Source organism: Paenibacillus pinisoli (assembly GCF_003605435.1).
GTDB lineage: Bacteria > Bacillota > Bacilli > Paenibacillales > Paenibacillaceae > Pristimantibacillus > Pristimantibacillus pinisoli.
In genome coordinates, this window is sequence record NZ_QXQB01000002.1 from 1 (window position 1) to 57,671 (window position 57,671).

The 57,671-nt window shown below is 52.1% G+C and carries 48 protein-coding genes, 1 rRNA gene and 1 riboswitch (1 of these 50 running past the window's edge); of the genes, 11 read left to right on the forward strand and 38 right to left on the reverse strand.

Going from position 1 to position 57,671, the window contains the following annotated elements; genetic code table 11:
- Both D3P09_RS07485 and D3P09_RS07490 read right to left on the reverse strand, forming a co-directional pair.
- Positions 1–332 (reverse strand): 16S ribosomal RNA (locus D3P09_RS07485); the annotation flags it as partial.
- A 374-nt stretch (positions 333–706) separates the two neighbouring features.
- Positions 707–3,733, reverse strand: coding sequence for an MBG domain-containing protein (locus tag D3P09_RS07490; protein ID WP_120108622.1), 3,027 nt, complete (start codon positions 3,731–3,733; stop codon positions 707–709).
- 259 nt (positions 3,734–3,992) lie between these two features.
- Here D3P09_RS07490 and glsA point away from each other — a divergent pair, with 259 nt between their 5' ends.
- On the forward strand, positions 3,993–4,913 hold the full coding sequence (gene glsA, locus D3P09_RS07495; protein WP_120110573.1) for a glutaminase A: 921 nt from the start codon (positions 3,993–3,995) through the stop codon (positions 4,911–4,913).
- 118 nt (positions 4,914–5,031) lie between these two features.
- Here glsA and D3P09_RS07500 read toward each other — a convergent pair whose 3' ends face one another.
- The 3 genes from D3P09_RS07500 to D3P09_RS07510 all read right to left on the reverse strand — a co-directional run bounded on the left by D3P09_RS07500 (position 5,032) and on the right by D3P09_RS07510 (position 9,147).
- Positions 5,032–5,517 (reverse strand): YkvA family protein, encoded by a 486-nt coding sequence (locus D3P09_RS07500; RefSeq protein WP_120108624.1) that lies wholly within the window; start codon positions 5,515–5,517, stop codon positions 5,032–5,034.
- A gap of 80 nt (positions 5,518–5,597) precedes the next feature.
- Positions 5,598–7,427, reverse strand: a complete 1,830-nt coding sequence (locus D3P09_RS07505) for an ABC transporter ATP-binding protein (RefSeq protein ID WP_120108626.1) — start codon at positions 7,425–7,427, stop codon at positions 5,598–5,600.
- Positions 7,420–9,147: an ABC transporter ATP-binding protein gene (locus tag D3P09_RS07510; RefSeq protein WP_120108628.1), complete on the reverse strand. Its 1,728-nt coding sequence runs from the start codon at positions 9,145–9,147 to the stop codon at positions 7,420–7,422. Before D3P09_RS07510 ends, D3P09_RS07505 begins: the two co-directional genes overlap by 8 nt.
- 263 nt (positions 9,148–9,410) lie before the next feature.
- On the opposite strand from D3P09_RS07510, the gene D3P09_RS07515 reads away from it, so the two are divergent.
- The 3 genes from D3P09_RS07515 (at position 9,411) to D3P09_RS07525 (ending at position 12,504) form a co-directional block, all read left to right on the forward strand.
- The gene (locus D3P09_RS07515; protein WP_165867350.1) at positions 9,411–10,319 is read left to right on the forward strand and encodes a GGDEF domain-containing protein; all 909 of its coding nucleotides are present in this window, start codon (positions 9,411–9,413) and stop codon (positions 10,317–10,319) included.
- Positions 10,320–10,425: 106 nt separating this feature from the next.
- Complete coding sequence (locus D3P09_RS07520) at positions 10,426–11,877, forward strand: SpoVR family protein (RefSeq protein ID WP_120108632.1); 1,452 nt, start codon at positions 10,426–10,428, stop codon at positions 11,875–11,877.
- Positions 11,878–11,994: 117 nt separating this feature from the next.
- Positions 11,995–12,504, forward strand: a complete 510-nt coding sequence (locus D3P09_RS07525) for a WGxxGxxG family protein (RefSeq protein ID WP_120108634.1) — start codon at positions 11,995–11,997, stop codon at positions 12,502–12,504.
- A 68-nt stretch (positions 12,505–12,572) separates the two neighbouring features.
- Here the strand turns inward: D3P09_RS07525 and D3P09_RS07530 are convergent, their stop codons facing one another.
- The 4 genes from D3P09_RS07530 to D3P09_RS07545 form a co-directional block, all read right to left on the reverse strand.
- On the reverse strand, positions 12,573–13,103 hold the full coding sequence (locus tag D3P09_RS07530) for a hypothetical protein (protein ID WP_120108636.1): 531 nt from the start codon (positions 13,101–13,103) through the stop codon (positions 12,573–12,575).
- 170 nt (positions 13,104–13,273) lie between these two features.
- Positions 13,274–14,287 carry a globin-coupled sensor protein gene (locus tag D3P09_RS07535; RefSeq protein WP_120108638.1) on the reverse strand — a complete coding sequence of 338 codons (1,014 nt, stop codon included), beginning with the start codon at positions 14,285–14,287 and terminating at the stop codon, positions 13,274–13,276.
- A 106-nt stretch (positions 14,288–14,393) separates the two neighbouring features.
- Entirely contained in the window at positions 14,394–14,696 is a 303-nt protein-coding gene (locus tag D3P09_RS07540; protein ID WP_120108640.1) for a rhodanese-like domain-containing protein, read from the reverse strand.
- Positions 14,697–14,903: 207 nt separating this feature from the next.
- Positions 14,904–16,799 (reverse strand): PrkA family serine protein kinase, encoded by a 1,896-nt coding sequence (locus tag D3P09_RS07545; RefSeq protein ID WP_120108642.1) that lies wholly within the window; start codon positions 16,797–16,799, stop codon positions 14,904–14,906.
- A 237-nt stretch (positions 16,800–17,036) separates the two neighbouring features.
- Between D3P09_RS07545 and D3P09_RS07550 the strand changes: the two genes are divergently transcribed.
- The gene (locus D3P09_RS07550) at positions 17,037–17,756 is read left to right on the forward strand and encodes a DUF2161 family putative PD-(D/E)XK-type phosphodiesterase (protein ID WP_120108644.1); all 720 of its coding nucleotides are present in this window, start codon (positions 17,037–17,039) and stop codon (positions 17,754–17,756) included.
- Here D3P09_RS07550 and D3P09_RS07555 read toward each other — a convergent pair.
- From D3P09_RS07555 to trmL, 3 genes are all read right to left on the reverse strand, one after another.
- A complete protein-coding gene (locus D3P09_RS07555) occupies positions 17,740–18,933 on the reverse strand; it encodes an aminotransferase-like domain-containing protein (RefSeq protein WP_120108646.1) in 1,194 nt (397 codons plus the stop codon). The two genes, D3P09_RS07550 and D3P09_RS07555, sit on opposite strands and share 17 nt — an antisense overlap.
- Positions 18,934–19,347: 414 nt before the next feature.
- Positions 19,348–19,596, reverse strand: a complete 249-nt coding sequence (locus tag D3P09_RS07560; protein ID WP_120108648.1) for an AbrB/MazE/SpoVT family DNA-binding domain-containing protein — start codon at positions 19,594–19,596, stop codon at positions 19,348–19,350.
- 118 nt (positions 19,597–19,714) lie between these two features.
- The gene (gene trmL / locus D3P09_RS07565) at positions 19,715–20,179 is read right to left on the reverse strand and encodes a tRNA (uridine(34)/cytosine(34)/5-carboxymethylaminomethyluridine(34)-2'-O)-methyltransferase TrmL (protein WP_120108650.1); all 465 of its coding nucleotides are present in this window, start codon (positions 20,177–20,179) and stop codon (positions 19,715–19,717) included.
- A 124-nt stretch (positions 20,180–20,303) separates the two neighbouring features.
- On the opposite strand from trmL, the gene D3P09_RS07570 reads away from it, so the two are divergent.
- Positions 20,304–21,023, forward strand: coding sequence for a response regulator transcription factor (locus D3P09_RS07570; RefSeq protein WP_120108652.1), 720 nt, complete (start codon positions 20,304–20,306; stop codon positions 21,021–21,023).
- Between the two features lie 79 nt (positions 21,024–21,102).
- Here the strand turns inward: D3P09_RS07570 and serC are convergent, their stop codons facing one another.
- The 20 genes from serC to metA form a co-directional block, all read right to left on the reverse strand.
- A complete protein-coding gene (serC, locus tag D3P09_RS07575) occupies positions 21,103–22,188 on the reverse strand; it encodes a 3-phosphoserine/phosphohydroxythreonine transaminase (protein ID WP_120108654.1) in 1,086 nt (361 codons plus the stop codon).
- A gap of 208 nt (positions 22,189–22,396) precedes the next feature.
- Positions 22,397–23,821: a type I glutamate--ammonia ligase gene (gene glnA, locus D3P09_RS07580; RefSeq protein WP_120108656.1), complete on the reverse strand. Its 1,425-nt coding sequence runs from the start codon at positions 23,819–23,821 to the stop codon at positions 22,397–22,399.
- A gap of 255 nt (positions 23,822–24,076) precedes the next feature.
- A complete protein-coding gene (gene aroF, locus D3P09_RS07585) occupies positions 24,077–25,141 on the reverse strand; it encodes a 3-deoxy-7-phosphoheptulonate synthase (RefSeq protein ID WP_120108658.1) in 1,065 nt (354 codons plus the stop codon).
- Between the two features lie 182 nt (positions 25,142–25,323).
- Positions 25,324–26,292 (reverse strand): 4-hydroxy-3-methylbut-2-enyl diphosphate reductase, encoded by a 969-nt coding sequence (locus D3P09_RS07590; protein ID WP_120108660.1) that lies wholly within the window; start codon positions 26,290–26,292, stop codon positions 25,324–25,326.
- 41 nt (positions 26,293–26,333) lie between these two features.
- Positions 26,334–27,860 carry a sensor histidine kinase gene (locus tag D3P09_RS07595; RefSeq protein WP_120108662.1) on the reverse strand — a complete coding sequence of 509 codons (1,527 nt, stop codon included), beginning with the start codon at positions 27,858–27,860 and terminating at the stop codon, positions 26,334–26,336.
- A 4-nt stretch (positions 27,861–27,864) separates the two neighbouring features.
- Entirely contained in the window at positions 27,865–28,560 is a 696-nt protein-coding gene (locus D3P09_RS07600) for a response regulator transcription factor (protein WP_120110576.1), read from the reverse strand.
- 80 nt (positions 28,561–28,640) lie between these two features.
- The gene (locus D3P09_RS07605) at positions 28,641–30,203 is read right to left on the reverse strand and encodes a trypsin-like peptidase domain-containing protein (RefSeq protein WP_120108664.1); all 1,563 of its coding nucleotides are present in this window, start codon (positions 30,201–30,203) and stop codon (positions 28,641–28,643) included.
- A gap of 277 nt (positions 30,204–30,480) precedes the next feature.
- The gene (locus tag D3P09_RS07610) at positions 30,481–30,990 is read right to left on the reverse strand and encodes a hypothetical protein (RefSeq protein WP_120108666.1); all 510 of its coding nucleotides are present in this window, start codon (positions 30,988–30,990) and stop codon (positions 30,481–30,483) included.
- Positions 30,991–31,136: 146 nt separating this feature from the next.
- Positions 31,137–31,550, reverse strand: coding sequence for a YugN family protein (locus D3P09_RS07615; protein ID WP_120108668.1), 414 nt, complete (start codon positions 31,548–31,550; stop codon positions 31,137–31,139).
- Positions 31,551–31,619: 69 nt separating this feature from the next.
- Complete coding sequence (locus D3P09_RS07620; RefSeq protein ID WP_120108670.1) at positions 31,620–32,285, reverse strand: response regulator; 666 nt, start codon at positions 32,283–32,285, stop codon at positions 31,620–31,622.
- Positions 32,282–33,316 carry a sensor histidine kinase gene (locus tag D3P09_RS07625; RefSeq protein ID WP_120108672.1) on the reverse strand — a complete coding sequence of 345 codons (1,035 nt, stop codon included), beginning with the start codon at positions 33,314–33,316 and terminating at the stop codon, positions 32,282–32,284. The genes D3P09_RS07620 and D3P09_RS07625 overlap by 4 nt, the downstream gene beginning before the upstream one ends.
- Positions 33,317–33,323: 7 nt before the next feature.
- Entirely contained in the window at positions 33,324–34,358 is a 1,035-nt protein-coding gene (liaF, locus tag D3P09_RS07630) for a cell wall-active antibiotics response protein LiaF (protein ID WP_165867351.1), read from the reverse strand.
- A 178-nt stretch (positions 34,359–34,536) separates the two neighbouring features.
- On the reverse strand, positions 34,537–35,925 hold the full coding sequence (locus D3P09_RS07635) for a methyl-accepting chemotaxis protein (RefSeq protein WP_120108676.1): 1,389 nt from the start codon (positions 35,923–35,925) through the stop codon (positions 34,537–34,539).
- Between the two features lie 132 nt (positions 35,926–36,057).
- Positions 36,058–36,225, reverse strand: a complete 168-nt coding sequence (locus D3P09_RS27600; protein ID WP_165867352.1) for a hypothetical protein — start codon at positions 36,223–36,225, stop codon at positions 36,058–36,060.
- Positions 36,226–36,283: 58 nt separating this feature from the next.
- Entirely contained in the window at positions 36,284–36,841 is a 558-nt protein-coding gene (locus tag D3P09_RS07640) for a 3D domain-containing protein (protein ID WP_120108678.1), read from the reverse strand.
- A 69-nt stretch (positions 36,842–36,910) separates the two neighbouring features.
- Positions 36,911–38,845 carry a threonine--tRNA ligase gene (gene thrS, locus D3P09_RS07645; protein WP_120108680.1) on the reverse strand — a complete coding sequence of 645 codons (1,935 nt, stop codon included), beginning with the start codon at positions 38,843–38,845 and terminating at the stop codon, positions 36,911–36,913.
- A 420-nt stretch (positions 38,846–39,265) separates the two neighbouring features.
- Positions 39,266–40,189: a putative sporulation protein YtxC gene (locus D3P09_RS07650; RefSeq protein WP_120108682.1), complete on the reverse strand. Its 924-nt coding sequence runs from the start codon at positions 40,187–40,189 to the stop codon at positions 39,266–39,268.
- Positions 40,190–40,356: 167 nt separating this feature from the next.
- On the reverse strand, positions 40,357–41,493 hold the full coding sequence (gene mqnC, locus D3P09_RS07655) for a cyclic dehypoxanthinyl futalosine synthase (protein ID WP_120108684.1): 1,137 nt from the start codon (positions 41,491–41,493) through the stop codon (positions 40,357–40,359).
- A gap of 186 nt (positions 41,494–41,679) precedes the next feature.
- Complete coding sequence (locus D3P09_RS07660) at positions 41,680–42,837, reverse strand: PLP-dependent transferase (protein ID WP_120108686.1); 1,158 nt, start codon at positions 42,835–42,837, stop codon at positions 41,680–41,682.
- 48 nt (positions 42,838–42,885) lie between these two features.
- Positions 42,886–43,809 carry a homoserine O-acetyltransferase MetA gene (gene metA, locus D3P09_RS07665; protein WP_120110580.1) on the reverse strand — a complete coding sequence of 308 codons (924 nt, stop codon included), beginning with the start codon at positions 43,807–43,809 and terminating at the stop codon, positions 42,886–42,888.
- 107 nt (positions 43,810–43,916) lie between these two features.
- Positions 43,917–44,022: riboswitch (SAM riboswitch) on the reverse strand.
- Between the two features lie 378 nt (positions 44,023–44,400).
- On the opposite strand from metA, the gene corA reads away from it, so the two are divergent.
- The 5 genes from corA to D3P09_RS07690 all read left to right on the forward strand — a co-directional run bounded on the left by corA (position 44,401) and on the right by D3P09_RS07690 (position 48,702).
- Positions 44,401–45,336 carry a magnesium/cobalt transporter CorA gene (corA, locus tag D3P09_RS07670; RefSeq protein ID WP_120108688.1) on the forward strand — a complete coding sequence of 312 codons (936 nt, stop codon included), beginning with the start codon at positions 44,401–44,403 and terminating at the stop codon, positions 45,334–45,336.
- A gap of 79 nt (positions 45,337–45,415) precedes the next feature.
- Positions 45,416–46,318: a LysR family transcriptional regulator gene (locus tag D3P09_RS07675; RefSeq protein WP_120108690.1), complete on the forward strand. Its 903-nt coding sequence runs from the start codon at positions 45,416–45,418 to the stop codon at positions 46,316–46,318.
- A gap of 11 nt (positions 46,319–46,329) precedes the next feature.
- Positions 46,330–47,139, forward strand: coding sequence for a histidinol-phosphatase (locus D3P09_RS07680; RefSeq protein WP_120108692.1), 810 nt, complete (start codon positions 46,330–46,332; stop codon positions 47,137–47,139).
- A 204-nt stretch (positions 47,140–47,343) separates the two neighbouring features.
- Entirely contained in the window at positions 47,344–48,189 is an 846-nt protein-coding gene (locus D3P09_RS07685) for a DMT family transporter (protein WP_120108694.1), read from the forward strand.
- Between the two features lie 204 nt (positions 48,190–48,393).
- Positions 48,394–48,702 carry a winged helix-turn-helix transcriptional regulator gene (locus D3P09_RS07690; RefSeq protein WP_119800736.1) on the forward strand — a complete coding sequence of 103 codons (309 nt, stop codon included), beginning with the start codon at positions 48,394–48,396 and terminating at the stop codon, positions 48,700–48,702.
- A gap of 69 nt (positions 48,703–48,771) precedes the next feature.
- Here the strand turns inward: D3P09_RS07690 and D3P09_RS07695 are convergent, their stop codons facing one another.
- The 6 genes from D3P09_RS07695 to D3P09_RS07720 form a co-directional block, all read right to left on the reverse strand.
- Positions 48,772–50,628 carry an SLC13 family permease gene (locus D3P09_RS07695; protein WP_165867426.1) on the reverse strand — a complete coding sequence of 619 codons (1,857 nt, stop codon included), beginning with the start codon at positions 50,626–50,628 and terminating at the stop codon, positions 48,772–48,774.
- A 122-nt stretch (positions 50,629–50,750) separates the two neighbouring features.
- Positions 50,751–51,806 carry an NAD(P)/FAD-dependent oxidoreductase gene (locus D3P09_RS07700; RefSeq protein WP_120108698.1) on the reverse strand — a complete coding sequence of 352 codons (1,056 nt, stop codon included), beginning with the start codon at positions 51,804–51,806 and terminating at the stop codon, positions 50,751–50,753.
- Between the two features lie 48 nt (positions 51,807–51,854).
- Entirely contained in the window at positions 51,855–52,889 is a 1,035-nt protein-coding gene (locus tag D3P09_RS07705; RefSeq protein ID WP_120108700.1) for a FecCD family ABC transporter permease, read from the reverse strand.
- Complete coding sequence (locus D3P09_RS07710) at positions 52,889–53,947, reverse strand: FecCD family ABC transporter permease (RefSeq protein WP_243643969.1); 1,059 nt, start codon at positions 53,945–53,947, stop codon at positions 52,889–52,891. Before D3P09_RS07710 ends, D3P09_RS07705 begins: the two co-directional genes overlap by 1 nt.
- 74 nt (positions 53,948–54,021) lie before the next feature.
- The gene (locus D3P09_RS07715) at positions 54,022–55,737 is read right to left on the reverse strand and encodes an ABC transporter ATP-binding protein (RefSeq protein ID WP_120108704.1); all 1,716 of its coding nucleotides are present in this window, start codon (positions 55,735–55,737) and stop codon (positions 54,022–54,024) included.
- Between the two features lie 68 nt (positions 55,738–55,805).
- Positions 55,806–57,671, reverse strand: the 3' portion of a protein-coding gene (locus D3P09_RS07720) for an AraC family transcriptional regulator (RefSeq protein ID WP_120110583.1). The gene runs 93 nt beyond the window's last position; the window shows 1,866 of its 1,959 coding nt (coding positions 94–1,959); its start codon lies beyond the right edge, outside the window; the stop codon is at positions 55,806–55,808.

Genomic DNA, 57,671 nt, shown 5'->3' on the forward strand with positions numbered 1-57,671 from the left:
GTCCCAGTGTGGCCGATCACCCTCTCAGGTCGGCTACGCATCGTCGCCTTGGTGAGCCGTTACCTCACCAACTAGCTAATGCGCCGCAGGTCCATCTGTAAGTGACAGATTGCTCCGTCTTTCCCGAGTCGGCCATGCGACCAACTCGCGTATCCGGTATTAGCATTCGTTTCCGAATGTTATCCCAGTCTTACAGGCAGGTTACCTACGTGTTACTCACCCGTCCGCCGCTAACTATCAGGAGTGCAAGCACTCCATCAAGTCCGCTCGACTTGCATGTATTAGGCACGCCGCCAGCGTTCGTCCTGAGCCAGGATCAAACTCTCCATAAAAGTTAGTTTGACTTGCTCAATAACGTTGTTGCTTTTCTATCAATTCCTTAGAATTAACAGGGCATTTTCGCTCGTTGTTCAGTTTTCAAAGAACAATCAAATTTCAGTGACAACGTTTGTTATCCTATCATATATCCCGTCATCGTGCAAGCTTTTTTTCAAAATTTCTTTTCGCTTCTCGTTGACGTCCGCCGTATTTCTCGGCCGGAATTAGAATATACCATAGCCTATTTGAATTGGTCAAGCACTTTTATAAAAAAACTTTACCCGATTTATGATGAGATGAATCATGGCTGGACTGCGAACATAAAAAATACCCGCCAGCGCAATGCACACTGACGGGTTTTGTTTGAGGAAATCTAACTAATCCAGCTCTAAATATAGCCGAGCTTGCCGAGAAGACGGCTCAGCATTGCCGCCGCTTCCGCACGAGTCGCGGTATGTTGCGGGTTGAAATTGCAGGCATGATCTCCTTTAACAATACCTAATGCAAGCATTTGGTTTACAGCCTCTGCTGCCCAGCCCGATACGTCGTTCCAATCGTTCGGCAGCACAAATCCCTCTTGAATGGTTGAGTCGGAACGCCCGGAATAAGCGATGGCTCTCGCAATAATAACTGCCAACTGCTCTCTTGTGACAGCATCATTCGGACGGAAGCTTCCGTCTTCATACCCCGTCACCAAGCCGGCTGATGCGGCAGACGCAACTGCCGCCTCGTACCATTGCCCGCCGATGTCGGATAGATCCGCCGATTGGTCCGCTTCGCCGATTCCAAGCGCCCTGACCAACAACGCCGCCGTCTCCGCCCTGGTCAATGCTGTGCCCGGATCGAAGACGCCCGTTTCTTTTCCTTCAAAGATTAGCATGGAAGCCAGCTTCTCCGCTTCATGCTTGGCCCAATGATCTTGCATATCGGAGAAAGCTATTCGGTTTGCGATATTAACGTATATCCCGTCACTGTCGCCCGGTACAAGCGCATAGTCCAGCTCTCCAGTCTTGGCATAACGGACAGGAACATATTTCAGCTGCCTCAGCTGATCATTCCACAGGGCTACAATCTGACCGGTGGCATCAGTATTGTGTACCAAAATGTGCCGCTCCGCTTTGCCGCTTAATGGAACGATATGAGATCCAGTTCCATCAGCACTGCTCATAACCACCTTGAACTGAACTGGCGCGGACAAGAGTTCTGCACCGCGGGACTTCAACTCCGCAAGCAATGGATTACCCGCAACCGTCTCTCCAGCGTAAATCGCAAATTTGACTTGTGTGCCGTCCTTGCCTGAATATTGCTTGGCTGCGGCAGCCGCTAGATCGGAGAGCGGCAGTTTCATCATGCCTCCAGCCATTCTCACTTTAACGGCAAGCGAGGCATTCATTTCAAGAAGTTCATTCACCGTTTCCCCGCTCAGCTCAAAATAGCCCTTGGCTGTATGATTTCCGATTGCCAACAAACCGGAATTTACTTCAGAATACGGGAAGCTTATCCGTTCCTTTTGATTGTTCTCGTTTACAAAATCAATGTATGCGCCGGGTTGCGGCTCTACAGGCGGCATCGAGACTACCGGGTCCTTCCTGGCGATTGTAAGTTGATACATTGCCCGATAGGTTGTCTGATTCGCATCGACTGCAGCTTCCAGCGTGACGACAGAGTCGCCAGCCGAATACACCGGCCGATGCACCTCGCCAGTTGCCGCATCAAGCAAGCTGTTATCCGAAGAAGTCCAGCGGATAGGACGGTTTGCAGCATCCATACCCGGCAGACCGATATTCGATTTCACGGAATTAGCTGTATCTCCAGAGGCAAGCACCGGCTCAGGAGCCCCATAGACCGTCAGTTTACCCGTCTCCATTATAATCTCGTAATTATTCAAGCGATTCAGCGGATCCGCCAGCTGTGCGGTAATGTCATACTCCCCTGCAGGGCTGTCTTCTTCCGCTGACGTTCCATATTGAGCTGTAATGGAATCACCTGCTGCAACGCCTGTAAGACTCCCTTTAAGCGGCGGGTTCGCGTGGTCGGCCCAGCGCGATACCGGGTCGGTTGTAACACGCAGCTCGGCTTTTGTTACCGTTAGCTCGCCCTCATCAATTGTAACGGCATAATTAGGAAGAACATTATCCGGATCTGACAAGGAAGGCACGATCCGATATGTTCCCGCTGGACTTGATGCGATTGCTGATGTCGAGTAGGCTGCGCGCAAGGTATCGTTATTCACAAGACCAGATATAGAGCCTGTTAAAACAGGGTTGGGCTGTCCGTAAACCCGAATTTGATCCGCCGCAGTAACGGTTAGAGGCACTGGCGTTACGCTTAATGTCCCCAGCGAATAGGTAATGGTATACTTTGTTGAATTCAAACCGCCGATCGTTATATTGTAGTTGCCGACTGGACTGGATGCATGAGCGGCAGTCGAATATACCGGTTGACCAATGGAAGCAGCCGTGTCCCAAGCCATCAGACCGCTAAAGCTGGCACTAAAGTTCCCATTAGGAGATCCATATGGCCTCGATACATCATTAGGCGTTACCGTAAGCGGGGCTTTGTTGACCGTAAGCGTAGTCACATATTCCGCTGCCGAATAAGGATTAGATGCCGGTAATGACAGTTTAAGCGGATAGGTGCCCGCAGTCAGCCGCAGAGAATAACTTCCTGCAGCCTTCCCCGATGCATTTGTTGTCACGTAACCGATCGAATTTCCATCAATGGATATCTGAACTCTCTTATCTGCAAGAGGGCCTTCCGGAGTTGAGAGCTCCGCTGATATGATAACGGATTGACCATATGTGCCGGTTATGGGCAAGGCTGTAAGCGAGGTTGTATAATCCCTTTGCTCAGGGCCGACATAAGTGGCAAAGCCCATATCATAATCGTCAAACCACTCCGGGGCACGATAGGCTTTCCCACCTGCGTATACATCGGTGGTATACGTCTTCCACACCGTCTGTGGTGAATCACCGATGGAAGACGTCAAGAACATCGTATACTGCTGACCTGCCTGCACCTGTGCCGGAAGAGTGAAGAACACGCTCGTCCAGCCACCTGGATTATAAGGAATCGTGCTGCTGCTGAATGTCGCCGAAGCAAGCGCCGGTCCGGTAATGCTTTGCCCTGCATAGATTCTCAGCGTAAACACAATGTTCGGGTTCCCGTAATCTACCATGTACAAATCGATCCGATTCAAATATCCGGACGTTCCGGCAGTAAAGCTTTGAGCCATTCCATGTGCCCGAAAAGTACCCTCTGGTTCCCCTGCTCCGGACGTTTGGTCCATCAAATCGGCAGCCGCCGCCAATTCTGGCAGCGCAGCAAGCACCGGTACAAGCGCAAGCATTGCTGCCAGCAACACCTGTACCGCTCCCAGAGCAATCCGACTTTGAAACGTTTTGTTTTTATTCATGCTAATCCAGTCCCTCTTTCTGTCCCACAGTGTCTCTTCATTTTTCAATGTAATATGTATTCCAAACGCCTTTTTACTTTATCATTTCTAAGGCTATAAGCCTATTAACAAAAGTTAATATTTTCTTTGCAAAAATGGTGCGGCGATTCGCATCCCCGTTGTTGTAACAGGGATGCCCAATCCGATATAATTTCTGAAAAAGCGTACCTAAGGAGTGAAGACGGTGTCCCAAGCACATCGCCATGAATCAGAGCTTGAAATGCTGCAGCGGCAGCTGCCCCTATGGCTGGCAGCCAGCAAAGAGCAGTGCCTGCAAGGAAAGGTCGCTTCCTACATACCCGAATTGTCAAAGGCGCCGCAAGAAGCGCTGGGGATCCATATTATCGATCGGGAAGGCCGTTCCGTCACTGCAGGCGATTGCGGCCTCACATTCACCATGCAGAGCATATCCAAAGTATTCACCCTCCTCCTTGCGCTGATGGACAACGGAGAAGATGTCGTATTCGATAAGGTAGGCATGGAGCCGACGGGCGACAACTTCAACTCCATGCTCAAGCTTGAGCTTGTTCAGCCCGGCATTCCGTTCAATCCGTTAATCAATGCGGGAGCTATCGCAATCTCTTCCCTTATTGCTGGAGGCAGCTCCGGAGAGAAGTCGGAGCGAACGCTGCAATTTTTCCGAAAGCTGGCACGGAATGACTCGCTGGATTATGATATGGCCGTCTATCGCTCAGAGGCCGAATCGGCGGACCTTAACCGCTCTATGGCCTACTTTCTGAAAGACAACGGCGTTCTTAAGGGCAAAGTCGACGATGTGCTGGATGTCTATTTCCGCCATTGCTCTATAGGCGTCACATGCGCAGATCTCGCTCGAATGGCGCTTGTTCTGGCGTATAACGGCACCGATCCGATAACTGGCGTGAATCTCGTTCCGAGACGGTATGTGCAAATCGCCAAAACTTTTATGGTGACTTGCGGCATGTACAATGCCTCCGGCGAATTCGCCATTGAAGTCGGACTGCCTGCCAAGAGCGGCGTAGCCGGCGGCATTCTGACCATGGTACCAGGCCGCTATGGCATCGGAGTCGTAGGCCCCTCACTGAACCCGAAGGGCAATAGCATTGCAGGGGTTCATCTGCTTGAGACTCTTTCCAAGGAGATGGATTGGAGCTTGTTCTAAATTAAGCGAAACGCAAACAAGGGCTGTGAGCCAGCAATAGATATTGCTGGGCCACGGCCCTTTATAGTTCCATTACTCCCTCGTCCGGAGATGCATGGTTACCCTTGTTGAGCGCCTGCTACGTCCGAGTGATGACTTTAAAATCACGATTAATGGCAAAAAACTGCTCTGCCCGCTCCCGGTGCTCGTCCGTTATCTGGCTGCTGAGCGCTTTGTATGCCAGCAATACAGCTGTCGCATCGTCCGCGAAGCCTGCAACCGGCACGAAGTCCGGAATGAGGTCAATCGGCAGAATCCAGTAAGCCAATGCGCCAATGGCCGTTGCTTTGGCCTTCATCGGCGTCGCCGGATCAGTCGCGCAATAATAGAGCGTCACCACTTCCCTAGCAAAAGGAACCTTCGACGCATAACGCTTCACCTTGCCCCAGAAGCCTTCCTGCACATACTTCTCTTGCTGATTATAATCGCCGATTTTGCCGGCCCACTTCTGGATATCCTTCTCCTCCAGCTGCTCCGCCTCGACATTCCCCGCTGCAGGCTGCTCCGCGCTGTCCGGTGCATCCCGGAGTTCCTCAGCTTGTCCCTCTTGATCTGGTCGTTCCATCTGATAGCCTCCTTGAAGCTTATGTTAACCATTAATACTGCATAGGTGAAAAAACGTTTCAATTGCAAATCAGACTCCGGCTAAGTCAGCACAACCTGGCCATTCACCAGCTTGCTGTAGAAGCCGTCCCGAACCAGCAGCTCGTCATGTGCGCCGCTCTCCGTAACCTTGCCGTCCTGCAGGACGATAATCCGGTCCGCTGTCTGTATCGTATTGAGCCGATGCGCAATGACAAAGCTGGTCCTTCCTTTCATTAACCGCTGCAGCGCCTCTTGAATTTTTATTTCCGTAACGGTATCGATGCTGCTCGTCGCCTCATCCAATACGAGAATAGCAGGGTCCGCCAATATCGCTCTCGCGATCGCAATGAGCTGCTTCTGTCCTTGGCTGATCCCGCCGCCATCCGGCTTAAGCTTTGCGCCATAGCCGCCGGGAAGCCGCATAATAAACGAATGCGCATTGGCAAGCTTCGCAGCTTCCTCCACCTCTTCATCCGCGGCATCAAGCTTGCCGTAACGTATGTTATCCCGTATCGTTCCTTCGAACAGGAACGGATCCTGCAAAACAAAAGCCATATGGGCGCGCAAGCTGTCGCGCCGGATTCCGCTTGCAGGAAGGCCGTCAATCCGGATGGACCCGGCCGATGGCTCATAAAATCTGCATAGCAATCCGATAATCGTAGATTTCCCCGCTCCCGTCGGACCTACGAATGCGACAGTCTCGCCAGGCTCCGCTTCAAAGCTGATATGGCGCAATATGGGGTGGCCTTCCTGATAAGCAAAAGAAACGCCGCGAAACTCCACCCGACCCTCCATCCGCTCCAGCACGGCCGCCTCGCTCTCATCCGCAGCTTCCACCGGTTCATCCATAATTTGAAAAACGCGCTCTGCTCCCGCCATCGCTGACAAAAGCGTATTCCATTGATTGGCCAGATCATTGAGCGGCCGTGTGAACTGGCGGGAAAACTCGGCGAAGATCATAATCGTACCGACGGTAACCCCATGCCCGCCGATCACGAGGAGCGCGCCTACCCCAACAATGAGCGCAAAGCTGAAGTTGTTCAGTCCGTTCATCAGCTTCGGAATAAAGCCGGAGATGGCCTGCGCCCAGAAGCCGGACTCATGAATCCGTTTATTGCGTTCATGAAAGGCTCTCGTGACAACCTCTTCACGTGAAAAAGCTTTAATGATCCGCTGCCCGGACAACGTTTCTTCGACAAAACCGTTCAGATCGCCGATATTGCGCTGCTGTTCTCTGAATAAACGGCTCGTACGGCTTGTAATCCACTTCATGCCAAATACCATAAGCGGTATGACCAGGAAGGTAAGCAGCGTAAGCAGCGGACTGAGCGACAGCATGACGCCGACAATGCCGACCAGCAGCAGGACGCTTGATACAAGCTGAATGAATGAGCTGTTTAATGACGAGCTGACATTCTCGATATCATTCGTAACACGGCTCATTAATTCACCATGCTGGCGCCTAGCGAAGAACGGAATCGGCAGCTTATGCAGATGAGCGAACAGATCGCGGCGCATCCCGCGAACCGTCTCTTGCGCAACTCCAATCATCCATATGTTTTGCAGCCACATCGTCCATGCATGCAGACCGTACACGACAGCCATGCCAAGCAGGAAAGGAACGAAGCCCGTATTTCGCTCCTCTATGAATCTATCAATTGCCGTTCCGGCCAAATAGGGGCCGAGCAGAGACAATACCGTGCTGAATACGATCATAGCGAATACAGCCGCAAGCTTCGTACGGTGATACGCCACATATCGCCAAATCCGCTTCAGCGTGCCGGATGCATCCTTTGCCTTCGCTTGTTTCTTCTTGCCTGCATCGCCAGCGCCTTGGGCAAGCGCCTTCGGAGGTTCATAACGGAATGGCTCCTTTAACGGTTCAAGCATGCGCCGCACCCGCCTTTCCAGATTGAGATTGGCAGATCTTCCTATATAACGGGGACTGCTGCTTTAATTCTGTATGGGAGCCGCTTGCCAGAAGCCGGCCGTCATCGAGGAGGAGAATCCGGTCCGAATTAGCTGTCGAGCTCACCTTCTGCGTCACGAGAAGCGTCGTGCAATTCATCGCTTTGAGCGCATCGAGCAAAGCCGCCTCCGTCCGGACATCCAGCGCGCTGGTGCAATCATCCAGGAGAAGAATAGCCGGCTTGCGCACAAGCGCCCTTGCAATGGTCAGCCTCTGCTTCTGGCCGCCCGACAAATTCACGCCCATCTGCCCGATAACGGTATCATATTGATTCGGGAACCTCATAATCGTCTCATGGATTTGCGCCAGCTTGGCCGCCTCGATAATCTCCTCCATTGTAGCCTCTTCCTTGCCCACGCGGATATTGTCCGCCACCGTACCTGAGAACAGCACAATGTCCTGCGGGACGTAACCGATCGCTCTGCGCAAGCTCTCCATCTTCAACCCTTCATGATCTTGCCCGTCAATAGATACGCTGCCCTCTGCCGTATCATAAAACCGCGGAATCAGCTGAAGCAGCGTCGACTTGCCGGAGCCTGTAGCTCCCATAATAGCAAGCGTCTCGCCAGGCAATGCGCGGAAGGATATATCGCTTAGAATCGGTTCCTCCGTATCCGGATAACGGAAGGTGACATGGTCGAATGAGATCTCTCCCGCAATAGAGGAGCGAGCAGGTGCAGCCTCTCCATCCTTTAATGAGGCATCTGTAACCAGCACCTCTTCGATCCGCTCCGAAGAAGCTTTTGCTTTGGAGAAATTAACAACAATCATGGAGATCAAAGAAAATACGCCTAATGTGCGCGTCGCATAATTCACTATGGCGACTATTTCGCCCACAGATGCGCTGCCTGCTTCGAGCTGCACCTTCCCGAACCAAAGCACCGCGATAATGCCCGCATTCATGACCAGAAGAATAACCGGCGTCGTCATCTCTGTGAGCCGCAGCGCCGCGACCGTCCGGTCCATCAGCTCCCCGCTGGACTTGTCGAATCTGCCTCTCTCATGCTTCATCCGCACAAATACGCGGATCAAGCGCATGCCGATCAGGTTTTGCTGCATGATCGCATTCACCCGGTCGAGCTTCTGCTGGACAGAGCGGAACAGCTTCTCCCCCCTCTTCATGACCAGGTAAAGGAAGAGGGCGAGAAACGGGATCGATCCCGCAAACCATAAAGCCAGCTGCCAGTTCACGACAAACGCCATAATTACGCTTCCTACAATAAATAGCGGAGCGCGCAGCATAATTCGGAGCCCCATGAACACCGTATTTTGCAATTGAACAATGTCATTGGTCAGCCTTGTAATTAAGGAAGATTCGGGAAAGCTATTAAAGTTGGCAAAGGAAAAGGACTGAATCTTCCCATACAGCTTCTCCCGCAGGTCAAAGCCGAAGCTCTGGCTTACATGAGCGGCATAGAAGGAGCTTAATATCCCGACCGCAAATGCCGCTGCAGAACAGAGCAGCAGAATGCCGCCCCACAAGAAGACGACTTCCGTGTCGCGTGTCTGTATGCCCTCGTCAATCATTTTCGCCATAATATAGGGCTGGAACAGCTCAACAAGAAGCTCCGTCAGCATAAGCGCCAGCGCAAGGATCGCAGCCGCCCGGTATCGTTTCAAATAAGAAAATACAGTTCTCATTGCTCAAGCGTCCTCTCCGGCACCATCCCATGATGTCCCATTTAGTTTCCATATACATGTATTATTATAATGCCTTCCGGACAAAAATGGCATGAAACTATCCGCTATGTTGGGATGAGGGATACTAAATCCATATTCTAGGGATAAATTCCTACTTTGCTCCTAAAATGATTGAGGACATCCATCGTTTAGACTACTATAGTACTAGATAAGCTACTGGAATCAAGGACTATCGCCCTTACTACATGGCAGGAGTTGAGATTATGAGCAGCCACGTCCGCTCAATCGAAGATGCAGCAGCAGGAATTATCCATACGTTGAAGCATATCTCCAAGGTCAACACGATCTGCGTGACCGCGAATGACGGAACCTTGTCGAACCGCATTATCGGCGTCTACAGCCGCGGCGAACAGCTTGTTCCATACGGGGCAGCCATGCCTGTCCTGCCGAACTCGCTTCCGAACCAACAGACCACCGAATTTCACATCATTCCGAGCATCATGGACGATAGCCGGATAGCGGCTTCGGGCTGCATGCCTTTTGCCCGCGATTGCGCCATGGTCTCCGTCTCGCTCTATAAGGCTGATACCGCCGCGCTTATCGGCTCCATATGCTTGCTGGACCACAACCCGATTGAACTCACGGAAGCCGTGAGGGAATCCTTGCAGTCCTTAGCCTCGCTTCTTGGCTACATGATTGAACTGGAGAATGCCAGCCTGACCGACAGCCTGACTGGGCTGTACAACCGCAGATACCTCACTCATTTATGCAACAATGGCTCGGACAAGCAGTATAGCGTCCTCTTTATTGATATTGATGATTTCAAAGAAGTGAATGACCGTTATGGGCATGACACAGGCGACTTCCTGCTGCAGGAAGTTGCATCCAGGCTTCGCGCAAGCGTCCGCCGCTCCGATGTGCTGATCCGCTATGGCGGCGATGAGTTCCTGATCTGCTTCCAGCACCTGGCGGATAATAATGACCTGATGATTATCGCAGATAAGATTAAGCTTTCGCTCAAGCAGCCATACCTGATTGATGATCAGCTCGTCTATATATACGCCAGCGTCGGCATGAGCTCCAAGCAAGGCGGCGGTTCTACGCTGCGAGAGCTGATTACAGATGCAGATCATTCCATGTACCATATGAAAAACAGCGACAAAACGGAATAACTGACGCTTGGCCGTAAGCGAATTGCCGTCCTCCTCATAACCGTCTCTCTTCATTCATACATATGGTATGAACCGTGTTTTATACACCCACCTGGAGGGATGAGAGATGAATCAGGATGAGATTCGCGAGCTTGAGCGAGCCATCGATGAGATAACGGAGATCGCGCAAGGTTTCGGCCTGGATTTCTATCAGATGAGATATGAGATCTGCCCCGCGGACATAATCTATACGTTCGGCGCTTACGGCATGCCAACCCGCTTCAGCCATTGGAGCTTCGGGAAAACCTTCAATAAAATGAAGATGCAATACGACTTCGGGCTAAGCAAAATTTATGAGCTCGTCATCAACTCCAACCCGTGCTACGCTTTCCTGCTGGAAGGCAATTCCCTCATTCAGAACAAACTGATTGTCGCCCACGTTCTGGCTCACTGCGATTTCTTCAAGAACAATGCGCGCTTCAGCGTATCGAACCGCAATATGGTGGAGAGCATGTCAGCCACAGCCGATCGGATTCACCAATACGAATTGCAGTATGGATCAGAGGCCGTGGAGAAATTTATCGATGCCATTCTCGCCATTCAGGAGCATGTAGACCCCACATTAATTAAGCCTTATCAGCTTGATAAGAAACGGTATATCGAGATGAGCCGGAAAGAGCAGGAACGGGCAGTCGGGCCTTCCCACCCGGACCCCTATGAGGACTTGTGGAATTTAGATACGGAAGCGGTAGCGGAAGCCAGAGAAAGGGCTGAAGAAGCGGCAGCGCAAGCGAAGCGGTTCCCGCCGAGGCCAGAGAAGGATCTGATATGGTTCATCGAGGAATACTCCGCCATTCTGGAGGATTGGCAGAGGGACATTCTGACGATGCTCCGGGATGAGATGCTGTACTTCTGGCCGCAGATCGAGACGAAGATTATGAATGAAGGCTGGGCTTCGTACTGGCATCAGCGCATTATTCGCGAGATGGATCTGACAAGCGACGAAACCATCGAGTTCGCCAAGCTGAACTCCTCTGTCGTCGTGCCCTCCCGCCATAGCCTGAACCCTTATTATCTGGGATTGAAAATATTCGAAGACATCGAGCGCCGCTGGGACAATCCGACGAAGGAAGAACAGGAACGTTTCGGACGCACACCGGGCAAGGGACGCGAAAAAATCTTTGAAGTGCGGGAATTCGATTCCGACATCTCCTTCCTGCGCAACTACTTGACCAAAGATCTGGTCGACGATCTGGACCTGTATATATTCGAGAAGAAAGGACCGGAGTGGAAGATTACCGACAAGTCATGGGAGAACATTCGGGACCAGCTCGTTTATTCCAAAGTGAACGGCGGATTCCCAAGCCTGTTCGTTAAGGATGGAGACTTCAATCGAACCGGGGAGCTATATCTGATCCATCAATATGAAGGAACGGAGCTTGACCTGAAGTATGTGGAGCGGACGCTGCCTTATGTGGTTCAGCTCTGGGGAAAAAATGTGCATCTGGAAACCATCGTCGAGGATAAAAAGCTCGTGTTCAGCTGTGACGGCAAAAAGACGAGCCGCAAGTTCATCTAATCCGCGCCCCCGTTACTTTCCATCCCTGATCTATCCAAAGTTCTGTATATGAAATAGCGTTGCGGCGGAACATAAGCCGGAAAGCTAATTCATTATAGAAAGGGATGTTCACAGCTAATGAAAAAAGCAGGATTATTCGCCGTGATGTTTGCTTGTTTCACCATGATGTTCACCGTTCCTACTGCCGACGCTAACCGCTCAGCCATGGTCGAGCCCAACGGCACGATGTCGGTAGCTCCTACGCCTACCGCTTACCCGAATGGCAACACGATGACGAATAATTTCAACCGTGCTGCAACAGGTGTAGAAAACGGGATAAACCGTACGATCACAGGTGTAGAAAACGGCGTAAACCGTGCCGTCACCGGTGTTGAGAACGGCGTAAACCGTGCCACAACTGGCTTGGAGAATGGTGTGAATAACGGCTACGGCACTCGCGGTTACAATGCTTACAGCACCAACAATAACACGTACAACCGCCATAATGTCAATGCTAACCGCGCCAACTACAGAGCGACAGCGAACACAACAACAACAGCTAACCGCGGCTTCAGCTGGGGCTGGCTTGGCCTGCTTGGTCTGCTCGGTCTTGCCGGCATGAGAAGCCGCGACCGCGACCGCGCTTAACACAGAACATCCGGAAGCCTTCAAGAAATCGCGTTCCCGCGAAGCCTTGAAGGCTTCTCTTCCTTCTGCTAAGGACGGACCGACGATACATCAATAGCATCCGCCAATACGCCGATATCCTGATTCAGCATATACGGGCGATAGCCCTTTCCTTGCCTATTGCCAACCGCTTTGATACGCTCGCGCAGCTCATCGCTGGCCGTGATATGATAGCGATATTCGGGGTACTGCCTGGACAAAGTCGACATCACCCGCTTCTCTACAATTCGCTTGTTTCCGGTGACTTCAATTCCAACCAGCACATCCGTTTCATTCATTACAGCAATTGCATGATTGACACCGGATACCCCCGCCGCAATCCGGGCAAGCTGTTCATGATTGATTCGGCTTGGACTTGGTTTTGCCTCGCTGCTCCTCATCTGGTCATGCGGCATCGCTTTGCCGTCCGGTGAAATTCGGTTGAGCGGTTTGATCGCATTTTGCTTAACTGTCCGTTTGCCATAGCTATAATCGTCAGGCTCATTGCCGCAGCCGCCGGCCATAGCGAGCGCTCCGGCTAAGATCACGAGCGATAGCGCAGATCTAATATGCCTTTTCATCCTCAAGCACCTCCGTGTGTATGCTCTTAACATGTACGAAGGCTACATAAATATTCATATACCGGCATTTATTCCTCCATCTGGAACGAATCTTCCGTTTCTTTAAGCATCTACGGAAGAAAAATGAATCAAAAAAAGAGCCCTCCCTTATGAGCGCTCCTTGTACTTCCCTATTCATTATCCGATTGATTCAACTGCTGCAAATCTTTTGTTACTTTCTCTACCATCTGTACGAATGAAGCAAGCTCCTGAGAGCGGCCTGCCTGATTGCGCGCCTCCACCGAGGTCAACTCCGATTCCTGGCGTACTTCGCTTAGCTTCCTCTCGATTTCTTCCAGCTTGGAGGTAATACCCTCCATCGCGCCGCGCGAGGATGCCGCCAGCTTCCGAACTTCGTTCGCTACCACCTCGAAGCCTCTGCCGTGCTCGCCTGCTCTTGCCGCTTCGATCGCAGCATTCAGGCCAAGCAGATGCGTCTGGTCGGACAACCCGCGAATAAGGCTTCCCATCTCATGAATGCCGTCCAGCTCTTGGCGCAGTTCTCCAAGAAGCGTATGCGTCTTGTCTTGCGAGTGCGAAGTCGAGATAGCCGTAGCCGCAATCATCTGCGCGCCTTCATCCAGCTCCACCATCAGGCTGGCCAATTCCTGCACAGCGCTCGTTACTGTCGTCAGCATATGCGAGCGGGAATCCGCAAGCTTCTGGATTCGCTGCTGCTCATGCAAATTATACGCTTCCAAAACAAACTGGGAGTCGAGGTTGAACATCTTCGACAGCGCGTGGACGACCTGCTGCCAGCGATCCGGCACTGTACGCTTCAGCACATTCGTCGCAATATCAAGATAGGTCATATACGACCCCAAATACCAGTCTGTCGTCAGTCCCACTCTGGAGTGGACGGCTCCAATTCTAATCCGGTTATCAATAAACTCGGAATCGATCACGCCATCGGTGAGCGACATCCAATATACGCGCTGTGTTTCTTTCAATCTTTCTACCGTGCTCACTTTGGAGATTATCGCAAGCAATTCCGGCTGTTGTCCGATTTTATCATAAAAGTGATCTACAACTTCATCTACGACCTGCTGGAATATCGGCCTGCAAGCACTAAGCAATTGCAAGTCTTGCTCCCCAATTCCTGTGTAGTCCAGTTGCTTCCGACGTTCTGCAGTTACGTTAATCAATGCGCACGACTCCTTAGCGGTTATAGTTGACTGCCCTAGTATCTATTATATATCGACTATTCCGCAATTTCCCATAATCTTTTTTCGAAAAAGATAGATTCTCAGCTTATGATCCGTAAGTCTTGTCCCAGAACCAGGAAGACATGCCGCCCTTCATATTGTAGGCCCGATAACCGGAGGTTTGCAGCCATTCGCATGCAGCTTCGCTTCTGCTGCCGCTTCTGCATACCACGATAATGTCCGCAGTCCGGTCTAGCCCGGCAGCTTTCTCTTCAAGCTGGCTCAGCGGAATATGAACCGCGCCCGGAATATGGCCGTTCGTCATCCATTCCGACAGCTCCCTCACATCCACAATGACCGGCTTATGCTTTAATAGCTGCTCCACTTCATACGGCATGATTTCCTTCATCAAACGCTCCCCTTTCCATTTCAGATTGAATACTCCCTGGAATCATTACGCCAATACGGACAAGTTCAATCACAATACCCCTCTAGGTATGTAGGTGGAGATAAGAAGAATATAATCCCTCTTCCTCCATTACGTCAACGTACAGGGAGTGGATTTAATGGAAATAAGAAGAACCTTTGCCGCTGGGACAAAGGTTCTTACCCTACATTATCGGTTCAGGAGACTGCCTACGTATCTAAGTAATTCGTTCGCGCACACCGGGCAATAGTGATGCTCGTCAATAAGGCGCTTCGTCACTTCATTGATCCGTTTGAGCTGGCTCTCATCCGGCGTCTTCGTGGAAGTCGTAATTTTCACGATATCCTTTAAGTCGGCAAAGAGCTTTTTCTCCACCGCTTCTCTCAGCCGCTCATGGCTGGTGAAATCGAATTTTTTGCCTTTGCGGGAGTAGGACGAGATACGAATGAGAATTTCCTCGCGGAATGCCTTTTTCGCATTTTCCGAGACGCCGATTTGCTCCTCGATGGAACGCATCAGCCTCTCATCCGGATCCATCTCTTCGCCTGTCAATGGATCTTTAATTTTGGCCCAATTGCAATAGGCTTCAATATTGTCGAGGTAATTCTCGAACAGCGTACGCGCCGACTCCTCGAAGGAATAGACGAACGCCTTCTGGATTTCCTTCTTTGCCAGACTGTCGTATTCCTTGCGCGCAATAGAGATGAAATTGAGATACCGCTCACGCTCTTCCTTCGTAATCGAAGGATGCTGATCGAGGCCGTCCTTCAGCGCGCGCAGCACATCCAGCGCATTAATGCACTGCATATCCTGCTTGATCAGCGCGCTCGATATCCGGTTAATGACATAACGCGGGTCGATGCCCGACATGCCTTCTTCAATGTATTCGTTCTGCATCTCTTTCAGATCGGCTTCCTTGAAGCCTTCTACTTCCTGCCCGTCGTACATGCGCATCTTCTTGACGAGATCCATGCCTTGCTTCTTCGTTTCCTTAAGCCTTGTCAGGATTGAGAAAATAGCTGCCGATCTGAGCGCATGAGGCGCTATGTGAATATGGCGCATGTCGCTCTGGGAGATGAGCTTGGTATAAATCTTTTCTTCTTCCGATACCTTCAAATTGTACGGAATCGGCATAACGATCATCCGCGACTGAAGCGCCTCGTTTTTTTTGTTCGCAATAAACGATTTATATTCGGATTCGTTCGTATGCGCAACGATCAGCTCATCGGCGCTGATCAAAGCGAATCTTCCCGCCTTGAAGTTGCCTTCCTGGGTCAGCGACAGCAAATTCCACAGAAATTTCTCGTCGCATTTCAGCATCTCCTGGAATTCCATCAATCCCCGGTTCGCCTTGTTAAGCTCTCCATCGAACCGGTAGGCGCGAGGGTCCGACTCTGAGCCGAATTCGGTGATCGTCGAGAAGTCGATGCTTCCCGTCAGATCGGCAATATCCTGCGACTTGGGATCGGAAGGGCTGAAGGTGCCGATGCCCACCCGGTTATCCTCGCTAATGAAGACGCGCTCCACCAGCACACTTTCGATCTGCCCGTTATATTCCGTATTCAGTCGCATCTGGCAGGACGGGCAAAGGTTGCCTTCAATTCTGACACCCAGCTCCTTCTCAATCTCCGCTCTTAATTCATGGGGAATCAGATGCAGAGGGTCCTCATGCATGGGACAGCCTTTAATCGAATAAACGGCGCCTTTCTGCGTACGGGAGAAACGCTCGAGCCCTTTCTTCAGCATCGTGACGATCGTAGATTTGCCCCCGCTGACCGGCCCCATCAGCAGCAGTATCCGCTTGCGGACATCCAGTCTTCTGGCGGCAGAGTGGAAGTATTCCTCCACCAGCTTCTCGACAGCCCGGTCGAGGCCGAATATTTCCTGCTCGAAAAACTTATACGTTTTCCGCCCGCCAACCTCTTCGACACCGTAGGATTCGATCATCTCGTACACGCGTGCATGTGCGGTCATGGCCGGAGAAGGATCCTTCCTCAGCAGCTCGATGTATTCCTTGAAGTTTCCTGTCCACGCCAATCTTTCGCTTTCTGCCTGATATTCCGATATTCGCTTGAAAATGTCCATGCCGTGCCTCCTCCCATCGCTTCCGCTAATACGCTATTTCCTCTCCGCTCGGGATTCATTCCATGCGCAAGCCTTAAGGCCCTCATTTTTTTGAAGTATTACATACCTATGCTTATTCCAAGCGGAAATTGACCACTATTTTATCCCGCCTTCCTGCAAATATCGACAAGCGCCCCATGTCCCCTGTTATAATAGGTGAACCAGAGCTATGCTGCGTCCATGGAGAGGAGAATGAGGTTGGCTGTTAAATTGGAAGAAGAAATGTACGGCCCGATCAAACGCTTCTATGAGCAGCGGGGTTATACGGTGAAGGCCGAGGTAATGCACTGCGATCTGGTCGCGGTACATCCCGAGCGGGACGACACCATCATTGTGGAAATGAAAAAAACGTTCAATCTCGCCTTGCTGCTGCAAGGAATCGAACGTCTTCGTCTGAATGCCGATGTCGTGCTGGCCGTCGAGCGGAACCGCAAAAAAAGCGGTGCGCATAATCAGCGCTTCGGCGATCTGACCGAGCTGTGCCGGATGCTGGGGTTAGGTCTGATGACCGTTACGTTCTACAAGACCAAGGCGCCGGTTATTGATGTCCTATGCGAGCCTGGGGAACCGCCGGTACGCGGCGCGCGCCACCGCAAGCGCAGCAGGCTGCTGATGGAGTTTAGGGAACGCAGCGGCGATTATAACGTCGGCGGAAGCAGCGGGAGAAAGCTTGTCACCGCCTACCGGGAGAAAGCTTTGAAATGCGCTTATGTCTTACATAAGAAGGGGCCATCCGCGCCTCGGGAGATAGCCGCAGCCACCGGAATCGGCAAGAGCGGAGATATGCTGCGGAGCAATTATTACGGCTGGTTCGAGAGAGTCGAGCGCGGCAAATACGCCCTGCTTCCGCAGGGCGTAGAGGCGCTTCAACAATATGGCAATGTTATAGAAGAGTGGGCGTCTAGCTGCGGGCTGTAAACTCCCCGATCGCTTCCGCCAGTCGGGCCACGCCTTGTGCCGTGCGCTCGCCTTTGGTATACGTATAGTTCAGTCGAGCGGTATTGCGCTTCGGCTGATCCGCATAGAAGGAGCTGCCCGGCACGAAGGCCACGCCCTTCTGAACGGCGCAGCGAAGCAGCGCTTCGGCATCCAGCCCTTCCGGCAAGTCCACCCACAGGAACATGCCGCCTTGAGGCGTGACCCAGCTAAGATCCGGCAGCGCTGCGCTTCTGAGCAAAGCTTCCATCTCGTTCATGCGGGCTCCGTACTCCCTGGAGATCAGCGCGATATGCGCATCAAGATCGAATCCGCCCAGGAGCTCGCTCAAGATCTGCTGATCCATCGTGCTCGACTGAAGATCCGCCGCTTGCTTCGCCTTCTCCATCATCCGGATCACCCGGCTGTCGCCGATTGCCCATCCTGTGCGCAGCGCCGGTGCCACCGTCTTGGAGAAGGTGCTGGTATACAGCACGGGATTGTCTTGGGCTGCCCCTGCGAGCGCGAACAAGGACGAATATTCCTCTTCATTAAATTTAATGTCCCCATACGGATCATCTTCAATAATCAGCATCTCGTATTGCTTAACCATATCCAGAATGCGCTTGCGGCGCTCCTGGCTCCAGACGCGGCCCGTCGGATTGCTGAAGGTTGGTACAGCGTACAGGAGCTTCGGCTTATGCTTGCGAATCAGCTCTTCGGCCGATTCCGGCACCATGCCGAATTCATCGCTTTCCGCCGATACCACGTTGAGGCCATGGAGCGCGAATACCTGCAGGCAAGCCAGATACGTCGGCCGCTCCACCAGAATCGTATCGCCCGGCTCGGTCAGTACGCCGACAAGCAGGTCAATGGCTTGCTGCGAGCCGGTCGTGAGAATCATCTCATCAGGCGTTACAACCATCCCCTTGGCCGCCATTCTTTCGCATAGCTGCTGCCGGAGTGGAAGATACCCTTCCGTCAGCCCGTATTGCAGGGCGCCTGTGCCTTTATCCAGCACGCGTCCCGCCGCGTCGCGGACAGCCTGCACCGGGAACAGCTCTTCGGCTGGCAGGCCGCCAGCGAACGAGATCAAATCATTGCCTTGCGTCAGCTTGAGAATGTCGCGAACAGCCGAAGACTTGAGCTGCGACACTCTGGTTGAAAAACGGTAATCCATACCCCTCGCCCCTTCAAACATAATCTATGGATGTAGCTTGCATACGGAGCTTCGCGCCGAAGCCCATCTTCTACTGCTACTCATATCCTTTATGTTAACAATGTGTTCACAACATTTAAAGTTTTCTTTTTGAAACTTGTTGGTTATAATAAAGCTAGCTAATTGGAGGTGTCGAAAACATGAACTTTTTGATCGTGATGACCGTGTTTATTCTGTTCATTACCGCCATACTGACCAGCTCTTACAACGACGATAAGACTAAAGGTCTGTAAGCAGCACGCGCCGCATCACTCGATACTTATGCGCCATTTAGAAACAAATGAAGCTTCCACCCTAAGCAACGGCTTAAGGCAGGAAGCTTCATTTCGTCATTGAGCGGCAGAATCGCCTGCAGCGTTCGGCTCGCTACAACGACTAGCGCTTCAAATATCCCATTTCCACCATACATTCTCCGCACACATAGCGCTCCTTGAACTCGCGAACTTCGTTCATGGAACCGCAGAATACGCATTTCGGACGGTAACGCTCCAGAATGATGTGATCGCCTTGAACGAATATTTCAACGGGATCCCCCTCGTTCATCAAATAGCGTTTACGCAACGATTTCGGAAGAACAATGCGTCCAAGCTGGTCTACCTTTCTAACAACGCCTGCTGGTTTCATCACTTTCACCTCTTTTATGTCTATTTTGTAAGTAGCTTGAGAAACCTTTGCAATATTAGTAGTTCGACATACCCTCATGTTTTCCTTCCGCAAAAATTAATTTCTAAAATTCAGGCAACTATCGTAGTCCTTGGAACCCAGTCTGTCTGAAAGCCTCATAAACAACGATTGCTGCCGAGTTCGACAGGTTCAGCGAACGGACATTATCGGTCATCGGCATACGGATGCATGTGTCCAAATTCGCATCAATCAGCTCCTGGGGCAGCCCCTTTGTCTCCTTGCCGAATACGAAGAAATCGCCGTCCTGATAGTCGAATTCCGAATAGACCTTCGTCGCTCTGGTGCTTGCGAAGAAAAACCGGGCATCAGGGAACAGGTCCTTAACCTCCTGAAAGCTGTCATGATAATGAATGTTAACGGAATGCCAATAATCAAGACCCGCTCTCTTGAGCGTCTTGTCGTCCGTATCGAAGCCCAGCGGGCGTACCAGATGGAGATGCGTGCCTGTAGCAGCGCAAGTTCTAGAGATATTGCCGGTATTGGCCGGTATTTCCGGCTCGACCAGCACGATATGAAATGCCATTGCAGTCTGTTCCCACCTTTAAATTGTCGTAATAATTTTACATTCACTTTACGCACGGTTAATCTAGTGCAGAATGTCTCCCTTCATACTATACCGTATACTAGGAGGCAAAGGAGATAAATTGATGCGAAAAAAGATACTGGTCGTGGATGACGAACCTTCCATCTCCATGTTGATCGAATTCAATTTAAAGCTCGCGGGTTACGAAGTACGATGCGTGAGCGACGGCGAAGCCGTATTCGATATGCTTAAGCCGTTCCGCCCTGATCTGATCGTCCTCGACCTTATGCTGCCCAAGATGGACGGAATTCAGGTCTGCCGTGAATTGCGCAAGCAGAACAACGGCGTCCCGATCATCATGCTGACCGCCCTGCAGGATGTCACCGACAAAATTACAGGACTCGACAACGGAGCCGACGATTATATGACCAAGCCATTCAGCCCGCAGGAGCTCATCTCCCGTATCGGAGCGATCTTCCGCCGGCTGCAGACGCTGCCAGGAGCATCTGACGAAACGATGATTTCGATAGGCAGATTGGCTGTGCATGTGGATCAGCGTGAGGTCTATATGGAAGGCAAGCCGATTGATCTGACGCCGAAGGAATTCGAGCTTCTCTTATTCCTCTCCAGGCACAAGGGCAAGGTTCTCAGCCGTCAGCAGCTGCTGCATGGCGTATGGGACTACCATTTCCTTGGCGATACGAGAATCGTCGATGTTCATATTAGCCATCTTCGCGACAAGCTGGAGAAAAACGCACGTTCACCAGAATATATTATGACGGTTCGCAACGTCGGATACAAGATGCACGGGCCGAGCACAGCGAGTGAATCCTCGCTGGCGTAGTAAGCCTTCCGCGGCATGACAAAAGACCGCCCTTCCTAACGCCTGAGGCGAAAGGAAGGGCGGTTTCTATTCTAACAAACTATCCGTTGCGTTTTTGGAAATCCGCCATAAATTGCGCCAGCGCCTGACAGCTCTCAAGCGGAACCGCATTGTACGTGGAAGCGCGAAGGCCGCCAACGTCGCGATGGCCTTTCAGGCCGACGAATCCGCTTTGCTCGGATTCCTTGATGAACTGCTTCTCCAGCTCTTCGCTGCCCAGACGGAACGTAATGTTCATCAGGGAACGGCTTTGCGGGTGAGCGCAGCCCTTATAGAAGCCGCCGCTTTGATCGATTGCGTCGTAGATCAGCTTCGTCTTATCGCGGTTGTATTGCTCGATCTGCGCGACGCCGCCCTTTTCTTTGATCCACTTGAGTACGAGCGTTACCATATATACAGAGAAGGATGGCGGCGTATTGTACAGCGAGTCTGCCTTCGCATGGGTCTCGTAGCGGAACATCGCAGGAATCGACTTCGAGCCTTCCTTAACCAGGTCTTCACGAATAATAACGACCGTCACGCCGGATGGCCCCAAATTCTTCTGAGCGCCTGCGTAGATAATGCCGAATTGATTAATATCGACTGGACGGCTCAAGATGTCGCTGGACATATCGGCAATAAGCGGCACATCGCCAGTCGACGGGAACTCTTGGAACTGCGTTCCGCCAATCGTTTCATTAGAGGTTAGATGCAGGTAAGATGCGCCGGCAGGAACTTCAATTTCCGACAAATTCGGCACACGCATGAAATTGTCGGATGCTGTGGAAGCAGCGATTACGGTCTCGCCAATCAGCTTGGCTTCCTTGATCGCTTTGTCAGCCCAAGCGCCGGTCTGTACGTAAGCTGCCGGATGGCCCGGACGAAGGAAGTTCATTGGAAGCATCGCGAACTGTGTGCTGGCTCCGCCTTGAAGGAACAATACCTTGTAGTTGTCCGGAATTCCGAACAATTCACGCATCAATGTCTGCGCTTCGTTATTCACGCCCTCATAAAGCGGACTTCTGTGGGACATCTCCATTATGGACATGCCAGCACCGTGGTAATCGACAAATTGCTCTTGCGCTTTCTGCAGAACCTCCAGCGGAATCGCTGCCGGACCTGCATTAAAGTTATAAGCTCTAGCCATTCTCCCATCCCACCTCTTCAATCTTTGTATATGATATGGTTATGATAGCAAGTTTGCACGTCTGCATCAAGTAGATTCCCGACAATTTTACGTAAAAGTCGAACATATCAATAAAAACCTTAATGAAATATTCGGATTTTATTCATTTCCGCGCCATTGCATAAAAAAACGAGCCCAAAGGGGCTCGTTTTCTCTCCTCAGCTCGGGATTAGCAGCCGAAGTAGAGGCTGTATTCATGCGGATGAATACGGATGGATACTGCTTTTGCTTCTTGACGCTTCAAATCTACATAGTTGTCGATGAAGTCTTGAGAGAATACGCCGCTTTCTGTCAGGAAGCCGGAATCAGCTTCCAGAGCGTCAAGCGCTTCGTCCAGTGTGCCTGGTACGCTGCGGATTTCTTTCTTCTCTTCTTCTGGCAGATCGTAGATGTTTTTGTCGAATGGTCCATAGCCCAGAGCGACCGGGTCAAGACCTTTCTTGATGCCGTCCAGACCTGCAAGCAGCATTGCTGCGAACGCCAGGTAAGGGTTGGCAGTGGAGTCCGGCGTACGGAACTCGATACGGCAGCCTTTAGGCGTTACAGCTGCGATTGGAATACGAACGGCTGCCGAACGGTTGCCTTTGGAGAATACCAGGTTAACCGGCGCTTCGTAGCCTGGAACCAGACGCTTGAAGGAGTTCGTGCTCGGGTTTGTAATCGCGATCAGGGCAGGAGCATGGTACAGAACGCCTGCGATATAGCTCATCGCCATTTTGCTCAGGTTAGCGTACTCTTTGTTGTCATAGAACAATGGGGAGTCGCCGTCGAAGATGGAAGTATGAACGTGCATGCCGCTTCCGTTGTCGCCGAACAATGGTTTTGGCATGAAAGTTGCCACTTTGCCCCATTGGCGAGCTACGTTGTGCACGATGTATTTGTATTTAAGCAGGTTGTCTGCCGTTTTAGTCAATGTGTCGAAACGGAAGTTAATTTCCGCTTGGCCAGCTGTTGCCACTTCATGGTGATGACGCTCAACGCGAAGGCCTGTTTCTTGCATCAGGCGAACCATTTCGCTGCGGATGTCTTGTTGGGAGTCAACTGGAGCTACTGGTACATAACCGCCTTTTACCGGCACTTTGAAGCCCAGGTTGCCGCCCTCTTCTTTGCGGGCTGTATTCCATGCGCCCTCTTCGGAGTCAACTGCGAAGAAGGAAGTGTGCATCGAGCTTTCGTAGCGAACATCGTCGAAAATGAAGAATTCGGACTCTGGCGCGAAGAATGCAGTCGTGCCGATACCTGTCGATTGCAGGTACTCTTCCGCTCTTTGAGCGATGCTGCGCGGATCGCGGTCATAACGCTGTCCGTCTGGAGTGTGGATGTTACACATAATGTTCAAAGTAGGATGGCTAGTGAAAGGATCAACATAAGCTGTTTCAGTGTCAGGCATCATAACCATATCGGACTCTTCGATACCGCGGAAACCAGGGATCGAGGAACCGTCGAAAGCAACGCCGTTCACGAACGTATCAGCGTCCACCTCTGTAGAAGGCAACGTGATGTGATGCGCGCCGCCGGAGAGACCCACGAAACGGAAATCTACGAATTGAATGTTGTTTTCTTTAATTTGCTCCAAAACTTTTTGAACTGACATCTAAACTTCCTCCATTTCCGAACATTAACTAGTGTAAGAGCGTTTATTGTTCAATAATTGCTCCGAATCTTGTTGTTATTATAAAACTCCGCTTTCCACTCCGTCAATAGCTATGTCAGGTATTTTTTATTCACATGTCAGGTTTACTTACAAGTTTGAACAGTTGTTCACAATGACAGCGTTTTCTTCTATAACAAAACAATCCCGCCTGCTTAAGAAAGCAGGCGGGACGCGAAGTTTCGGGTTATGCGGCTATTATACGATTTTCCATTCCTTAAAGGCTTCTGCCGGCGCCTTCTCCGTATCGAACGTCTTGCCGACGATCGGAGCAAGCAAAGCGAGGTCTTTTAGCAGAGCTGCAAATTGATCCGGGAACAGCGATTGGACGCCGTCTCCTGTCATGGAATTATCAGGATCGGTATGCATTTCGATAATCAGACCGTTCGCTCCGGCTGCAACCGATGCTTTCGTCATAGGCTCGACCAGCTCTCGTCTGCCCGTGCCATGGCTCGGGTCCGAGATGACAGGCAAGTGACTAAGCGATTGCAATACCGGAATCGCGCTGAGGTCTAGCGTGTTCCGCGTGTAAGTCTCGAACGTTCGGATTCCGCGTTCACATAACATGACATTAGGATTGCCGCCGGCCAGAATGTACTCCGCCGCATTCAGGAATTCATCATAAGTTGAACTGAAGCCGCGCTTGAGCAATACTGGCGTCTGGATCGTACCAAGCTTGCGCAGCAGATCGAAGTTCTGCATATTGCGCGTGCCGACTTGGAGAATATCCGCGTATTCTGCGCAGATGTCCACATATTCCGGCGTCATGACTTCTGTAATGGTCAGCAGGCCATGCTTCTTGCCTGCTTCCGCCATCATGGCAAGGCCTTCTACGCCAACGCCCTGGAAGCTGTACGGGCCTGTTCTTGGCTTGAAGGCGCCGCCGCGGAGCACCTGTCCGCCTGCCGCCTTCACCAGTCTCGCGATTTCATCGATCTGCTCCGGCGTCTCGACGGCGCATGGTCCGCCCATTACAACCAGATTGCTGCCGCCAATCTTGACGCCCTTAATGTCAATAATGGTGTCATCAGGATGAAAATCACGGCTTGCAAGCTTGTAGGACTTCGAAATCTTGATCACATTGTCAACGCCTTTCATTTGGCGAAGATGCTCAGCCAGTGTAGGGTCAGCCTTTCCGATAATGCCAATAACCGTACGATCCGTTCCTTTCGACACATGGGCTTGCACGCCGGCATTCTCGATATATGCGACAATCTCATCAATTCGCTCATCCGCGATGTTATGTTTTGTAATTACGATCATGTCCATCTCTCCTCAATTGTTCAATGTGGCCATCCGCCTGGATGCTGCCAATATTTTCTTTCGTGCTTTTAAGCTTTTTGGCTTTTAAGCTTTTATGCTTTTAATCGCTAAAGTAAATATACCGAAATAATCGCTCAACGTCAACACCTTTGAGCGATTCAATTTCGTCTAAATTCGTAACTCTATACGGAAGCTTCCGCATTGCCGGCCGACTTCACACGTATATTCGGCAGCAGCTTATTCATATTAACTGTACGCTTGATCTCCCAAGTAGACGGATCACGGTAGTCGTACTGCTCCAAATAAGTGATGACTTCCTTCGTAATCGGCGTCGGCGTCGAAGCGCCGGACGTAACGGCTACGCGGTCAATGCCTTGAAGCCACTCCTGCTTGATCTCGCTGACATCGGAGACGCGATAAGCCTTCACGCCCGCAATCTCCTCAGACACCTGTGCAAGACGGTTGGAGTTGTTGCTTCGAGGGTCGCCTACAACGATACAAAGCTGTGCCGTTCCCGCCTGATCCGCAACGGCCTCCTGGCGCACCTGAGTAGCCAGACAGATCTCATTATGCACCTCGGCATGCGGGTACTTCTCTTGAAGCTTCTGCATGATATGGCGAATATCCCATTGCGACATGGTCGTCTGGTTCGTAATGATGATTTTGTCGTGCGACACGTTAAGCACGTCGATCTCATGCTCCTTCTCGATGAGATGAACCATGTCAGGAGCGACGCCTAATGCGCCCTCCGGCTCGGGATGGCCTTTTTTGCCGATATAAATAATATGATAGCCCTCCGCAGTCTTCTCCCGAATAAGATCATGCGTCTTCGTGACATCCGGGCATGTGGCATCCACTACTGACAAGCCCTTCTGCCGTGCGCGCTGACGCACTTCCGGCGAGACGCCATGGGCGGTGAAGATGACGGTGCCTTCGTTAATTTGATCCAATATTTCAAGACGATTCGCACCGTCAAGCGTGATGACGCCTTCCTTCTCGAACGCTTCCGTTACATGGGCGTTGTGAACGATCATGCCAAGAATGTAGATCGGTCTCGGCAATTCCAGATTTTTTGCCGTTTGCAAAGCAAGCACCATGGCGTCAACCACGCCATAGCAATAGCCTCTCGGCGATATTTTCACGATTTCCATTAAGCTGCACCTGCTTTCTGACGGACCTGATTATGCGAGCACTAGCTTACGTTCGGATCCGTTTCTACTATTATAGACGAATCCTCACCCTCAGAAAAGTCTATTGGCAGCCAGATCGTGAAAGTAGTCCCTTCATTCTCCAGCGTCACCACCTCGACCGATCCTCCATGCTCATCCAGAATCCACTTGGCGATCGACAATCCCAGCCCTGTTCCTACCGTCACGCCGCGAGATTCATCCGCCCGGTAGAAGCGGTCGAAGATATGCGGGATTTCATCCGGATTCATGCCGATGCCCGTATCTTGAATCCGCCAGCCGACATAGCTTGCCGTACGCACAGAGCTAAGCTCCACATGCCCGCTTGGCGTATATTTGAACGCATTTTCAATAAAGATGAACAGCAGCTGCTGCAAGTAATCGTAATTGCCGTACACAGGAACGCCAACCAGCCTCGACAAGTCGCCAATCTTCCATTCCGCGTCCCGGGGCAGCAGCTGCGCTCTTCTGACGACTTCTTCGGTGAGCGGCAGCAATTGCACTTGCTCCTTCTCCATGACATAACCCGCGTCCGCACGTGCTAGTGCCAGCAAGTCGCCTACCAGCGTACTCATTCTTCTCGCCTCCGCTGCAATATCCGACATGGCTTCGCTGGACATCTGCCAGTGATCCGTCGTCAGCATAAGGCCGTCTTTCCCTTGCAATTGCCCCGATTCCTTAGCACGTGACCACATTTTTTCCAGCAGATCAATATTGCCGCGAATCGTCGTAAGCGGCGTGCGAAGCTCATGGGATGCATCGGATACGAAACGCCGCTGCGCTTTGTAGGCTTCATCCAGCTCATTATAAGCTGTCTGCAGCCGCGAGAGCATAGAGTTCAGCGTATCGACCAGCACGCCTACCTCATCCTTCGGACCGTCTGACGGTATGCGCATGCTCAGATCGGAACCCTTCTCAATCTGCTGGGTAGCGTCAATGACGCGACCGATTGGACGAAGCGCCTGACGGGCGATGAGCATGCCGATTGTAAAGGCGATAAAGACGACAAGGATGGAATAAATGATAAGCGTATTGCGAAGGCCGGATAAATACTTGTCTTCATTATGGGTTAACACGCCAACCTGCAGCAAGCCGACGATTTGCCCTTCCGTTATGGGCGAGAACACCGGTCTTTGATAGGTTAACAAGTCATACTTAACTTTGCCGACTTCAATCGTCCGCTTGTAATATCCCTTCTCCGGCTTGCTCTCTACATCGGGATAGCTGATTTTGGCTCCTGCCATCAATAGGTCAGTCGGCTGTAAAATCAGTTTCTCATGATAATTAACGAGCTGGACGAATATATCTTTATCCACTAATTTCGATTTGGAGATCAAATCAAGGTCCAGCGTTCCCCTGTTCAGAATATAGGTCATGTTGACGTTGATCTGATCGCTTTGTTTTTTGATCATCACTTTAAGATCGTTGTACGTGTTCCAATTGATAAACATAAAGACGCTGACGCCGAAAATCAGCAAGGTCATGGCCAGCAGTCCCGTGTACCACAAGGTTAGACGAAGCCGAATGGACATGGCTTTATCCTGCCTCCCCCCTGAGCACGTAGCCCGTGCCGCGAACCGTCTGGATGATCCGCTTGCCTCCGCCTTCCTCTACCTTCTGGCGCAGCATGGCGATATAGACCTCCAGCACGTTCGATTCGCCGCTGAAATCAAATCCCCATATCTTCTCCATAATGGCGTCGCGCGTCAGCACACGTCTAGGATTCTGCATAAAGAGGAGCAGCAGATCGTATTCCTTGCTCGTCAATTCAATGCGCCGTCCCGAGCGAATCGCCTCGCGCGCATCCATGTCCAGAATCAGGTCGTCGAACGTCAGCTGATGGCTGCTTGTCTCCTCCAGCTTGTCCGACTTGCGGCGCAGCAGCGCCCTTGCCCTCGCCAGAAGCTCTTCCAGCGCGAACGGCTTAACGAGATAGTCATCCGCGCCAAGATCAAGCCCTTTCACGCGGTCGATCACATCATCCTTAGCCGTCAGCATCATGATCGGCACAGCGCTCCCGCTTTCGCGGACCCGGCGGCATACCTCCCAGCCGTCAATCTGCGGCATCATCACGTCCAGTATGATCAAGTCCGGCTCAACCGCCAGCAGCGTCTTAAGCCCCTCAGCGCCGTTCCCGGCCGTCGTTACTTCATATCCTTCGAACGCCAGGCTGCGGCGCAGCATCGAAATGATTCTTTCGTCATCATCCACAACTACGATATGCGGTCTCACGGGCATCTCCCTTTCTCCCGAACAAAAAGCGCAGAGAGTAAAAACTCTGCGCCTTGTTCGCTAATTTGAGCAGCAGCTGGTTATTGCAGGCCAAATACGTTTTTGTCGCCGATTTCGACCTTCAGGTTCATTTCCTTGCCTTGGCGGATAATATTGAACTCCACCTGCTCGCCAACTTTTCTGGATTTGATATCTTCGATTAATGCTGCCGAAGTGGACATCTTCTTGCCTTCCACCCCTACGATGACGTCGAATTGCGTAAGTCCCGCAAGGTATGCCGGGGAGTTGTAATAAACGCTCTTCACAAGCGAGCCTTCCGCCTTCTCCAGCCCCAGCTGCTTCGCAAATTCATCGGTCATATCATAAAGCTCTGCTCCGATGAACGGCGCCGCTTCTTTCGGCACTTCCGTGTTGTTCTTCAAGCTCTCAAGCACTTCAGTGATCGTGCTTGTCGGAATTGCAAAGCCGATGCCTTGCGCTTGCGAGCTGACCGCCGTATTGATGCCGATTACTTCGCCTTTTGTATTCAACAGCGGACCTCCGGAGTTGCCCGGATTAATGGATGCGTCCGTCTGGAGCAAATGCTTGTAGTTACGCTCGCCTTGCTGATCCGGTATATCGATCGGACGTTCTTTGGCGCTGAGCACGCCTGCCGTAATCGTATGGTCGAAGCCGTACGGATTGCCAATCGCAACTACCCAATCGCCAATGCTGATATCATCGGAGCTGCCAAGCGACAGCGTCGGGAAGTCCTTGTCGCCTTCAATCTTCAGGACAGCCAAATCCAGATCATAGCTTGAGCCCAGAAGCTTCGCTTTGAACGGCTTATCGTAGCCTTGCACCGTTACCCGAATTTCATCCGCCTGCCCAACTACGTGCTGATTTGTCAGGATATGGCCGTCCGCTTCGAAGAAGAAGCCTGTGCCGATGCCGGACTGCTGCATATCGCCGCCTTGCTCTTCACTCGGCGCCTGCGTGCCCGGGTAGTTGTCCCCAAAGAACTGTCTGAAGAACGGATCGTTGAACAGGCTGTTGCCGCCATTGTTCGTTCTTACCTTAGCATACGTCTCGATCTTCACTACAGCAGGGCTTGCCTGCTTGAACAGCTGGGCAAGATTGTCTGGTCTGGCCGCAACAGTCGCGCCGCCGCCGGATCCGCCGCTGCTTGCCGTCGTGCCCGAACCGGCGCCGCTGCCTTCCGACTGGGTTGCCACCGTATTGCCGGATGTGAACCAGTTGCGGGTATCCGCCGCATACATCAGTCCGCCAACGACAAGCACGCCCGCCATGAAAGAGAGGAACATCGATTTAAACGAAGGCCCTTTTTTCTCCCTTACCTGAAAAGCGTTTTTCGCATTCCCGCCGGCAGGCGGAACAGGTCTGAGCTGCGGCGGATAAGACAGCGGCGGTTGTTGAGGCTCCCTGTCATACCCGTCTGTTCGTGCATAGCCATTCCCGCTTGCGATGGACTGTGAAGGCTCATTAACCGTCGGGCCGTAAGAATAATAATAAGAAGGCTTCGGCTCCTGTTCGCGGGCAGGCTCTTTCGTCCCTTCATTCATCTCGTTCGTATCGTCTGAGCGCTTAGGCTCCTCTGGATTGAAAAAGTCGTCATATCCATTTTTTTTGTTTTGATCATCCATATGCGTTCTCCTCCGTTCGACTGCATGATTGATCTATTTCAGATTCAATTGATTTGTTAGTTCTATCTTGCACATTCTACCTTAAAACAAACTTAAAAACACCTGAATTTCAGATAACTTTTGGGCGCGTTAACCCTTGTCGCAATTGGGTTTGACGCCATATGGCAATAAGACGGGCAGCCAGACACCGGCCCATAAATAGAAAGAGCCGGGGGTTATTCACACACGGCTCTTTCATAGTTTATCATATTGTTATTTTCGGCGGCAAGGCGGACAGCTACCGTGCCGCCCGCTCAAGAATGCTGTCATCTATTATTTTCATGAAATCCTTTAAGTTGTAGGAATCATATTTGACCTTCCACTTTTCCCCATCCTCAATTAGCTCTATGCGTCCGGAGACAGCCATGTTTTCATCGCCAATTTCAAGCAAGCCTTCATAATTCAGCTTTATTACTGAGGAATCATCAGTTTCACGTTCTTCAAATGCCAGGTCCGATAGTCGGAGATCCTTTTTTTTAATTTGTGCGATATCCAGTGCATAGACGAACATACGATCCGCTGATTTCTTTTGGAAAAACGAATCCGTCGTTAACGGACGAAGCTGATCTTCCCTGCTTCTTATTTGTTCCAGCATTGCTTCATCCGAATACTCGAAGAAGTCGGCTTCGAGTTGGGTCCTCTTGTAAGCTTCGGCAGCTGAAATGGCGGATACAAGCTTGCTATTCCCCTGATTCGTGCAGCCGCTTATAAGGCTCGCAATTAGCAATAGTCCGATCAAAGCTCTCATGCAAGCACCTCCAATAATTCATTGTTATATCTTATGTACGTTCATTTGCGTTAAAAAGTTGAATACCATTTTCACGGCAACCATATTAAACAACAAAAAACTCCCTAGCCTGCGGCCAGAGAGCTCTATTCACCCTATTATCCAGTTCACCGCTTCAACAAACGATCGACTTCGCCCATGATCTCCTTCGCCCGTTCCGTCCAGCGGTCATCCACCGGCGCATCGGGGTCGGACGGGGCCTGGAACTGGTCGAACAGGGCGCCCGCCACCCGGAATGACGCTTCGGGATCGTTGCCCTCCTGGTATAGATGCCGAAGCACATAAGGCGTGCCGAAGCGGATGATGGCATTGTTCTCCGACAGCTCGCTGTCGATATTGCCGTCCGTCACCTGGAACGGGATGCGCAGCCATACCTTATTCTCGTCATCTAGCGCGCGGTCGAACGAGCCGCTGTCATAATCCCAATTGCCGCCGAGCGTGAACTTATCCTCCGCCAGCAGCACCTGCATTTCCGTAAATTTTTTCTCCATGCCTTCCACTTCAGAGGCGATAGGAATCATGCGGCATACCTCCAGCCTTTTTTCCGTATTTGCTAAAAGGTAGTATGCCCGCCGTCCACTCCCGTTATGCTATGCGCGATTCGCCCAGCCCTTGCGGTGAGCAAGCACCGCCAGCTGTGTCCGGTCCTCCAGCTCGCACTTCATTAGCAGGTTGCTCACATGAGTCTTGACCGTCTTGATGCTAATATGCAGTTCATCGGCAATCTCCTTGTTAGACAGGCCGTCTGCAATCAGCAGCAGCACTTCCTTCTCCCGCTCCGTCAATTCCTCATCGCCGGACTGGGCTGTGCGCTGCCGCAGCCCTCTCGTCAAAGCCTGCGATACGTCCGTCGTCATAACCGGCATGCCTTTGAACGCGCCGTTTATCGCATAGATCAGCTCTTCCGCCGATACCGTCTTCAGCACATAGCTGACTGCCCCAGCCTCAATAGCGCCATATACTTTGTCATCCTCAAGGAAGCTGGTAAGCATCACGATTTTCATATTAGGATACTTGGCAATGACTGCGCGAGTCGTCTCGATTCCGTCCATCTCCGGCATCATCAGATCCATCAGAATAATGTCGGGGCGCTCCTCCTCCGATCTGGCTTCCAGCCAGTTCAGCGCTTCCCGCCCATTGCCTGCTTCCGCGATAATATCGAGCTTCGGCTCCAGCATCAAATAAGTGCGAAGTCCAATTCTGACCATATCATGGTCGTCGACAATCATAACCTTAATCATATCTGATCCATTCATCGGCTCTGCTCTCCCCGGTATATTTTCGGAATCGTTACCTTCACTCTCGTGCCGCTGCCAACTTTGCTGACAATATCGGCACTGCCGCCCAGCTTCTGCGCCCGCTCCTGCATGGTGGACAACCCATAGGAGCCGCCCTTCACCTGGTCTGCCTTAAAGCCCTTGCCGTCATCCACCAGCATCATGACGACTTGCCGCTCCGTATCCGCCAGCGTCAGCGTACAGCTGCCCGCACCCGCATGCTTCACAATATTCGCCATCGCCTCTTGCACGATCAGGAACAGCTGATGCTCCTTCGCCTCGCTAAGCTGCTCGGAGAGCCTCCACTCCATCGAGCCCTGCAAGCCATTCTGGCGGCAATAGTCAGGGAACCACTTGTCCAGCGCTTCTTGCAGCGTCCTGCCCTCCAGCTCCATCGGCCGCAGCTGGGCAATAAAGTTGCGCATCTGCTTCTGCGCCAGATTGGACATCTGAATAAGCTGGTCCAGCACAGACTTGGCGCGTTCTGCATCGACTTGCTGCAGCTTCGGCAGAGAAGAGGCGCACATGTGGATAGCGAATAGCTGCTGGCTGACCGTATCATGCAGATCGCGGGCCAGCCGCTTGCGCTCCTCTAATACTGCCGCTTCGTTGGAGGCCGCTTCCGTAAGCACCTTCTCTTCCCCCATCTGCTGCAGCAGCTTCATCTTCTCTTGCATCTGTTCGGCCAGCTCGTTGAATTCCCGGTAGACCGGCACAAAAGAATTATGACCCTGCTCCGTAATGCGGACCTCATAGTTGCCATTCACCGCTTGCTTTAAGGACAAATGCAGCGTGTCCAGCCTCTGGCCGAACCGCTGCGCTGCCCAATAGCCGAACCCCGCGCTCACCAGCAGGATGAGGATTGCGGACCATAGCTTAAGCTCTACTGAAGTAAACTGATTCACAACTGCATTCCATAATAGCGTTGCCAGCAGCACCGAGACAGCGGACGACAGAACGAACATGCCGATCAGCTCCCACTTGCCGCTGCGCAGGAATCGTACCATCATGCCCGCGTCACCCTACCTTCGTCACACGCGTATCGCCAATAAAGGTGCTGATGACGATCTTGATTTGTTTGTCGGCATCCGCATAGTGCGGCGACTTCAAATTGACATTGGTGAACAAACCGCCATCCTTCTGGCCGAGCACCTTCACATCTCCGATGAATGCGGTGGATACGACCTGCACGCCAACCTCATAATCATTCGGCACATAGACCTTCACATCTCCAATAAAGGAAGAGATCGTAATTCTGGTTTCGCCGAACGGAATTTGCGCCTTGGTCAGATCAAGCACGGTATCTCCGATAAAGTGGGAGATGTTCACCGGCTTCAGCTCCCAATAATCATGACCCATATGAATGTCGCCGATAAAACCGGAGCGATTGATTGTGCTTGCGTCATGGTTCCACCACTCCACATGCTCCTTGTTTCCATTCTCGTAGCAGCCCGCTTGCTTGCTCCGTTTCTTGTATTTGCTGTATCCTCCATCCGAGCCATAAGTGCCGTCAAATTCGCCCGAGCCAAATTCTTTATGCTTCGATTGCGATTTTGATTTCTCGCCGCTATATTTCTCGTCTTTGTCCAGCTGCTCCGCGGGGTCTACTCCTGTCGGATCCGGGTGAAGCGGCGGGGCCGGCGGCACAGGCGATTCATCCTGATAAGGCCGGTAAGACTGCCACTCATCAGCAGGAGGCGTCTGACGCTTCTTGCGCGGACTCCAGATCATGCGAAGCCCGACGAAAATAATAATGACCGGAATCAGAAACGGAATAATGTCTCCGACGGACCAGGTCAAGAAATCCAGGTTATTGCCCAGGAATACAAGGCCCAGGATAACCATTAAACCTCCCCACAAGCCAGAGCCTCCATGGCTTCGGCCGCTCAGCATCTGCGTCAATCCAAAGTAAATAAGGATACACGGCCAGAAAGTCGAGAAGACGTCTCCGATGCTAAATTCCAAGTAACCCAGCTGTCTAAGTAAAAACGCTAATCCCAACGAAATGATGACAAGTCCGGTCAGCAACCGGCTTGCGAAGTTTCCATTCATGTCGCCAACTCCCATGCCCTTCAATTTATACACCTAGTATACCTGATTGCCCGTCTGTCGCATAAGGGACGGCCGATTGAACTTCATCTCAGTCTCGAGACCGATGTGTCTGGTATATATTTACATATCAAAAAGTAACAAAAAAACCGCCACTGCCACAGCAATGACGGCATACTTGCTATTGTATCGACATATCCGCTCCAATGACGCCTATCGGCTGTCCCGCTTCATCCAAGATCGGCACAGAGATCGTCATGCACAATTGCTTCGTAATTGCGGATACATAAATGTCGGATTGAAAGGCGTGGCCCTCTATCGCCCGCCTCCACCACTCCCTGACCTTCGCATTCAGCAGGCCGGCCTCAGGCAAGGATACGATAAAGGAACCATCCTTGCGATTCGACCAGATGGCCTCAATCTCCGGCTTGGAGCGAAGGAGCCCGGCCAGCAGAAGCTGGTGCTCCTCTTCTGCTAACGAACGAAGCCTGCTGTCGGCGGCAGCTTGCTTCAGCCATTGCTGCAAAGCCGCTACATTGCCCATCGCCTTGCTGATTGTATGCTTGATGCCTACATTGTCGATGGCCTTCACCAGCTCTCCCGACGAGCGGCCCAAATTGCCTTTAACGCGGCCCAGCTTCGCAATTTGTTCCCGCTGCATCTCCGTCATCTTAAGCGTATCATCTACACTAAGAACAGTTTCGTTGACGGAATGCACGACCTCCTTAAGCATAAGGGTCATGCCAGCCATATGCTCTGTCTGTCTCGCGCTCGCTGCGTCAGTATCTCCGGCCAGCTCGTCCACTTCGGATATTTTGGTCAAGATTTCATCCAGTCTGACATGCATCGACCTCATCTCTTCAGCGCCGCGTCCAACCGAGGTTTTCTCTTCATCGACCGCCCGTATTACCTGCCTTACACCAGACTCGATCTGCTCCACAACTTGCGACGATCTGCTGACCGCTTCCCCGCTTTGCTCGGCAAGCTTCTTGATCTGGTCGGCAACAACCGCGAAGCCTCTGCCGTATTCGCCGGCATGCGCGGCCTCGATCGTTGCATTAAGGGCAAGCAAGGAAGTTTGGGACACAATCGCTTGGATAAGCGAGTTCATCTCGCTGACATGGGAGGTCTGCTCGATCAGCTCGCGGATATGTGCATCCATCTCTTCATTCTGCCTGATAAGCTGATTCATGACTTCATTCGCTGCCTCCAAGGAGCGGCTGACGTCCAGCGCCAGCTCCTTGGCCTCATTGCTCTTGCCCTTGAGCCGGGACGATGCCCCGCTAATCTGCTCCGCCGCAGCCGCCACTTCCTGCAACGCGGAGAATGATTGCTCCATCCGGCTCATTGCGCCTGTGCTGGATTGCCTGAGCATCAGCTCCTGAGCCGCGGAACGATCGGCTATATCGGTAAGCTGTTGAATCGCCCCTTCCACTTCATCTACTGCCGCATTCAATTGGTCGGAGATGACGACGGATTCATGAAGCAACGTAACCATCTTCGTCTGCTGTTCCGGCTTTGCCTGCTCAAGCTCCGTATTCCGGGAAAACCATCGGGCTGCAGTTCGCATGTCTCTAGGACCGCCCCTCTTTCGTGTGTTATGTAAGATTTCCCTACATTATAATCCAGTATTAGACAAAAGAAAAGAGAAACCGTTCCCGGTTCCTCTTCCTTTTTGCGACTTACGTCACAATAACTAACATTATTGTTGGTTTTGATTGTTTTGAGCTGCTTGGTTCGCATTTTGGTTAGCAGCTTGATTGTTAGCTGCATTATTTTGGTTGAACTCCTCAGCGAATTCAGCATTGTATTGATTGTTTTGGTTTTGGTTTTGGTTTTGTGCTACTTTGTTTTTGTTTTTGTTTGTCATGGTCTTCACCTCCCCGTTCACCTTTAGTATGGCAAGCGCTCGGCTTCTTATGCAGAAATTACGACTCTAGGTAAGACTGGGGAATCGGCTTGCCGGCCTCTACCGCCTGGTTGATTTCATTCAGCCACGATTGAGTCAGCTTGCCTCTTCCGCGCCTCAGCACCTGAACCTCCACCTTGCGCTTGCCCCATTGTTCGTACACTTCCTTAATCGTCTCGAAGTACAGGTCAATACGGTTTCCTTTGATGGCAGAGCCGGTATCGGCTACGACTCCGTAGCCGTATCCCGGAATATACAGCAGCGTGCCAATCGGGAACAGCTTGGGGTCAGCCGCAATGGTCGAGACCTGATCCCGTCTGACCTTTACCCCTGAATACGTAATGCCGTATCCGGGATGGCCGGGACGCTTGCCCGTCGATTCGACGCCTGCCGTATAACCGGTAGCCACTACCTCTATAACATCTAGTGCAGCTGTTGTTGGATTCGATTGTGCGGAATGGCCGGCACCTGCATGATCGGCGGGTGCGCTGTATGCGATCGGCGCTCCAAGTGCTGTAACGAGCGCAATAAGCATAACCATCCACTTTTTTGAGCAAAGAAAAAAGCTTGTAACCATCTGGGCAAACTCCTCCTCAGAAGAATATTGCCCTGATGGTTCAAGCTTTATGCGCGGGCTAGCTGCCGCCTACGCTTTGGATGCGATTTGACCTTGCAAATATTCGATGATCTCAGCTATCGACTTGGCGCCGATATCGCCTTCACCGCGTTTGCGGACGGAGACGGAGCCGGATTGCATCTCGTTCTCGCCAACAACAAGCATGTAAGGCATCTTCTCCAACTGCGCTTCACGAATCTTGTAGCCCAGCTTCTCGTTGCGCAGATCGCTCTCTACGCGAATGCCCGCTTCTTGCAGCTTCTCCGCCACTTCGCGAGCGTAAGCCTCGTAAGCTGTGGATACCGGAATAATCTTAGCTTGTACCGGCGACAGCCACAGCGGAAGCGCGCCTGCGAAGTTCTCAAGCAGGAATGCCGTCATGCGTTCCATTGTGCTGATAATACCGCGGTGGATAACAACCGGACGATGCTTCTTGCCATCCTCGCCGACATACTCCAGCTCGAAGCGCTCCGGCAGCAGGAAGTCCAGCTGTGCAGTCGACAGCGTCTCTTCCTTGCCGAGCGCCGTCTTGATCTGCACGTCCAGCTTCGGTCCGTAGAATGCCGCTTCGCCTTCCGCCTCGAAGAACGGAAGCCCCAGCTCCTCGACTACCTCACGCAGCATGCGCTGGGACATCTCCCACATCTCGTCGTTCTGGAAGTACTTCTCCGTATCCTTCGGATCGCGGTAGGACAAGCGGAAGCGGTATTCCTTAATGCCGAAGTCCTCGTATACTTTGCGAATCAAGTTAATTACGCGCGCGAACTCTTCCTTGATCTGATCCGGCCGGCAGAAGATATGGGCATCGTTCAGCGTCATCGCGCGAACGCGGTGCAAGCCAGTGAGGGCGCCAGACATCTCGTAGCGGTGCATCGTGCCAAGCTCGGCGATCCGAACCGGCAGGTCGCGGTAGCTGCGCATGTCGCTCTTGAAGACCATCATATGATGCGGACAGTTCATCGGACGAAGCACCAGCTCTTCATTGTCCATCACCATCTTAGGGAACATGTCCTCGCTATAGTGCTCCCAGTGGCCCGAAATTTTGTACAGCTCTACGTTAGCCAGAACAGGCGTATACACATGCTCGTAGCCGAGACGCTCTTCCAGATCTACGATATAACGCTCCATCGTTCTGCGGATCTTGGCTCCGTTAGGGAGCCACAGCGGCAAGCCTTGGCCTACCTCGCGGGAGAACGTGAACGTCTTCAGCTCGCGGCCCAGCTTCCGGTGGTCGCGCTTCTTCGCTTCCTCCAGGAAATGAAGATGCTCGTCCAGCTGCGCTTTCTTAGGGAAAGCTGTGCCATAAATACGCTGAAGCATCTTGTTCTTGGAGTCGCCGCGCCAGTAAGCGCCCGCCACGCTAAGCAGCTTGAACGCTTTGATCCGTCCCGTCGACGGCAGATGCGGACCGCGGCACAGATCGAAGAACTCGCCCTGGTCGTACATTGTAATCACGGAATCCTCCGGCAAGTCACGGATAAGCTCTAGCTTCAAGTTATCATCAAGCTCCGTGAAGATAGCCAGCGCCTCGTCGCGGCTAACGACTCTGCGGCGGATCTCCAGGTTCTCGCCGATAATCTTGTTCATTTCCTTCTCAATTGCGCCAAGATCGTCCGGCGTCAAGGAATGCTCCATGTCGATATCGTAATAGAAGCCATCTTCAATAACTGGGCCGATGCCTAGCTTCACCGCTTTGTTGCCATAGACGCGCTTCAGCGCCTGCGCCAGCAAATGCGCTGTGCTGTGGCGGTATACTTCAAGACCGTCCGCCGACTCGACTGTCACGATCTCGATTGCCGAATCCTGCTCGATCGGCGTATATACATCAACGACTTTGCCGTCGATTTTGCCGGCAATTGCGTTTTTCTTGAGGCCAGAGCTGATGGAACCCGCTACGTCTTCAATTGTTGTGCCGGCTTCATATTCACGGACAGCGCCGTCCGGCAGCGTTACTTTAATACTCATTTTCCTTCATCCTCCCATTGGTCTATTGCAAGCAAAGCCGCAGGAACGCAACAAAAAAAGCACGCATCCCGCAAAAGGGACGAGTGCTTGTCAGCTCGTGGTTCCACCCTACTTCAACTGCCGATTGTCCGGTTCTTGCACCAACAGGTGCGGCAGTCCTCGTATTCATCTGGTAACGGAGATATCCGGTATGGCTTACAGCCGCAGATCTCTCTGCAGGTTCATCCATACAGCTACAAGAGGGGTACATCTGCCCGCGTCTAGGAAGGAACTTTCAGCTGGAATTCCTCTCTCTGGTCCAAGCGCATCTGGCAGACACATGACTCTGGTCATGGCTGTTGCAATGTTTATCAGCATCATTATAGACCGATAAGAGAAAATGGTCAAGGGTGCAAGGGCTCTTAACCAGCGACCATCACCTTAAGGCTGCACAACCTCATCCAGCGTACTGGAGCAGGAAGGGCATTTCACGCATATTTTTACCCGGTTATCGAATATCGTCTCGATCGTCCGAATAACCTGCATGTCAGGATTGCGGGTATGAATCATGATCTGCTTCGGGGATACCGAGATCAGCGAGCTGATAACCATATCCTCGATATTCATCTCCGTCTCCAGCATCTCCGCAACGATCCGGTCCGACGGCGGCTTCGGCTCCAGCGTCTGGAAGCTTTCATTGTACAGCATAAAGTCATGTCCGCCTTTGTGCACCAGATGGACAAGCGGCACTTTGGACTCCTGCAATTGGACAAAATATTTCAGCAGTGAGATAAACTCCTGGTACTGCTTATCCAGCACGTACTCATCCAGCGCATACTCCACAATCTCGGTAAGCTCCTTGCGATAGCTGCGCAGGCGGAACGTCAGCAAGCCGCTGAGGTTCAGCTCAGTCTCCACTTCAAGATACTTTTCGATTTCGTCGGCGATTTTTCCTTTGCGCCTCGCGCGATCCGCCTCCTGAAAGCGGTGGCCAAGCCCCTCCCACTCCTTGCCGTGCAGAAGATCATGGCAATACTTCTCGATCACAACGGCATCCATGGACGGATTGCCCTGGTATTTCTTGCGGATAATCGACGAGAGCAAGCCCGGCTCCATATGGCTGATCACATATTCAGCCACTGCTCCAGCCGCCGATTTATATAAGAAAGGTCCGTCAGCCTTCAATTGAAATTGCGGAAGCTGGGCGGTGCAGCGAACAGCCTCCTTCTCCTTCACGAATTGAACGAGCGGAAGACTGCTTTCCCTGGCCGACCTATGTAAATCAGCATTAACTTGTTCCTCAAGCAGCGACTGCAGGCACTCGACTGTTTCCTCATCATGCATTGCGATTCTGAACAAATCCATGCGCTCACCCCTTTCCTTCCGTTACAGTATATGGCCCGCAGGCAGCGTATATACAAAGAAGAGTTTGGCATGGCGGCCAGCAACCGCATCATAATATAAAAGACCGCCCGGGCGGCCAAAAGGCCTTATCGGGCGGTCTAATCATAAGTGCTGATCCGTATGGAGCGTTAATTTTGCATAATAAAGTCGCGTTCCGCTTTCTCCGATTCATGATACATGCGGAGGATATTGTATTTGGTATCGCGTTGAGCCGGAATTTTGCCTGCTTCGCGAATCAATTGAAGAATAAGATCGATATTCACCTTATGCGTTGTGCCTGCCGCCGATACGACATTCTCTTCGATCATCGTGCTGCCAAAGTCATTGCAGCCGTAAGACAAGCTGAGTTTGCCCATCTCCGGTCCCATCGTTACCCAAGAGGACTGGAAGTTCTTGATGTTATCCAGCATCATGCGGCTGACCGCGACAATACGAAGATATTCCTCCGGCTTCGCCTTCTCCAGCTTCAGATTCGTATTGTCCGGCTGGAACGGCCAGGAGATAAAGGCCATGAAGCCCGGCGTCGGATAGTTGTTCGCAAGCACCTTATCCTGTTCATCGCGGATGCGCAGCATATGAAGCGCCCGTTCCTCGATCGTCTCGCCGAGACCGTATACCATAGTCGCAGTCGTATTCATGCCGTGGCGATGGGCGGAATTCATGACATCCATCCAATCCGTCCACGGGCCTTTCATCCGGCTGATTTTTTTGCGTGTGCGGTCATCCAGAATCTCCGCGCCGCCGCCCGGCAAGGAGTCCAGCCCCGCTTCATGCAGCTGTGAGATGACTTCATCCAGCGACAATCCGTCCGACACCACTTTCATCTTCTGGATTTCCGCAGGCGAGAACGAGTGCATCGTAATATTCGGGAAGCGATTTTTGATTTTGCGCAGCAAATCCGTGTAATACGTAAACGGCAAGTTCGGGTTTGTACCGCCTTGCATCAGAATCTCGGTACCGCCTACATCAACCGTCTCCTGAATTTTATTTAAAATGACTTCGTCATCCAGTACGTAACCTTCCTTCGAGCCCGGCGCGCGGTAAAAGGCGCAGAAGCGGCAATATACGTCGCAAACATTCGTATAGTTGACGTTGCGTCCTACCACAAATGTCGTGATCGGCTCAGGATGCTTTCTCAGCATCAACTGGTTGGCTACATGTCCCATCTTCTCGATCTGATCGGAAGCGAGCAATTCCATTCCGTCTTCCAGACTTAATCTTTCGCCGCTCAGGGCTTTGTCCAATATACGGTCTATCGCGCTCATCCGCAAGACCTCCTTAACGTGTTCAATCGAATAAGTAGCAATACTTAATCCTATCATAGATCAAGAAGGCTAGTCATCCATTCGGTACAAAAGCATTATGGCAATTTAACGAAATTTATAAAAAGAAGACAGACACGGCACTAGCCGTTCGAATGGCTGCCGTGTCTGTATGCGCGTTCTATTATATTACGCGTCGATCTCATGCTTGGCCGCGCGCAGCGCCTGCTCCAAATCCTCAATCAGATCATCGACATGCTCGATGCCGACGGAGAAGCGCAGCAAACGGTCATCCACCCCGACAGCCTTCCGGATCTCCTCTGGAATGTCGGCATGAGTCTGTACCGCAGGATAAGTCATCAGCGACTCTACCCCGCCAAGGCTCTCTGCGAAGGCAATCAGCTTGATATGGCGCAGAATCGGCTCCACATAACGCGCATCCTTGACCCGGAATGAGAAGATGCCGGTATTGCCGGAGGATTGCTTGTTCTGAATGTCATAGCCCGGATGATGAGGCAGCGCAGGATAAAAAACATCCTCAATCGCTTCATGCTCCAGCAGATACTCCGCGATCTTCGTCGCATTGTATTGATGTCTCTCCATCCGCAGCGCCAGCGTCTTCATGCCTCTCATAAGCAGCCAGGAATCTTGCGGACCCAGCACTGCGCCAATGGAGTTATGTAGAATCGCCATCTGCTTCGACAATTCCTCGCCTTTTGTAATAATCAAGCCCGCCAGCACGTCATTATGGCCGCCCAAATATTTGGTCGCGCTATGAATGACAATGTCCGCGCCAAGCTCGATCGGGCGCTGCAAGTAAGGCGTGAGCAGCGTATTGTCGACGATGGTCAGAAGGCCTTTCGACTTGGCCCATGCGCTTACGCGCTCCAGATCGGTAATCATCATTAGGGGATTCGTCGGCGTCTCGATCAGCACGGCCTTCGTGTTAGGCTGCAGCAAGCTGGACATGCTGTCGATGTCATTGGTATCGACGTAGGAAGCCGTTACTCCGAATCTGGACATAATGCGCTCCAGCAGACGGTAGGTGCCGCCGTATAGATCCAGGGAAACAATCAAATGATCGCCTTGACTGAAGTAAGCAAAGATCGTCTGCAAAGCCGCCATGCCTGAGCTGCAGGCAAATCCGGCGTCACCGGACTCCAGCTTAGCTGCCGCTTCCTCCAGCACAGCTCTGGTTGGACTTTTGGTTCTTGCGTAATCGAACCCCGTGCTTTGTCCCAGCTTGGGATGGCGAAATGCCGTAGCTTGATAGACGGGGAAGCTGACCGCTCCCGTAACAGGCTCCTGCACGGAACCGATTTGAGCCAAGTGACTTTCGATTTTCATCTTAACTTCGCAACTCCCTTAACATGTATTAGAGGTTTGAACACAATGCTAGATGCCGGCGCCGAGATCATAAGGCGTCTGCTGGTACACATAATAGTTCAGCCAGTTGGAGAATAACAGATTCGCGTGCGCTCTCCATGTGGAGAGCGGCATACAGGACGGGTTATCGCCCGGGAAATAATTTTTCGGCAGCGCAATCTCCATTCCTTTCGCTACATCGCGGTCATATTCAAACTTCAGCGAGGTCGGATCGTATTCGGAATGCCCCGTGACAAAAATTTGCTTGCCATCGCGCGAAGCTACTATATAGATGCCCGAGTCTGCGGACTCCGACAAAATCTCCAGCTCCTCGATCGGCTCGATATCTTCCCTGCGCACTTCCGTATGGCGGGATTGCGGCACGAAGAACAGCTCGTCGAAGCCTCTGAGCAATTGCACATTTCGTTTCTGTTCCGTAACGGTATGCGGGAATACGCCGAATATTTTGAAATCCAGATTGTATTTCGGCACGCCATAATGATGGTAGAGACCAGCCTGAGAGGCCCAACAGATATGGAAGGTCGAAGTGACATGGCGTTTCGTCCATTCCATAATTTCCTGCAGCTCTTCCCAGTAGTTCACTTCCTCGAACGGCAGATGCTCCACAGGAGCGCCAGTAATGATCATGCCGTCAAAATATTGATGGGAAATCTCGTCGAACGTTTTGTAGAACGACTCCAGATGCTCGGCAGACGTGTTTTTGGACTGATGCGTTCTCGGGTGCAGCAATACAACCTCCACTTGCAGAGGAGTGTTGCCGATCAGGCGAAGCAACTGCGTCTCCGTTGTTTCTTTCGTCGGCATCAGGTTCAGTATGGCAATACGCAGCGGCCGGATATCCTGCTGGTAGGCAACGCTCTCATCCATGACGAATATGTTCTCATTGCTTAGTATTTCCTTCGCCGGCAAGTTGTCTGGTACTTTGATAGGCACTTCCATCACACTCCTAAAAATCAATGATTGGTCATTAGAAGTCGACAAACAAAAAAGACCCTTTCTGCGTGAGAAAAGGTCGTGTACTCTGCAAGAGCCGTCCGCCTCTCTCATCTCTCAGAAACAATGTGTTTCCGCAAGAATTAGCACCGTGCATAAATGCCGGTTGCCGGGCTTCATCGGGCCAGTCCCTCCGCCTGCTCTTGATAAGAAAGTAGTCTATTCAGTTGTTTCTTTTCCAATTAAGACTACTTTAATCCATTCTGCCCTTCCCGTCAAGAACTCCGCCGCATATACTGTGAAACCGACCTCCACCCAAGCCATTTTCCCCTTGAATGTTCTGCCATTGCGGGAGTATACTAAACAAGGATTGGGACATTCATTCGACATTAAAAGGAGTGTATGAGGACATGGAAGGTGATCGACCGAAGCCCGAAACCAACCGTATAAGGCTGCTGTCGGTTCAGCCAACAATAAGCCGCCCCTCCATCCGTCCTGCATGCACGCTCTTGTGGAACGGATAACGGGCCGACGGCTCTGTTTTTGGTTCCAGCCGGCAGTCTCCTGTAAGACGAGAGAGGAGAACTGCGTATGAAAATCAGATACGTGAACAATGGAAAATTTACTATGGTGGAAGACATCGATACGACGCGGACAGCGCCCGAAGACGGCTTCTACTGGATCGATGCGGATGTAGAGGACTTGGAAGTGCTGCAGCCCATCTTCGGCATGCATGATCTTGCTGTGGAGGACTGCCTCAATGATGAGGAGCAGCGCCCCAAAATGGAGATTTACGAAAATCATTATTTTATCGTAATCGACAGCATTCGTTTTGATAATGAAGATATCTTTTTGCGCTCGCTCAATATCTTTCTGGGCCCCCATTATATCATTACAGTTACGAAGCAAAAAATTAACGAGCTCCGCACCCTAAAGCCTATTCTATGGGAGCAAGAGGTCAATCGCCCGGATCAGTTTCTGTATTATCTGGTCGACCTTGTCGTGGACAATTATTTCCTGGTAGGCGACCGGATCGACAGCCGGATCGAGACGCTTGAAGAAGACATTCTGATGCATACCAAGAAGTCGCATCTGAATGAGATCATTGGCCTGCGCGGCGAGATCCTTTGGGTGAAGAAGGTGCTTGGCCCGCAGCGCGAGGTTATCTTTACCCTCAATAAGAAAGAGCTTAGGCTGATTGACGATCAGCTGCAGAAGTATTTCCGCGACGTCTATGAGAATGCGATCAAAGTATCGGAGTCCTTCGACACGTATCGCGATCTGATGGGCAACCTTCGCGAAGCCTATCAGTCCAGCCTTTCGAGCCGCGCCAACGAAATCATGCGCGTGTTCACGGCCATCACAACCATATTCATGCCACTCACCTTTATTACGGGCATCTACGGCATGAACTTTGACGACATTCCGGGTCTCCATTTCAAGCTTGGAGCCTATGTTCTGCTCGGCATCATGATTGTGCTGGGATTCAGCATGTTTATTATTTTCCGCAAGAAGGAATGGCTCTGAAGCCATTCCTTTTTTTGCTGCTTACTTTTCGTTATAATAGCAATATGCCCAGTGAACGTCGGAAGGGGGAATACTGGACATGAATATGAGCCAGTTGGAAACACTGCTCACCATTTCCAAGACAATGAGCTTCCGCAAGGCAGGCGAGCTTCTTAATTTGACGCAGCCAGCCGTGTCGGCCCAGATCAAAAGCTTGGAGGATGAGTTCAAGACTGTCTTAATCGACCGGAACCAGCCCGTTACCCTTACGGAGCATGGACAGGTCTTCCTGGAGCATGCAGAGCGCATGCTAGCCATTGTCGAAGAGCTTAAGCAGAAGCTCAACGATCTGAATCATACGCCGCAAGGCCATATTGTGCTTGGCACGACCTCATCGATCGCCATTCAAATCCTGCCAAGGGTACTGTCATACTTCCAGAATCAATACCCGCTGATCAAGACAACGATACATACTATGCCATCATCCCAAGTTATGACCTGCGTCGAGAATGGTTCCGTTGACGTTGGCATAACCTATCTATCGGAGAAAAATCCGAACATTGCCTCATCCGCTCTATATTACGATACGTTCGAGCTTGTCGTCTCCCCGGAGAATCCGCTCAGCAGCCTTACGCATACGACCGTTGACAAGCTGAAGGACGTCCCCATGATTATGCTGGCGCCGGATACGCTTGGAAGGCGTTATGTGGATGCCATGTTCAAGAAGTACAACATCCAGCCCAATATCGTCATGGAGCTGTCAAGCAGCGAGGAAGTGAAACGGATGGTCGAGATCGACCTGGGCGCCGCCATCGTCTCCAAGCTGTCTATTCCGACAGAGCTCAAGCATGGCACGCTCAAGATTATTAAAGTCAATGAGCTGGAAGCAACCCACCCTGTAGGTGTCGTCTACAAATCGGGCCGTTATCTCAATACGGCGATGCAGCAATTTCTAAGCGATCTGAAAGGCATGCCAGAGCATTCATTCATCAGCAGCGAGTAGGAGGGTTCATCTTGAAATTCGATCTACATACACATCACGTCAGATGCGGACATGCGGACGGCACGATTGAGGATTATATTCTAGCCGGTATTGACGCCGGGCTCAGCGTGATCGGCATATCCGACCACTCCCCTTATTTCTTCCATCAGGAGGATCAGCCTTGGCCCGGCATTGCGATGGCGAGAAGCGACTTTGCCAATTATGTGAATGAAGTGCTCCGGCTGAAAGAAAAGTACGCTGGGCGCATTGAAGTGCTCCTTGGCATGGAATCGGACTACTTCGCCGATCATGCCGAGGCGTACAGGGAAGCCTACAAGGGTGTTCCATTCGATTATTTGATCGGCTCCGTCCATCAGGTAAGCGGCGTCAGCATTTTCAACCGGAACCGGTGGAAGAACCTGGATGAAGCCGCCCATATTAATGAGAAGAAAAGCTATTACGAGCTGATCAAGCGGTCCGCCCAAAGCGGCATGTTCGATATATTGGGACATATCGATGCGATGAAGGGGTACTACCCGGCATTTTCGGATATTCCCGCCCATGAGTATATTGATGTTACGCTCCGCACCATTGCAGATTGCGGCGTGTCCATTGAGATCAACACATCAGGCAGCACGAAGGATGTCGGGGGCTGGTATCCGTCCGACGCCATTCTGGAGCGGGCGCTGCACTTCGGCGTTGACGTCACCTTCGGATCGGACGCCCATATGCCTGGCCGTGTCGGGGATGAATGGGAGCTTGTCGCGAAGCGTCTAAAGGAAATCGGCTTTAAGCACTGGGTATTCTATCGTCAGCGGAAGCAAGTGGTTGTACCGCTGTAGCCGAATTGGGGAGGGATGCGTATGCGTCCCTCCCCTTCTATGTGAAGCAGATGCGGCTTACGGACAAAAAAAGGGGGCCTGCACGCCGCAGGCCCAAATTGGTTATATAAAAGGGGGTCTTGTTTATTATAATAGCCCAACCATATGTTAGGGCGATAACAGGACTATTTCATTTGTGTAACAAATTCGGGAGCGTGAATTTCAATGTGGTTAGTAATCGCCATCGGCAGCGCCGTCCTGTTCGGACTGGCAGGCTGGTGGATGAAAGTATCGCAAATGCGCGGAGGCTCAACCCGCATGCTGCTGCTTGCCCTCTACACAGCCGGCACAGCAGGCTTCGGCATTCATGCGGCGGTGGAGGGCAGCATTGGCGCCATAGCGGATCTCAGAGTCTGGGCCGCCGGAATCGTCATAGGTGCTGGCTCCGCCTGGGGCAATGCCTTGTTCATGAAGGCGCTGGAGCATGGTCCCGCCAGCCTGACATCCCCTTTGACGAATTTGAATATAGTCTTGGTCGTAGCGATGGCTACGCTCTGGTACCATGAGCCCCTTAGCTTGCCGCAAGGGACCGGCGTAGTCCTGCTTCTGTTATCGGTCATGCTGATCGCCTATAAGCGCAAGGAACCCCTCACGATCAAAGAGAAGCGCTGGTTTCTGCTAGTTGGGCTGGCCATCCTCATGTTCACTCTGCGCAACGGCGGGCTGAAAGTGACGGACGAGCTCGGCTTGCCCAGCGCGCCGGTCTTATTCATTGCTTATGCCTTGTCCATCGCCTGGTTCCTTATTCCGTCAAGCGAGACGATTACGCCCGCATCGAAGCGCATCGGATTCAGGCTTGGCCTTGCTGCCGGCCTCTTCTCCTACGGCGGCCTTCAGCTCTATGCGATTGCCATCTCGACGGGCCAAGCGAATCTGGCCGCTCCGATCTTCGCTACCAACAGCCTTGTCGTGGCTGTCGGCTCTATTCTTCTATATAAGGAGAGGCTTACCTTGCAGCAATGGGCGGCTTTCCTCTTTATGCTGGCTGGACTCATCGTGATAAAGTTGTAAATATTATGCAATTATATTGCAACTTTTATGGGATTCCTAACGTTAGAGTATAGATTGGCCCATAGGGATGAACGATCTAACCATTTTGGTAAAAAGTAGTTGACTGCCTGCGCATTAGCCTTGCTGAAGCCTATATTGCCTGGCACACTTACTTTTCGTTCGTACATATGCTACAATAGAACTATGAAAAGAGGGGTGATTCTGTTGGATTATTCGACAATGTGCCCGAGGTATGAAGCTGCGGCTGATCTATTAGGCAAAAAATGGACAGGTAGAATCATTCGAGTTTTATTAGGCGGACCAAAGCGGTTTAAAGATATTAAGGAACAAATTCCGGAGATGAGCGACAAAATGCTTACAGACCGGATGAAAGAACTCGAAACGCTCGGCATCGTCAACCGTCAGGTGTATCCAGAGATGCCCGTTCGGATTGAGTACGAGCTTACGCCTAAGGGCAGAGATCTGCAGCCAGTCATCGAGTCCATTCAGGCATGGGGCGAGACTTGGATGTAAGGAATAAGAAAACCGCCATTGCTGGCGGTTTTTTTATTTGTTCTATACCTCCCGCGCGAACTCGCCGTCTTAGAACGGAAAGAACAACGGCAGCAGGGCGACCATCGCTACCCCCAGCAGCAGCTGGACAGGCAAGCCGACCTTCACATAGTCCATAAAGGTGTAGCGGCCCGCGGACATCACCAGCGCGTTCGGCGGCGTCGAGAACGGCACCGCAAAACAGATGCTGGAAGCAAGCGCAACGGCGAACAGGAACGGCACTGGATTGACGCCAAGCTGCACAGCGGCTGCAAGCGCGATCGGCGCAAACAAGACGGCGCATGCCGTATTGCTGATGAACAGCGTCAAGGTCGATGTGGCAAAGTAGATGCCGGCCAGCAGCGCAATCGGACCGGCGCTGCCCAGGCTATCCACAAGGCCTTGAGAGATTAAGCTCGCAGCGCCTGTCTTCTCGATGGCCACCGACATCGGGATCATGCCGCCAATAAGGACGACGCTCTCCCAATTGACTGTCTTGTACGCAGCATCCATATTACGGAGGCATCCCGTTACGACCATCAGCACCGCGGCGATCATAACGGATATGACGGCCGGGAACAGGTCCGCGATCATAAGCGCCACCATCAAGGCCATAATGCCGCCTGCGAGCGGCGCCTTATGGCTGAGCGGCATAGATGCAGCCGTCTCCAGCGGCTGACCGACAACGACGACATCCGCCTGCTCCTTGGACAGAGTGGCGATATTTTTCCACGTTCCTTGCACAAGCAGCGCGTCTCCGCGCCGGATCTTCTCATCCTTAAGCCCATGCAGCACATACTCGCCCTTGCGCTGAATGCCAAGCACGTTGACGCTGTATTGCTCTCGGAAGCCGGAATGCTTGATCAATTGATTGATATGCTTGGAGTTGGGCGGAATAAGCACCTCTGCAATGCCAATCTCGGCAGAAGCATATCCGGCTGTCTCCGCTCCTCCTACCCGTTCCGTCGCCTGGTGATCCAGCAGCGTTAGCCCGCAATCGTTGGCGAAGGCCTCTACTTGCTGGAACGCACCCTTTACATACAGAATATCCTGATCCATGATGACGGTGTCAGGGCCGGCCATCTCACCGTTGATCGTTTTGAAGAACGGATTCTTATGCGACGTCTTCCGTCTCACTTCACTAATATGTATGCCATATTGCTGCAGAACGGACAGCTCCTTAAGCGGCTTCGAGACAATGCTCGACTGGCTGTCTGCCTGTACGCGGTACAGATGGCCGGTAAGGCTGTACCTCTGCGCCAGCAAATGTACGCTTTGGCTGCCGGAGCGGCTCTCGTCCTCGCCGCTGCGCGATTTCAGCAGCCATTTGCTGAACACAATGATCAGCACGGTTCCGAGCGCTAGACATACAAGGCCAATCGGCGTAAAAGAGAAAAATGTCAGCTCTGCAACGCCGTTTTTCGCCAGCGTCTCCCGAATGACCATATTAGGCGGCGTGCCGATCAGTGTCAGCGTGCCGCCGAGGCTGCTGGCGAAGGCGAGCGGCATTAACAATTTGCCGGGGCTGACATTCGCGCTCATCGCAAGGCTGATGACAATCGGCAGCATAACGGCAACCGTTCCGGTATTGCTGACGAAAGCCCCGATAAACGAAGTGGACAGCATAACGGTCACAAGCAGCTTGGTCTCATTCGTGCCGGCCAGCTTCAGCAGCTTGCCGCTAACGATGTTCGCCAGCCCTGTCTGGAATATGCCCCCGCCTACAATGAACAATCCGATCATCATAATTACGACGGAATTCGCAAAGCCGGACAATGCTTCGGCCGGCGAAAGAATATCGAATAATACCAGTATGACCAGAGCGCATATCGCGACTAAGTCCGAACGCACTTTGCCGCTTACAAACAGGGCTGCGGCCGCTGCCAATACGGTCAAGGTCACTATCATATCCAACTGCAAATCGACTCCCTCCTGATGCTCTCGCGCTATTTCGCTCTATTCTATACGATTATACAGGAGGTTAAGATTCATAGAGTGACTTTTTTGGCACAATATTGGAATCGTTTCCACTAAGAAGTCGTATACAGATCCTTCATCAGCTCGCGGTTTTTCTTGTCGAACAATTCGTTATGCGAGGATACGACGCCCCAACCTCTCGCGTCAGGAGCAATGTACTGCTTGGCTTTGTTGACCGCGTTGCCCGCATCGTTGAATGCGCCCGCGATCAGATGCAGCTTGCCCTCGTGGTACAGAATGTCGCCGACAGCGTACAGCCCCTCTACCGAAGTCTCGCTCGTCGGCTTGCCTTTCACGCAATATTCGTCTTCCATCTCGATTTTCAGCTCGCTCTTCTGCAGCAGCTCCTTGTCGCGCTCGTAGCCGTGGTTGATGACAACCTCATCGACGCTCAGCACGATCTCCTCGCCGTCCGTGCTGCGCTTTAGCACCACATTGTCTATTCTCTCATAGCCAGGCTCCGAGACCAGCTTCTCGATTGTCGTATTAAGCAGACATTCTACCGAGCTGTTCATCAAACGTGTTACTTCCGCCTCATGGCCGCTTAGCATCTCCTTGCGGTAGGTCAAATAAACCTTCTTCGCAATCTGCTCCAGCTCATTGGCCCAATCGACCGCCGTATTGCCGCCGCCAGAGATGAGCACCGTTTTCCCTTTGAAGCGCGCAAGCGACTTGACCGTATAATGCAGATTGGACAGCTCGTATTTCTCCGCGCCTTCAACCTCCAGCTTTGTCGGCTTCAGGATGCCTCCTCCCACCGCCAGAATGACTGTTTTGGAATAATGGGTTTCGCCTGTATGAGTGGACACTACAAAATGTCCTTCTTCATCCTTCGCAATCGACGTCACCTTCTGCCCCAGCACAACCTCCGGGTCGAAGGTGAGCCCTTGCGCCACGGTCTGCTCGATCAATTGGGCGCCTGTAACCGGTGTCAGTCCGCCGACATCCCAAATCATTTTCTCCGGATAGACATGCACCTTGCCCCCGAGAAACGTCTGGAATTCAATAATTTTTGTTTTCATTTCACGCAAGCCGCTATAGAAAGCGGAATACAGCCCCGCAGGGCCGCCTCCGATAATCGTTACATCATATAGTTCTTTGTTCTCCATTTCTCTCATCTCCCGCTTTTGTTATGGATGGATCAAGCGATGCACCAATCAGCTTCTGGTGCGGGCAAGCAAATACAAGAAATAAGGGGCGCCGATTACGGCGACGACAATGCCCGTCGGAATCTCCGACGGCTGCAGGATCCAGCGGCCGATCGTATCGGCGACAATGACCAGCAATGCGCCGGCCAGTGCAGACGCCGGAAGCAGCAGCTGATGCTTCGGCCCTACCAGCCGCCGCGCCAGATGCGGCCCAATCAGCCCGACAAACCCGATGCCGCCGCTGACGGCTACGGATGCCCCGGCAAGCCCTACAGCTGCGATCAGCAGCTTCATACGCTCCCCCTTCACCGATGTGCCTAGACCGGAAGCAATCTGATCGCCAAGGCTTAGCACGTTCATCACACGCGCCTTATAGAATACATACGGCAGCAGCACGAGGATCCAAGGCAGTAGAGCAAGCACAAACTTCCAGTTGGAGCCCCAGATGCTGCCTGCCATCCAGGTCGCCAGAAACTGATATTTGTTCGGATCCAGCCGCAGCGTCAGCACAATCATCGCGGCGCTAATGCCCGCCGCTACGGCAATACCTGTCAGGATCAGCCGCGTCGGCGATATCCCTTCATGCCGCTTGTAAGCCAGCGCATAGATCAATGCTGCGGTCGCGCCCGCCCCGATCAAGGCAAGCACAGGCAGCAGAAATACAGGCGCTGCTGCCGTCGTCGGGTAGAACGAGATGAACAGCATGACCATAAGCCCCGCTCCCGCATTGATGCCGAGAATGCCGGGATCGGCGAGCGCATTGCGCGATATGCCTTGCATAATGCAGCCGGACACAGCGAGTCCCGCGCCGATCAGCAGCGAGATTACAATACGCGGCAGCCGGAATTGGTAGAGAATAAGCGACTGCTTCTCTGTCCCCATGCCGAACAGCGTCTTCAGCACATCAAGCGGCAAGAGCCGGATGTATCCGGTATTCATGCTGATGATGAATGCAGTAATGATGAGTACAGCCAAAATCGCCATAACGACAAGGCCTCTCCGCAGCCTGTTGTCGCTGGCGGATAATACGTCTGCCTCCCGCATTACAGCTCCCTCCTTTCTTTCCTTGCCAAATACAGAAAGAACGGAACGCCAATTAGCGCAATAAGAGCTCCTACCGGCGTCTCGTATGGAGGATTAATCATTCGCGCCGCCAAGTCTGCCAGCATGACAAGCAGGCTGCCCAGCACGGCCGAACAAGGAATAATCCAGCGGTAGTCAACTCCGACAAGGTACCGCGTCAGATGCGGAATAATAAGGCCGACAAACCCGACTGCGCCGACAACGGACACTGCGGAGCCTGCAAGGACCAGCACGATAATCGTGCCCGCTAGCTTGACCAGACGGGTCCGCTGTCCCAGTCCCGCGGCAATCTCCTCGCCTAGCGTCAGCAGCGTAATCGATCTCGACAGCATCATCGCGGCGAGAATCGCAAGGCCTACCCATGGCGCCATAATCTCAAGCTGGTTCCACTTCGTGCCCGCTACGCCGCCCGCATACCAGAAGGCCATATCTTGGCCGATGCGGAAGTATAGGGCGATACCTTCGCTCAGCGCCGCCAGCAGCGCGCTGACTGCTGCGCCAGCCAGCACCAAGCGGACGGGGCTCAGCCCGCCCTTGGCGAATGAACCGACGCCGAATACAAGACCGGCGCCGACACCTGCTCCAATGAAAGAATACATAATGATATACATAAATGGCATGCCTGGGAAAAACGCAAAGCATATGGCAAGCGCAAAGCCCGCGCCGGCATTCAAGCCCAATAAGCCGGAATCCGCCATCGGATTGCGCGTCATGCCTTGCATCAATGCCCCCGCTACGGCAAAGCTCGCGCCTACCATTGCGCCGCCAAGCACACGCGGCAGACGCAGCTCCTGAATAATCTGATGCGGCGTAAGCGTGGGGTCAAAAGCAAATATCGCCTGCCATACAGTTATAAATTCTATATCAGCGGCTCCGAACGATACGGACACCGCCATTCCCAGCACTAAGGCAATTGTGCCGCCAATCAAGATCAGTGACGCGGCTAAGGGACGCGACCGCAGCCGCGTCCTTTCTTCGCCGATATCATCCTTATTTATTTGTTCAGTCAAGTCCGACATACCCATACTCCTCATTTGTCTAGATCGCGATGTCTATCATCCCTTTATCGTTCGATCCCCGTAATAGCTTGATGCTACATTCCGAATTGGGCTCTATGCAGACGGCTGTAGACGCCTTCTTTCGCAATCAGCTCCTCATGCTTCCCTTGCTCGGCAACTCCCTGATCCGCTACGACGATGATGCGGTCCGCGTTTTTGACTGTGGCAAGACGATGCGCGATGACAAGCGTCGTGCGTCCCTGCGACAGCTCTGACAGAGCCAATTGGATCGCGGCTTCCGTCTCTGTATCCAGCGCCGAAGTCGCTTCGTCAAGAATCAGGATAGGCGGATTTTTGAGGAACATGCGGGAGATCGACAGCCGCTGCTTTTGTCCTCCTGACAGCTTCACGCCGCGTTCGCCGACAAAGGTGTCAAGGCCGTCCGGAAGCGACTTGATCATCTCCTCCAGCTGTGCCCGCCTTGCAGCTTCCCATATCTCCTCATCGCTTGCGCCCAGCTTGCCATAAGCGATATTCTCGCGTATGGTGCCATCGAAGAGGAACACGTCCTGCTGGACAATGCCAATCTGCGAACGCAACGATTCAAGCGTCATGCTGCGGACATCCATGCCGTCAATTGTGACCGATCCGCCATCGACATCATAGAACCGCGGCAGCAGCGAGCACAGCGTACTCTTGCCGGCGCCCGACGGTCCCACAAGCGCAGCCGTCTCTCCGGCACGAATCGTCAGGTTCACGCCCTGCAGCACCTTGTCCTTGCCTTCGTAGCCGAACGTTACATCGTTGAAGCGAATTTCGCCGTTCAGATGATTCACACGGCGGGCATTCGGCGCATCATCGACGTCCGGCTCCGTCTCCAAGAGCTCCAGATACCGCTTGAAGCCCGCAATCCCTTTCGGATACGTCTCAATGACAGAGTTAATCTGCCGGATTGGTCCCAAGAACACGTTGGACAACATCACAAAGGCAATGAATTGGCCGTTCGTCATCCGTCCTTCAATGACAAACCAAGTGCCGCATACAAGCACGAACAGCGATACCAGCTTCATCAGAATAAAGCTGAGCGAAGAGTTCCATGCCATAATCCGATAAGTGAGCAGCTTCGTCAGACGGAACCGTTCATTGTTTTGGGCAAAACGGTTGATCTCATGCTCCTCGTTAGCGAATGCTTGCACAACGCGAATTCCGCTTACGTTGTTCTCTACCCTTGCGTTATAGTCGGCAATGTCCGAGAACATCCTTTTGAAAGCAGCCGACATTTTCTTGCTGAAATACATGGACAAATAAATCATGATCGGCACGATGATAAAGGTCAGCACCGCAAGCTGCCAGTTAATGCCCAGCATAATGCCGAAGGCGCCTGTCAGCGTCATAAGGGCGATGAACAGATCCTCCGGGCCGTGGTGGGCAATCTCGCCGATATCCATCAGATCGTTGGTCATCCGGGAGACAAGATGCCCGGTTTTGTTATTGTCGAAGAAGCGGAAAGACAGCTTCTGAACCCGGTCGAACAACTTCTTCCGCATATCCGACTCAATGTTAATGCCAAGCTTATGCCCCCAGTACGTCACAACATAATGCAGGGCGGAGCTGACAATATAGATCCCGAGCAAGCCAAGACATGCATACAGGATCCATATCCAATTGCCGCTCGGCAGCAGATCGTCAATCACGCGGTTAACAGCGAGCGGGAATGCCAGCTCCAGCAAGGCAGCTAATATCGCACAAGAAAAGTCCAAGATGAACAGGCCCTTATAAGGGCGGTAATATTCGAAAAAGCGACGTAACATGACTACCTCCACCGACATCTATAATCATTCAAAAAGGCTTCCCCGTCCTAAGCGAGCTTCATCGCTCTTTACTTCAATCCGGCCAGCCAGCCGGCAAGCTCCTCAGTCTGGGACAATACAGCAATCGGATCATAATACCAGGAATGCTCTTCCTTCCACACATATATCCGTTCGTTCTTCACCGCTTCAAGCGTGCCCCATATCGGGTCGCCCTTCACATCCTCCACGCTGCGATCGTTGGAGGTCAGAATGATATAATCGCCGGCATATTGCGGCAGCGCTTCATTCGTCAAGCTGGCCCATTGCTTCTCCATAATTTCCGCGGCGATTCCCGCCGGCGGCTTGAAGCCGAGCGCTTGATAGACGGCTTGTCCGCCTCTGCCGAAGTTATCTCCGTATGTGTATATGGAATTATCGGTCCACTCGATAATCGAGAAGGTAGCTCCCTCCGGTACCGCTTGATGAGCCTTCTCCCTTGCAGCGGTAATCCGTCGGTCGTAGTCCTCCAGCCAAGCCTTCGCTTCATTCTCCTTGCCAAGAAGCTCTCCGAAATACGTTAGCTCCTCATGCGCGTTTTTCAATTCCCCATATGGAATAGAAAGCGTTGGCGCGATTTTGGACAACTGCTGGTATCTGGCATCATCCGCAGCTGCGCCTGTAATGATCAAGTCAGGCTGCAGGTCAATTACCTTCTCGAGTGAGCCATTCACATCGCCTATATCTTCGACGCCATTAAGGAAATCAGCTAGATAAGGGTTTTCCCAATGTAGGCCTGGTGTTCCGATAGGCGTAACACCAAGGACAATTAAGCTGCCCAAATACTGATCGGCCACAATACGCTTCGGATTAGCTGGAATTTGTATTTCCTTGCCGCCGGAGACGACCGTTCGAGTTTCCTTATCCGCAGTACTCGTTTGTGGATTGCCGCTGGAAGCATTCTCCGTTACATTCGGGGATGTTCCTGTTCCATTGCCCGTATTGGAAGCGACATTCCCGCCGGAGCATGCGCTCAGCACCAAGGTGAGGCACAGCAAAAGCGTTGCCGCGGTTGTAGATGAAAACGATTTGTACATTGAAATATCCCCTCTGCTCTGATTTTGATAACAATTATCATTATCAGTATGATCTCGTTTCCTCTCTCCGGCAACGGAGGATCTTAGGATTGCAGATGGACTTTTTGCGGATTGATCGATTCTAACTTGTACCTTTCGGTAATGCAGCGGGGAAACCCCATACATCTTCTTGAATATGCGGCCAAAATAATACGGATCGCCATAACCCACATACGATGCGATTTCGCGTATGCTTGCTTCCGTATCGGCAAGCAGGGAAGCTGCCTTCTCCATCCGGATTCGAAGCAAATAATCAATCGGGCTGTATCCCGTGGCCTTCTTGAACACATCTGATAGATGGGCGGCGCTATAATTGAATGAAGCGGCAAGCGAGTCTAGCGATATCGGATCGGCGTAATGCTTCTCCATATACCGCAGTGCCCGTGTTGCAAGATCCGGCTCTGCCCTCGCATTGCCCTTGCGGTGCAGCTGCTGCAGGATCATACCTGCAAGCTCGTAGAACATCGACTTGACCTGGAACCTCTCGAACGGGCCTGCAATCTCCCACTCTCGGCGCATCGCCTCTACAATTCGGAACAAGGATAGCGGATCATCCGGCATCAGCTGATACGCCACCGTGAACGGATTGGAGCGGGCCAGCAGCTCCGCCAAATCCTGGCGGGAAGGCAGCGGAAGGGCCGCCTTGTAATAAATCAAGTCACACTCCCACTGCTCCACGTGGGGGCGAATATCCATAACCGAGCCTTTGCCGCCATGCAGCACATGGAATGGACGGAGCGGGTAATCCGTACCGTTCAGCGTCACAACAGCCCCGCCTCTCACCGCAAACAGGAACATGCTCGCGGGAAGCTGATAAGCGCG

What these genes read in the sequence shown, in the direction of transcription:
- corA (WP_120108688.1), top strand. Translation starts at nt 44,401, where the DNA reads ATGAAAATCAGATACGTGAACAATGGAAAATTTACTATGGTGGAAGAC.
- aroF (WP_120108658.1), bottom strand. Translation starts at nt 25,141, where the DNA reads ATGATCGTAATTACAAAACATAACATCGCGGATGAGCGAATTGATGAG.
- glnA (WP_120108656.1), bottom strand. Translation starts at nt 23,821, where the DNA reads ATGTCAGTTCAAAAAGTTTTGGAGCAAATTAAAGAAAACAACATTCAA.
- D3P09_RS07525 (WP_120108634.1), top strand. Translation starts at nt 11,995, where the DNA reads ATGAAAAAAGCAGGATTATTCGCCGTGATGTTTGCTTGTTTCACCATG.
- D3P09_RS07620 (WP_120108670.1), bottom strand. Translation starts at nt 32,285, where the DNA reads ATGAATGGATCAGATATGATTAAGGTTATGATTGTCGACGACCATGAT.
- D3P09_RS07685 (WP_120108694.1), top strand. Translation starts at nt 47,344, where the DNA reads ATGTGGTTAGTAATCGCCATCGGCAGCGCCGTCCTGTTCGGACTGGCA.
- D3P09_RS07695 (WP_165867426.1), bottom strand. Translation starts at nt 50,628, where the DNA reads ATGATAGTGACCTTGACCGTATTGGCAGCGGCCGCAGCCCTGTTTGTA.
- D3P09_RS07520 (WP_120108632.1), top strand. Translation starts at nt 10,426, where the DNA reads ATGAATCAGGATGAGATTCGCGAGCTTGAGCGAGCCATCGATGAGATA.
- D3P09_RS07660 (WP_120108686.1), bottom strand. Translation starts at nt 42,837, where the DNA reads ATGAAAATCGAAAGTCACTTGGCTCAAATCGGTTCCGTGCAGGAGCCT.
- D3P09_RS07715 (WP_120108704.1), bottom strand. Translation starts at nt 55,737, where the DNA reads ATGTTACGTCGCTTTTTCGAATATTACCGCCCTTATAAGGGCCTGTTC.
- D3P09_RS07705 (WP_120108700.1), bottom strand. Translation starts at nt 52,889, where the DNA reads ATGCGGGAGGCAGACGTATTATCCGCCAGCGACAACAGGCTGCGGAGA.
- D3P09_RS07700 (WP_120108698.1), bottom strand. Translation starts at nt 51,806, where the DNA reads ATGGAGAACAAAGAACTATATGATGTAACGATTATCGGAGGCGGCCCT.
- D3P09_RS07500 (WP_120108624.1), bottom strand. Translation starts at nt 5,517, where the DNA reads ATGGAACGACCAGATCAAGAGGGACAAGCTGAGGAACTCCGGGATGCA.
- D3P09_RS07510 (WP_120108628.1), bottom strand. Translation starts at nt 9,147, where the DNA reads ATGAGAACTGTATTTTCTTATTTGAAACGATACCGGGCGGCTGCGATC.
- D3P09_RS07560 (WP_120108648.1), bottom strand. Translation starts at nt 19,596, where the DNA reads ATGAAACCAGCAGGCGTTGTTAGAAAGGTAGACCAGCTTGGACGCATT.
- liaF (WP_165867351.1), bottom strand. Translation starts at nt 34,358, where the DNA reads ATGAATGGAAACTTCGCAAGCCGGTTGCTGACCGGACTTGTCATCATT.
- D3P09_RS07610 (WP_120108666.1), bottom strand. Translation starts at nt 30,990, where the DNA reads ATGAGAGCTTTGATCGGACTATTGCTAATTGCGAGCCTTATAAGCGGC.
- D3P09_RS07490 (WP_120108622.1), bottom strand. Translation starts at nt 3,733, where the DNA reads ATGAATAAAAACAAAACGTTTCAAAGTCGGATTGCTCTGGGAGCGGTA.
- D3P09_RS07515 (WP_165867350.1), top strand. Translation starts at nt 9,411, where the DNA reads ATGAGCAGCCACGTCCGCTCAATCGAAGATGCAGCAGCAGGAATTATC.
- D3P09_RS07530 (WP_120108636.1), bottom strand. Translation starts at nt 13,103, where the DNA reads ATGAAAAGGCATATTAGATCTGCGCTATCGCTCGTGATCTTAGCCGGA.
- D3P09_RS07605 (WP_120108664.1), bottom strand. Translation starts at nt 30,203, where the DNA reads ATGGATGATCAAAACAAAAAAAATGGATATGACGACTTTTTCAATCCA.
- D3P09_RS07505 (WP_120108626.1), bottom strand. Translation starts at nt 7,427, where the DNA reads ATGCTTGAACCGTTAAAGGAGCCATTCCGTTATGAACCTCCGAAGGCG.
- D3P09_RS07640 (WP_120108678.1), bottom strand. Translation starts at nt 36,841, where the DNA reads ATGGTTACAAGCTTTTTTCTTTGCTCAAAAAAGTGGATGGTTATGCTT.
- D3P09_RS07555 (WP_120108646.1), bottom strand. Translation starts at nt 18,933, where the DNA reads ATGGATTACCGTTTTTCAACCAGAGTGTCGCAGCTCAAGTCTTCGGCT.
- glsA (WP_120110573.1), top strand. Translation starts at nt 3,993, where the DNA reads ATGCTGCAGCGGCAGCTGCCCCTATGGCTGGCAGCCAGCAAAGAGCAG.
- D3P09_RS07675 (WP_120108690.1), top strand. Translation starts at nt 45,416, where the DNA reads ATGAATATGAGCCAGTTGGAAACACTGCTCACCATTTCCAAGACAATG.
- trmL (WP_120108650.1), bottom strand. Translation starts at nt 20,179, where the DNA reads ATGGCATTTCATATCGTGCTGGTCGAGCCGGAAATACCGGCCAATACC.
- serC (WP_120108654.1), bottom strand. Translation starts at nt 22,188, where the DNA reads ATGGCTAGAGCTTATAACTTTAATGCAGGTCCGGCAGCGATTCCGCTG.
- D3P09_RS07625 (WP_120108672.1), bottom strand. Translation starts at nt 33,316, where the DNA reads ATGATGGTACGATTCCTGCGCAGCGGCAAGTGGGAGCTGATCGGCATG.
- D3P09_RS07540 (WP_120108640.1), bottom strand. Translation starts at nt 14,696, where the DNA reads ATGAAGGAAATCATGCCGTATGAAGTGGAGCAGCTATTAAAGCATAAG.
- D3P09_RS27600 (WP_165867352.1), bottom strand. Translation starts at nt 36,225, where the DNA reads ATGACAAACAAAAACAAAAACAAAGTAGCACAAAACCAAAACCAAAAC.
- mqnC (WP_120108684.1), bottom strand. Translation starts at nt 41,493, where the DNA reads ATGAGCGCGATAGACCGTATATTGGACAAAGCCCTGAGCGGCGAAAGA.
- thrS (WP_120108680.1), bottom strand. Translation starts at nt 38,845, where the DNA reads ATGAGTATTAAAGTAACGCTGCCGGACGGCGCTGTCCGTGAATATGAA.
- D3P09_RS07590 (WP_120108660.1), bottom strand. Translation starts at nt 26,292, where the DNA reads ATGGAAATCGTGAAAATATCGCCGAGAGGCTATTGCTATGGCGTGGTT.
- D3P09_RS07710 (WP_243643969.1), bottom strand. Translation starts at nt 53,947, where the DNA reads ATGTCGGACTTGACTGAACAAATAAATAAGGATGATATCGGCGAAGAA.
- D3P09_RS07615 (WP_120108668.1), bottom strand. Translation starts at nt 31,550, where the DNA reads ATGATTCCTATCGCCTCTGAAGTGGAAGGCATGGAGAAAAAATTTACG.
- D3P09_RS07545 (WP_120108642.1), bottom strand. Translation starts at nt 16,799, where the DNA reads ATGGACATTTTCAAGCGAATATCGGAATATCAGGCAGAAAGCGAAAGA.
- D3P09_RS07650 (WP_120108682.1), bottom strand. Translation starts at nt 40,189, where the DNA reads ATGGATTTGTTCAGAATCGCAATGCATGATGAGGAAACAGTCGAGTGC.
- D3P09_RS07595 (WP_120108662.1), bottom strand. Translation starts at nt 27,860, where the DNA reads ATGTCCATTCGGCTTCGTCTAACCTTGTGGTACACGGGACTGCTGGCC.
- D3P09_RS07570 (WP_120108652.1), top strand. Translation starts at nt 20,304, where the DNA reads ATGCGAAAAAAGATACTGGTCGTGGATGACGAACCTTCCATCTCCATG.
- D3P09_RS07635 (WP_120108676.1), bottom strand. Translation starts at nt 35,925, where the DNA reads ATGCGAACTGCAGCCCGATGGTTTTCCCGGAATACGGAGCTTGAGCAG.